Source organism: Streptomyces misionensis (assembly GCF_900104815.1).
GTDB lineage: Bacteria > Actinomycetota > Actinomycetes > Streptomycetales > Streptomycetaceae > Streptomyces > Streptomyces misionensis.
The window spans coordinates 2571734-2627676 of the sequence record NZ_FNTD01000004.1 but is presented as its reverse complement, the minus strand read 5'-3'; the positions used below and the strand labels follow the sequence as shown (position 1 = coordinate 2627676).

The 55943-nt window shown below is 73.9% G+C and carries 55 protein-coding genes and 1 other RNA gene (2 of these 56 running past the window's edge); 30 read left to right on the top strand and 26 right to left on the bottom strand.

The annotated features are described in order from the left end of the window. Together BLW85_RS13580 and BLW85_RS13575 are read right to left on the bottom strand one after the other, a co-directional pair. Positions 1-130, bottom strand: the beginning of a protein-coding gene (locus BLW85_RS13580; protein WP_070027594.1) for an O-methyltransferase. The gene continues 542 nt to the left of window position 1, outside the view; the window shows 130 of its 672 coding nt (coding positions 1-130); its start codon is at positions 128-130; its stop codon lies beyond the left edge, outside the window. A 95-nt stretch (positions 131-225) separates the two neighbouring features. Next, a complete protein-coding gene (locus tag BLW85_RS13575; RefSeq protein ID WP_074992179.1) occupies positions 226-1011 on the bottom strand; it encodes a TetR/AcrR family transcriptional regulator in 786 nt (261 codons plus the stop codon). Positions 1012-1192: 181 nt separating this feature from the next. Between BLW85_RS13575 and BLW85_RS13570 the strand changes: the two genes are divergently transcribed. After that, entirely contained in the window at positions 1193-2905 is a 1713-nt protein-coding gene (locus BLW85_RS13570) for an MFS transporter (RefSeq protein ID WP_074992178.1), read from the top strand. A 95-nt stretch (positions 2906-3000) separates the two neighbouring features. On the opposite strand, the gene proP is transcribed toward BLW85_RS13570, so the two are convergent. Beyond that, on the bottom strand, positions 3001-4374 hold the full coding sequence (gene proP, locus BLW85_RS13565; RefSeq protein WP_070027591.1) for a glycine betaine/L-proline transporter ProP: 1374 nt from the start codon (positions 4372-4374) through the stop codon (positions 3001-3003). Positions 4375-4767: 393 nt separating this feature from the next. Between proP and BLW85_RS13560 the strand changes: the two genes are divergently transcribed. After that, positions 4768-6807 carry a bifunctional glycosyltransferase 87/phosphatase PAP2 family protein gene (locus BLW85_RS13560; RefSeq protein WP_074992177.1) on the top strand — a complete coding sequence of 680 codons (2040 nt, stop codon included), beginning with the start codon at positions 4768-4770 and terminating at the stop codon, positions 6805-6807. A gap of 13 nt (positions 6808-6820) precedes the next feature. On the opposite strand, the gene BLW85_RS13555 is transcribed toward BLW85_RS13560, so the two are convergent. Then, the gene (locus BLW85_RS13555) at positions 6821-7522 is read right to left on the bottom strand and encodes a YoaK family protein (RefSeq protein WP_074992176.1); all 702 of its coding nucleotides are present in this window, start codon (positions 7520-7522) and stop codon (positions 6821-6823) included. Between the two features lie 103 nt (positions 7523-7625). On the opposite strand from BLW85_RS13555, the gene BLW85_RS13550 reads away from it, so the two are divergent. Beyond that, complete coding sequence (locus tag BLW85_RS13550) at positions 7626-8888, top strand: alpha/beta hydrolase (protein WP_107409116.1); 1263 nt, start codon at positions 7626-7628, stop codon at positions 8886-8888. A gap of 25 nt (positions 8889-8913) precedes the next feature. Here the strand turns inward: BLW85_RS13550 and BLW85_RS13545 are convergent, their stop codons facing one another. The 6 genes from BLW85_RS13545 to BLW85_RS13520 form a co-directional block, all read right to left on the bottom strand. Continuing rightward, on the bottom strand, positions 8914-9327 hold the full coding sequence (locus BLW85_RS13545; RefSeq protein ID WP_070027588.1) for an aggregation-promoting factor C-terminal-like domain-containing protein: 414 nt from the start codon (positions 9325-9327) through the stop codon (positions 8914-8916). 344 nt (positions 9328-9671) lie between these two features. Continuing rightward, entirely contained in the window at positions 9672-10511 is an 840-nt protein-coding gene (locus BLW85_RS13540) for an ECF transporter S component (protein WP_074992175.1), read from the bottom strand. After that, the gene (locus BLW85_RS13535; protein WP_074992174.1) at positions 10508-12217 is read right to left on the bottom strand and encodes an ABC transporter ATP-binding protein; all 1710 of its coding nucleotides are present in this window, start codon (positions 12215-12217) and stop codon (positions 10508-10510) included. The genes BLW85_RS13540 and BLW85_RS13535 overlap by 4 nt, the downstream gene beginning before the upstream one ends. After that, positions 12214-13263, bottom strand: coding sequence for a CbiQ family ECF transporter T component (locus BLW85_RS13530; RefSeq protein ID WP_070027654.1), 1050 nt, complete (start codon positions 13261-13263; stop codon positions 12214-12216). Before BLW85_RS13530 ends, BLW85_RS13535 begins: the two co-directional genes overlap by 4 nt. Positions 13264-13457: 194 nt before the next feature. Beyond that, positions 13458-14117 (bottom strand): SCO2322 family protein, encoded by a 660-nt coding sequence (locus tag BLW85_RS13525; protein ID WP_074992173.1) that lies wholly within the window; start codon positions 14115-14117, stop codon positions 13458-13460. Beyond that, positions 14114-15325 (bottom strand): SCO2321 family membrane protein, encoded by a 1212-nt coding sequence (locus BLW85_RS13520; RefSeq protein WP_074992172.1) that lies wholly within the window; start codon positions 15323-15325, stop codon positions 14114-14116. The genes BLW85_RS13525 and BLW85_RS13520 overlap by 4 nt, the downstream gene beginning before the upstream one ends. Before the next feature lie 307 nt (positions 15326-15632). Here BLW85_RS13520 and BLW85_RS13515 point away from each other — a divergent pair, with 307 nt between their 5' ends. From BLW85_RS13515 to BLW85_RS13495, 5 genes are all read left to right on the top strand, one after another. Next, positions 15633-16304 carry a phosphotransferase gene (locus tag BLW85_RS13515; protein WP_074992171.1) on the top strand — a complete coding sequence of 224 codons (672 nt, stop codon included), beginning with the start codon at positions 15633-15635 and terminating at the stop codon, positions 16302-16304. A 199-nt stretch (positions 16305-16503) separates the two neighbouring features. Beyond that, positions 16504-17055: a toxin gene (locus BLW85_RS13510; protein WP_341867939.1), complete on the top strand. Its 552-nt coding sequence runs from the start codon at positions 16504-16506 to the stop codon at positions 17053-17055. Beyond that, positions 17052-18188 (top strand): MAB_1171c family putative transporter, encoded by a 1137-nt coding sequence (locus BLW85_RS13505; protein ID WP_070027582.1) that lies wholly within the window; start codon positions 17052-17054, stop codon positions 18186-18188. Before BLW85_RS13510 ends, BLW85_RS13505 begins: the two co-directional genes overlap by 4 nt. A gap of 16 nt (positions 18189-18204) precedes the next feature. Continuing rightward, positions 18205-19386 (top strand): MAB_1171c family putative transporter, encoded by a 1182-nt coding sequence (locus BLW85_RS13500; protein WP_070027581.1) that lies wholly within the window; start codon positions 18205-18207, stop codon positions 19384-19386. A gap of 43 nt (positions 19387-19429) precedes the next feature. Further along, a complete protein-coding gene (locus tag BLW85_RS13495) occupies positions 19430-20827 on the top strand; it encodes an FAD-dependent oxidoreductase (protein ID WP_074992170.1) in 1398 nt (465 codons plus the stop codon). Positions 20828-20848: 21 nt separating this feature from the next. Here BLW85_RS13495 and BLW85_RS13490 read toward each other — a convergent pair whose 3' ends face one another. Both BLW85_RS13490 and BLW85_RS13485 read right to left on the bottom strand, forming a co-directional pair. Then, positions 20849-21298 (bottom strand): nuclear transport factor 2 family protein, encoded by a 450-nt coding sequence (locus BLW85_RS13490; RefSeq protein WP_074996060.1) that lies wholly within the window; start codon positions 21296-21298, stop codon positions 20849-20851. A gap of 108 nt (positions 21299-21406) precedes the next feature. Then, entirely contained in the window at positions 21407-22030 is a 624-nt protein-coding gene (locus BLW85_RS13485) for a TetR family transcriptional regulator (RefSeq protein ID WP_074992169.1), read from the bottom strand. A 221-nt stretch (positions 22031-22251) separates the two neighbouring features. Here BLW85_RS13485 and BLW85_RS13480 point away from each other — a divergent pair, with 221 nt between their 5' ends. The 4 genes from BLW85_RS13480 (at position 22252) to BLW85_RS13465 (ending at position 26259) form a co-directional block, all read left to right on the top strand. Beyond that, complete coding sequence (locus tag BLW85_RS13480) at positions 22252-23763, top strand: glycosyltransferase family 4 protein (protein ID WP_070027579.1); 1512 nt, start codon at positions 22252-22254, stop codon at positions 23761-23763. After that, positions 23757-24503: a class I SAM-dependent methyltransferase gene (locus BLW85_RS13475; protein ID WP_070027578.1), complete on the top strand. Its 747-nt coding sequence runs from the start codon at positions 23757-23759 to the stop codon at positions 24501-24503. Before BLW85_RS13480 ends, BLW85_RS13475 begins: the two co-directional genes overlap by 7 nt. After that, complete coding sequence (locus tag BLW85_RS13470) at positions 24500-25570, top strand: prenyltransferase/squalene oxidase repeat-containing protein (protein ID WP_070027577.1); 1071 nt, start codon at positions 24500-24502, stop codon at positions 25568-25570. Before BLW85_RS13475 ends, BLW85_RS13470 begins: the two co-directional genes overlap by 4 nt. 107 nt (positions 25571-25677) lie before the next feature. Continuing rightward, positions 25678-26259 (top strand): hypothetical protein, encoded by a 582-nt coding sequence (locus tag BLW85_RS13465; RefSeq protein WP_070027576.1) that lies wholly within the window; start codon positions 25678-25680, stop codon positions 26257-26259. A gap of 89 nt (positions 26260-26348) precedes the next feature. Here BLW85_RS13465 and BLW85_RS13460 read toward each other — a convergent pair whose 3' ends face one another. The 4 genes from BLW85_RS13460 to BLW85_RS13445 all read right to left on the bottom strand — a co-directional run bounded on the left by BLW85_RS13460 (position 26349) and on the right by BLW85_RS13445 (position 30645). Beyond that, a complete protein-coding gene (locus BLW85_RS13460; protein WP_177330004.1) occupies positions 26349-27140 on the bottom strand; it encodes a DUF5336 domain-containing protein in 792 nt (263 codons plus the stop codon). An 82-nt stretch (positions 27141-27222) separates the two neighbouring features. Further along, positions 27223-28125, bottom strand: coding sequence for an N-acetylmuramoyl-L-alanine amidase (locus BLW85_RS13455; protein WP_177330003.1), 903 nt, complete (start codon positions 28123-28125; stop codon positions 27223-27225). Positions 28126-28147: 22 nt separating this feature from the next. After that, positions 28148-28798 (bottom strand): class I SAM-dependent methyltransferase, encoded by a 651-nt coding sequence (locus BLW85_RS13450; protein WP_070027573.1) that lies wholly within the window; start codon positions 28796-28798, stop codon positions 28148-28150. 101 nt (positions 28799-28899) lie between these two features. Beyond that, positions 28900-30645, bottom strand: a complete 1746-nt coding sequence (locus BLW85_RS13445) for an MFS transporter (RefSeq protein ID WP_070027572.1) — start codon at positions 30643-30645, stop codon at positions 28900-28902. A 242-nt stretch (positions 30646-30887) separates the two neighbouring features. Here BLW85_RS13445 and BLW85_RS13440 point away from each other — a divergent pair, with 242 nt between their 5' ends. Further along, positions 30888-32318: an MFS transporter gene (locus BLW85_RS13440; protein WP_107409115.1), complete on the top strand. Its 1431-nt coding sequence runs from the start codon at positions 30888-30890 to the stop codon at positions 32316-32318. 54 nt (positions 32319-32372) lie between these two features. On the opposite strand, the gene BLW85_RS13435 is transcribed toward BLW85_RS13440, so the two are convergent. Both BLW85_RS13435 and BLW85_RS13430 read right to left on the bottom strand, forming a co-directional pair. Next, the gene (locus BLW85_RS13435) at positions 32373-33089 is read right to left on the bottom strand and encodes an ABC transporter permease (protein WP_070027570.1); all 717 of its coding nucleotides are present in this window, start codon (positions 33087-33089) and stop codon (positions 32373-32375) included. Continuing rightward, the gene (locus tag BLW85_RS13430) at positions 33089-34054 is read right to left on the bottom strand and encodes an ABC transporter ATP-binding protein (RefSeq protein ID WP_079172329.1); all 966 of its coding nucleotides are present in this window, start codon (positions 34052-34054) and stop codon (positions 33089-33091) included. Before BLW85_RS13430 ends, BLW85_RS13435 begins: the two co-directional genes overlap by 1 nt. Positions 34055-34291: 237 nt before the next feature. Here BLW85_RS13430 and BLW85_RS13425 point away from each other — a divergent pair, with 237 nt between their 5' ends. Further along, positions 34292-35152, top strand: coding sequence for a MaoC/PaaZ C-terminal domain-containing protein (locus tag BLW85_RS13425; protein ID WP_074992167.1), 861 nt, complete (start codon positions 34292-34294; stop codon positions 35150-35152). Between the two features lie 76 nt (positions 35153-35228). On the opposite strand, the gene BLW85_RS39385 is transcribed toward BLW85_RS13425, so the two are convergent. Both BLW85_RS39385 and BLW85_RS13420 read right to left on the bottom strand, forming a co-directional pair. Beyond that, complete coding sequence (locus BLW85_RS39385; RefSeq protein ID WP_167381405.1) at positions 35229-35384, bottom strand: hypothetical protein; 156 nt, start codon at positions 35382-35384, stop codon at positions 35229-35231. A gap of 96 nt (positions 35385-35480) precedes the next feature. Further along, on the bottom strand, positions 35481-36746 hold the full coding sequence (locus BLW85_RS13420) for a hypothetical protein (protein WP_074992166.1): 1266 nt from the start codon (positions 36744-36746) through the stop codon (positions 35481-35483). A gap of 186 nt (positions 36747-36932) precedes the next feature. On the opposite strand from BLW85_RS13420, the gene BLW85_RS13415 reads away from it, so the two are divergent. From BLW85_RS13415 to BLW85_RS13405, 3 genes are read left to right on the top strand one after another with little or no spacing between them, the layout of a single operon-like run. Further along, on the top strand, positions 36933-37772 hold the full coding sequence (locus BLW85_RS13415) for a Nif3-like dinuclear metal center hexameric protein (RefSeq protein ID WP_074992165.1): 840 nt from the start codon (positions 36933-36935) through the stop codon (positions 37770-37772). A gap of 13 nt (positions 37773-37785) precedes the next feature. Further along, complete coding sequence (locus BLW85_RS13410; protein WP_071828640.1) at positions 37786-38529, top strand: zinc ribbon domain-containing protein; 744 nt, start codon at positions 37786-37788, stop codon at positions 38527-38529. 12 nt (positions 38530-38541) lie between these two features. Continuing rightward, the gene (locus BLW85_RS13405) at positions 38542-39828 is read left to right on the top strand and encodes a bifunctional RNase H/acid phosphatase (protein ID WP_074992164.1); all 1287 of its coding nucleotides are present in this window, start codon (positions 38542-38544) and stop codon (positions 39826-39828) included. On the opposite strand, the gene eda is transcribed toward BLW85_RS13405, so the two are convergent. Both eda and yaaA read right to left on the bottom strand, forming a co-directional pair. Further along, entirely contained in the window at positions 39803-40435 is a 633-nt protein-coding gene (gene eda, locus BLW85_RS13400) for a bifunctional 4-hydroxy-2-oxoglutarate aldolase/2-dehydro-3-deoxy-phosphogluconate aldolase (RefSeq protein WP_074992163.1), read from the bottom strand. The two genes, BLW85_RS13405 and eda, sit on opposite strands and share 26 nt — an antisense overlap. A 126-nt stretch (positions 40436-40561) precedes the next feature. Next, positions 40562-41344: a peroxide stress protein YaaA gene (gene yaaA / locus BLW85_RS13395; protein ID WP_070027563.1), complete on the bottom strand. Its 783-nt coding sequence runs from the start codon at positions 41342-41344 to the stop codon at positions 40562-40564. Positions 41345-41563: 219 nt separating this feature from the next. Here yaaA and BLW85_RS13390 point away from each other — a divergent pair, with 219 nt between their 5' ends. Further along, positions 41564-42997 carry an RNB domain-containing ribonuclease gene (locus tag BLW85_RS13390; protein WP_074992162.1) on the top strand — a complete coding sequence of 478 codons (1434 nt, stop codon included), beginning with the start codon at positions 41564-41566 and terminating at the stop codon, positions 42995-42997. On the opposite strand, the gene BLW85_RS13385 is transcribed toward BLW85_RS13390, so the two are convergent. Then, positions 42984-43550: a hypothetical protein gene (locus BLW85_RS13385; RefSeq protein WP_070027561.1), complete on the bottom strand. Its 567-nt coding sequence runs from the start codon at positions 43548-43550 to the stop codon at positions 42984-42986. The two genes, BLW85_RS13390 and BLW85_RS13385, sit on opposite strands and share 14 nt — an antisense overlap. A 185-nt stretch (positions 43551-43735) precedes the next feature. Here BLW85_RS13385 and rnpB point away from each other — a divergent pair. The 9 genes from rnpB to BLW85_RS13340 all read left to right on the top strand — a co-directional run bounded on the left by rnpB (position 43736) and on the right by BLW85_RS13340 (position 51036). Beyond that, positions 43736-44137: RNase P RNA component class A (gene rnpB / locus BLW85_RS13380), an RNA gene on the top strand. A gap of 516 nt (positions 44138-44653) precedes the next feature. Next, a complete protein-coding gene (locus tag BLW85_RS13375) occupies positions 44654-44965 on the top strand; it encodes a WXG100 family type VII secretion target (RefSeq protein WP_074992161.1) in 312 nt (103 codons plus the stop codon). A 61-nt stretch (positions 44966-45026) separates the two neighbouring features. Further along, a complete protein-coding gene (locus BLW85_RS13370; RefSeq protein WP_143060443.1) occupies positions 45027-45722 on the top strand; it encodes an RNase A-like domain-containing protein in 696 nt (231 codons plus the stop codon). 52 nt (positions 45723-45774) lie between these two features. Next, a complete protein-coding gene (locus BLW85_RS13365) occupies positions 45775-46395 on the top strand; it encodes a hypothetical protein (protein ID WP_143060442.1) in 621 nt (206 codons plus the stop codon). Next, a complete protein-coding gene (locus BLW85_RS13360) occupies positions 46385-47029 on the top strand; it encodes a Fic family protein (RefSeq protein ID WP_074992158.1) in 645 nt (214 codons plus the stop codon). Before BLW85_RS13365 ends, BLW85_RS13360 begins: the two co-directional genes overlap by 11 nt. An 11-nt stretch (positions 47030-47040) precedes the next feature. Then, on the top strand, positions 47041-47598 hold the full coding sequence (locus BLW85_RS13355) for a hypothetical protein (protein WP_074992157.1): 558 nt from the start codon (positions 47041-47043) through the stop codon (positions 47596-47598). A gap of 202 nt (positions 47599-47800) precedes the next feature. Next, positions 47801-48409 (top strand): toxin-antitoxin system, toxin component, encoded by a 609-nt coding sequence (locus tag BLW85_RS13350; RefSeq protein WP_143060441.1) that lies wholly within the window; start codon positions 47801-47803, stop codon positions 48407-48409. Positions 48410-48449: 40 nt separating this feature from the next. Continuing rightward, entirely contained in the window at positions 48450-49640 is a 1191-nt protein-coding gene (locus BLW85_RS13345) for an MAB_1171c family putative transporter (protein ID WP_070027555.1), read from the top strand. Further along, a complete protein-coding gene (locus BLW85_RS13340; protein WP_074992155.1) occupies positions 49633-51036 on the top strand; it encodes an NAD(P)/FAD-dependent oxidoreductase in 1404 nt (467 codons plus the stop codon). Before BLW85_RS13345 ends, BLW85_RS13340 begins: the two co-directional genes overlap by 8 nt. A gap of 66 nt (positions 51037-51102) precedes the next feature. Here BLW85_RS13340 and BLW85_RS13335 read toward each other — a convergent pair whose 3' ends face one another. Both BLW85_RS13335 and BLW85_RS13330 read right to left on the bottom strand, forming a co-directional pair. Next, complete coding sequence (locus BLW85_RS13335) at positions 51103-51438, bottom strand: MazG-like family protein (protein WP_074992154.1); 336 nt, start codon at positions 51436-51438, stop codon at positions 51103-51105. A 94-nt stretch (positions 51439-51532) separates the two neighbouring features. Then, positions 51533-52096: a DoxX family membrane protein gene (locus tag BLW85_RS13330; protein ID WP_070027553.1), complete on the bottom strand. Its 564-nt coding sequence runs from the start codon at positions 52094-52096 to the stop codon at positions 51533-51535. Between the two features lie 130 nt (positions 52097-52226). On the opposite strand from BLW85_RS13330, the gene BLW85_RS13325 reads away from it, so the two are divergent. Next, the gene (locus BLW85_RS13325; RefSeq protein ID WP_070027552.1) at positions 52227-52553 is read left to right on the top strand and encodes a nuclear transport factor 2-like protein; all 327 of its coding nucleotides are present in this window, start codon (positions 52227-52229) and stop codon (positions 52551-52553) included. 77 nt (positions 52554-52630) lie between these two features. Then, on the top strand, positions 52631-53929 hold the full coding sequence (locus BLW85_RS13320) for a D-alanyl-D-alanine carboxypeptidase family protein (RefSeq protein ID WP_079172327.1): 1299 nt from the start codon (positions 52631-52633) through the stop codon (positions 53927-53929). Between the two features lie 170 nt (positions 53930-54099). On the opposite strand, the gene BLW85_RS13315 is transcribed toward BLW85_RS13320, so the two are convergent. Beyond that, positions 54100-54858: an SDR family oxidoreductase gene (locus tag BLW85_RS13315; protein WP_070027551.1), complete on the bottom strand. Its 759-nt coding sequence runs from the start codon at positions 54856-54858 to the stop codon at positions 54100-54102. 158 nt (positions 54859-55016) lie between these two features. On the opposite strand from BLW85_RS13315, the gene BLW85_RS13310 reads away from it, so the two are divergent. Next, positions 55017-55943, top strand: partial view of a multidrug effflux MFS transporter gene (locus BLW85_RS13310; protein WP_070027550.1) — the 5' portion only. 375 nt of this gene lie beyond the right edge of the window; only the first 927 of its 1302 coding nucleotides appear in the window; the start codon lies at positions 55017-55019; its stop codon lies off the right edge, out of view.

The window sequence follows — 55943 nt, the reverse complement described above, 5'->3', positions numbered from 1 at the left end:
CGGTGACCGCGATGGCGGGCAGTCCGGCGGACTCGCTCTCCCGCAGGGCGGCCCGCAGCGCCTCGTCGTCGGGCGAGAGGTTGCTGATGAAGTAGTCGTCGACGTCGTCCCAGAGCTGCTGACCGCTCATCGCCTGCCGCCTTTCCCGGATGCCTGCTGCCCCTCCGATCATCTCAGCTGAGGGGCGGGGAGGGGGAGACCGGCCGGGAACACGCGGGGGCGCGGTCAGCGGGCGTCGTCAGCGGGTGGCGCGTCCGGCAGATAGCTCGCCAGACCGCGCAGGATGATCTCCAGACCGGTGTCGAACCTCTCGTCGGAGGAGCCGGACACCATCAGCCCGGACAGGGCGCGCAGGTGCGGGAAGTCCTCCGCGGGCAGGGACGCGAAGTAGTCCCGCATCCGGTCGGCCATCTCCTGCCAGTCGGGGCGGGCCAGGGAGGCATCCTCGCCGTCCTCGCGGGCGGCCCGGTCCTGCCACATGCCCTCCTCCAGGACGAATCCGTCGATGTAGGTGGAGATGAGGTCGCCGGCCTCCGCCGCGATGTGGTCGGGCAGCCCGGCGGCGCGGAAGATCGCGAGCAACCCCTCGACGTGCGGCAGCAGTTCGGCGGTGAAGGGGACGTGGGCCATGGAGATCCGGGCCATGTCCCGGTGCGACAGCAGGCGCCGGCGCCCGGCGTGCGCGAAGTCCCGCAGCTGCTCCCGCCACCGCTCCGGGTCCGGCTCCGGCAGCTGGAAGCCGTCGAAGAGCCGGGTGTACATCAGCTCCAGCAGGTCGTCCTTGGAGCTGACGTGGGCGTACAGGGCGGAGACGGTCACGCCCAGTTCGGCCGCGACCCGGCGCATCGACAGCCCGTCGAGCCCCTGGTCGTCCAGGACGGTGAAGGCGGCCTCGACGACCCGCTCGCGGGACAGCGGGAGGCGCGCGGGGGCGGCCTGGGCGCGAGCGGGGCGCCTGCGGTCCCAGGGGGACGGAGGGGGTGCGGGGGTGCCCGGGGCCGCGTTGCTCATGGCCCCGAGTCTAGGACGCGGGGAGAACGGTGTTCTCCGGCGAGGGGCGGGCCTGCCCGCCAGGCGCAAACGCGATATAGCTTGTCCGTCGCGCACACTTGCGCTATATCTTGGTGAACAGCGTTCATCTGACGATCGGCGTTCTGTACAGTGAACGCCGTTCTCTTCCCGAGGAGTCCCCATGTCCGTCACAGGTGTCGCGTCCGACGAGACGCCCGCCCGAGCGCAGGCGCCCTACCGGTGGCGCTGGGCCGCGCTCTTCGTGATCCTCGCGGCGGAGGTGATGGATCTCCTCGACGCCGTCGTCACGAACATCGCCGGCCCCGCCATGCGGGCCGACCTGGGCGGCGGCGCCTCCACGCTCCAGTGGCTCGCCGCCGCGTACACCCTCTCGATGGCCGTCGGGCTGGTCACCGGAGGCCGGCTCGGCGACATACACGGCCGCCGCCGGATGTTCCTGATCGGCGCCGCCGGCTTCACCCTGGGGTCACTGCTGTGCGCGGTGTCCGTGTCGCCGGGGATGCTGATCACCGCGCGCGTCGTCCAGGGGCTGTTCGGCGCGGTGATGCTGCCCCAGGGCCTCGGCATGATCAAGGAGATGTTCCCGCCGAAGGAGTCGCAGCAGGCCTTTGGCATGTTCGGCCCGGTCATGGGGCTGTCCGCGGTGGGCGGGCCGATCCTCGCGGGCTGGCTCGTCGACGCCGACTACTTCGGCACCGGCTGGCGGATGATCTTCCTGATCAACCTGCCGCTGGGCGCCGCCGCCTTCCTCGGCGCCCTGCGCTACCTGCCCCGGGGCCGGTCCGGCAGCCGGCCGGACCTGGACATCCCCGGCATGCTCCTGGTCTCGCTGGCCGCGCTGCTCATCATCTTCCCGCTGGTCCAGGGCCGCGAGTACGGCTGGCCCGTGTGGACCTTCGTGATGATGGCCGCCTCGCTGGCCGTCTTCGCCGTCTTCGCCGCGCACGAGTCGCGCCGCAGCAGGGCCGGCCTCGACCCGCTGGTCGTCCCGAGCCTGTTCCGCAAGCGCGGCTTCAGCGGCGGCATGGCCCTCGGGCTGGTCTTCTTCTCGACCATGCAGGGCTTCATGCTGGTCTTCAACCTCTACACGCAGATCGGCCTCGGCTACTCGCCGCTCAAGGCCGGCCTGGTGATGGTGCCCTGGTCGGGCGGCATGATCGTCGGCTTCGGGCTCGCCCAGGGCGTCGCCCGGTTCGGACGCGCCGTGCTCCAGGCGGGCGCGCTGGTGATGGCGCTCGGCGTGTTCGGGGTGTGGCTGACCCTCGACCGCGCGGGCGGCGGCGTCGGCCCCTGGCAGCTGCTGCCCGCCCTGCTGGTCACCGGCATCGGGATGGGCCTGCTCATGGCGCCGTTCTTCGACATCGTGCTCGCGGGTGTCGAGCAGCACGAGACGGGCTCGGCGTCCGGCACGATGACCGCGATGCAGCAGCTCGGCGGCGCCTTCGGGGTGGCCCTGCTCGGCACCGTCTTCTTCGGTCTGCTGGGCGGCGGGATCGCCACCGCCGTCGACCACCACTCTGACGGCCTGCGGCACCGGCTCGCCGCGGTGCGGGTGGCACCCGCCGCCCGGGACCGGGTCGTGGCCGACCTGCGTGCCTGCGCCTCGGACCGCGCCGTGGCCAAGGACCCGGCCGCGACCCCGGCGTCCTGCGCGCGGCTGGAGAAGGACGCACGGTCCGCCGCGGCCACGCCCGAGGCCGGCGCCGAGGTCCCCGCCGCCCTGGCGGCCACCACGACCTCGGCCTTCCTCGGCGGATTCGGCACGGTCATGAAGACGGTGCTGTGGATCGTCGACGGCATGCTCGCGCTGACCTTCCTGCTCGCCTTCCTGCTGCCGCGCCACGCGCGTCCGCAGGAGGCCGCGGGCCACTGAGCCCGGCCGCGCCGGAACCGGAGGACGGAAACGGCCGGACAGCCCCCGAGGAGGCTGTCCGGCCGTTTCCGGTCCCCGGCAGGAAGCGCCGGCGGCTACCGCTTCTCGACCGCGGGGGCGGAGCCCGGCAGCGGGCGGCCCGCCGACTCCGACATCCGCCACACCGCGAAGCCGCCGACCACGGCCGCGGCCATCATGTAGTAGGCGGGCATCATCATGTTGCCCGTCGCCCCGATCAGTGCCGTCACCACCAGCGGCGTCGTCCCGCCGAACAGCGACACGGACACGTTGAAGCCGATGGACAGGGACCCGTAGCGCACCCGCGTCGGGAAGAGCGCGGGCAGCGCGGCCGGCATGGCGGCCGTGAAGCAGACCAGCAGCAGGCCCAGCGCGCCCATGCCGAGCGCGACGGCGAGCAGGCTGCCCTGGCGGATCAGGAGCAGGGCGGGGACGGACAGGAAGAGGAAGCCCGCGCACCCGGCGGCGATCACCGGCCGGCGGCCCACCCGGTCGGTCAGCGCCCCGGCGAACGGCTGCACGATCATCATCAGCGCCATCACGCCGAGCACCACCAGCAGCCCGTGCGTCTCGTCGTACTTCAGCTCACTGGTCAGATAGCTCGGCATGTACGACAGCAGCATGTAGTCGGTGACGTTGAAGACCAGCACCAGGCCCATGCAGAGCACCAGCGTCTTCCACTGGCCCGTCACCATCTGCCGCAGCGGCACCTTCGGCCGGGACTTCTCCGCCTTCTCGACCTCCGCCGCGAACGCCGGGGTCTCCTCCAGACGCATCCGCAGGTACAGGCCGATGATGCCCATCGGGCCCGCGATCAGGAACGGGATGCGCCAGCCCCAGGAGAGCAGGTCGCCGGACGACAGCAGCGCCGTCATCAGCGTGACCAGGCCCGCGCCGCCGATGTAGCCCGCCAGCGTGCCGAACTCCAGCCAGCTGCCGAAGAAGCCGCGCTTCTTGTCGGGGGCGTATTCGGCGATGAAGGTGGACGCGCCCGCGTACTCGCCGCCGGTGGAGAAGCCCTGCACCAGGCGGGCGGCCAGGAGCAGCAGCGGCGCGCCGACGCCGATCGAGGCGTACGAGGGGATCAGGCCGATCGCGAACGTACCGGCCGCCATCATGATCATGGTGAGCGCGAGGACCTTCTGCCGGCCCACACGGTCGCCGAGCGGGCCGAAGACCATGCCGCCGAGCGGGCGGACCAGGAACGCCGCCGCGAAGGCGCCGAACGTCGACAGCAGCTGCGCGGTCGGGTTGCCGGACGGGAAGAAGACCTTGCCCAGGGTGACGGCGATGTAGCTGTAGACACCGAAGTCGAACCATTCCATGGCGTTGCCCAGCGCGGCCGCCTTGACGGCACGCTTGACCAGCGCGGGATCGGTGACGGTGACATCGCGCAAGGCGGCGGTCTCGCGGCCCTTGACGTGCGGGGTGACGGCTGTGACGGTCGCCAAAACGGGGCTCGCCTACCTTTCGACGGGGACAGGGACCCGACCCGGACGGCGGCGGTGACGTGCGACGGGCCGAAAATCGACCATAGGCACTGATTCGGCTGTCACGTCCCGTACGCACCCGTGCGCACAGGGCAGCCAAACGGTGCCTGTACAGGCACGTCTGCCCGCTCGCGCGCCGGCGTACCGGCCGTCGGCTGTGATGCTTATCGCGCCCCGACTGCGGAACCGGAGGTCCCGGGGACTATCGTCATCCGGACAAAAGGGCGGGGAACGCCAGGTGGCCCGGGGGTTGCCTGCGTCCCTGTTCAGGGGGTCTGCGAGCCTCGTAGAGTTTCGCGGAGCGATCCGGCGTGCACGGCGCCGGGGACGAACGGGGCGGGAGGCCGACGAGGCGTGGCGAACGTGGAGCACAGCGGGGGACCGGGGGACGGTCTCGGCACGGCTGACGCGGAGGGACGGCTGCGCGCGGCGCGGTTCGCGCTGTGGGCGGTGGCCGCGGTCCTCGCGGTCCGGCAGGTGGCCACCGTCCTGACCAGCCCGAGCGGCAAACGCCTCACCGACCTGGAGACCTGGGTGGGCCCGAACGGCGTCCTGCACGTCAAGGGCTCCCTCTACGACTCCACGCAGTTCACCGGCACCCCCTTCGCCGGGCTCGTGCTCAAGCCGCTCACCCGTGCCGCCGAGGCCGCGCTCGGCTGGGGCTGGACCTTCGGCAGTCTGCTGCTGGTCGTCGCGCTCGGCCTGATCGCCGCCCGCGCGCTGCCCCGGCCGGTCGGCCGCCGCACCTCCCTGCTGGCCGCGCCGGTCGCGATCAGCCTGCTCATGGTCTCGCTGCCGGTCCGCAACGCCCTGTGGCTCGGCCAGACCAGCATCCTGCCGGTGCTGCTGGTGCTGGCCGGCTGCTTCGCCGTGCGCGGGCAGCGGGCCGGCGGGGTGTGCATCGGCCTGGCGGCGGCCCTCCAGCCCACCGTGCTGCTCTTCGTCCCCCTGCTCTGGTTCACCGACCGCCGCCGGGCCGCGCTGACCGGCACCGGCACCTTCGCCGCGCTGACCGCGCTCGCCTGGGCGGCGCTGCCGCACGACTCGGTCACCTACTGGCTGCGCCACCCGGCCGGGGTGGGCCTCGGCGGCAAGGCCGACGCCCTCGGCAACCAGTCCCTGCACGGCGCCCTGCTCCGCCTCGGCCTCACCGGCCCCCTGGAGATCACGCTCTTCCTGCTGCTCGGCGCGGCCGTCGCGGTCCTCGCCCTGCGCCGCGCGGTGCGCTACGCGCACGACGGGCAGCTGCTGCTCGCCGTGGCCGTCACCGGCTGCGCCGCCGTGGCCGTGTCGCCCACCACCTGGCAGCACCAGCTGCTGTGGCTGCTGCTCGCGGTGGTCGGACGGGTCGGGCGCCGGGCCTCCGACCGCACCGTCTGGCCGGTGGCGGTGGTGCTGGTGACCACCCTGCCGGCGAAGATGATGCTGCCGAACACCCCGGCGCTGTACGCCCTGCGCGACGACCTGGTGCTGGTCGCGGCGCTGGCCGCCGCCGTCGCCGTACCGTTCCTGTCCCGCACCTCGCCGTACTACCAGACCCCGGTCCCCACCGAGTACGCCCCCGCGGTCCCCGCCCGCTGGAAGCACGTGCCGCTGGTGCCGTTCCTGCGCCGGGTCCTGACCCGCCCCAACCTGCTCCTGGAACTGCTGCTGATACGGGTCGTGTACGCCGCCTACGCGAAGGTCCGGCTGGCCGCGGGCGCCGGCGGGGACGACCGGGGCCGGGACGCCGCCGAGCACCACGGGCGGATCGTCGTCGACATCGAGCGGTTCCTGCACATAGACATCGAGCACTGGCTCAACCACACGGTCGCGGGGATCGGCTGGCTGCGGGGCTTCTTCGACTTCTACTACGAGTCGTTCCACTTCGTGCTGCCGCTCGCCGTGCTCGCGGTCCTGTACTGGCGCCGCCCGGTGGACTACCGCTGGGCCCGCACCTCCCTCGGCTTCGCCACCTTCCTCGCCCTGATCGGCTTCTGGCTCTTCCCGCTGGCCCCGCCGCGGCTGATGCCGGGGCTCGGCTTCATCGACACCGTGCACGGCACCCAGGACCTCGCCCACCCCGACTACGGGGCGATGACCGCGCTCACCAACCAGTACGCGGCGATGCCGTCCCTGCACTTCGGCTGGTCCCTGTGGTGCGGCATGGTGATCGTGATCCTGGCGCCCAAGTGGTGGATGAAGGCCCTCGGCCTCCTGCACCCCTTCTTCACCGTCTCGGCCATCCTCGCCACCGCCAACCACTGGGTGCTGGACGCGGTGGGCGGCGCGGTGGTGGTCACCGCCGGCTTCGGGCTGTCGTACCTGGTACAGGGGCCGCGGGTGCGCACCGTACTCCAGGCCGCCCGCGCCGGGGAGCCGAAGACGGGAGCGGTGGCCGTCGCCGAGGGCTGACGGCCGAGCGGCGCTACTCGCGGCCGGAGGCGGTCATCGCCGGCACCGCCGACCCCACGGCCGCGAGCAGCAGCGGCAGGCCCAGGCCGTGGTGCAGCACCAGCCAGGCGCCCAGGACGGCACCGGCGAGCATGGCGAGGACCGAGGCGGTGCGGCGCGGGGAGCGGTGCCCGGTGCCGTTGCCGAGGCGGGAGTCGGCGGCCAGCCCGGTCAGGGTCCCGGTCAGTACCGTGGTGGTCAGATCGGCGATGCCGAGCCTGCGGACGGTGGCGTTGCGCAGGCCCATCGCGAGGGCGGTGAGGGCGATGAGCGCGTAGGCGGCGCCCGCGTCGCCCGGCCAGGCGAAGGCCACCGCCGTGGACAGTCCCACCAGGGCCGCCTCGGCCGCCAGGCTCAGCCGCGCCCAGCGGCGCCGGGAGCCGCTTTCGAACCGGGCCGCCACCCGGCCGCCCACCACCGCGCCGAGCAGGAAACAGCCCAGCGAGGTCGCGGTGTGCGGCACCGAGAACCCGGGCGCCCCCGCCGCCGCGAACCCCAGCACCACCAGGTTGCCGGTCATGTTCGCCGTGAAGACCCGGCCGAGCCCCAGATAACTGACGGCGTCGATCAGACCGCTCACCACGGTCAGCGCGAGCAGGACGACGACCAGCCGCACCCCGCGGGCCTCCGGGTCCGGCCCGGTGCCCGCCGGCCCCGCTGTCTTCGGCGTCGTCATCGTTCCTCCGGTTCGCCGGACGGACAGGGTGAGGACAACTCCACCACGGGAGCGGGGGCGAACTGCATGGGCGCGGAAGGCGTGTCCGCCTAGCGTGTGGGCCATGACACGGGGAACGCACGGAACAGGAACGCGACGGACGAGCCGGCGCACCGCAGGGGCCCGGCGGGCGGCGGCGGCCGGGCTCGCCGCACTGCTGCTCGCGGGCGCCGGGGCCGCGGCGGCACCCGCCGCCCTCGCGGCCGGCGCACCCGGCGGGGACGGCAGGGGGCGGCTCCTCTCCGTCGTCCCGGTCGCCGCGCGCGACCGGGCGGAGGTCGTCCGCGAACTCGCCGACCAGCACATCGGCACCGACCCGGTCCGCCACGGCGTGCGCGCCTACCGGCTGACGTACCGCACGGTGGACCCGTACGGCGGGCCCACCACCGCCACCGGACTGCTCACCCTCCCGGACGGCGGCGGCCGCCGGCTCGCGCTCGTCTCCGACACCCACGGCACCATGTCCGACCGCGCCTACGCCCCCTCCGTCGCCGAGGCGGCGCGGGCACCCTCGTACCTCTTCGCCGCCACCGGCCGCGCGGTCGCCGCGCCCGACTACCTGGGCCTGGGCGAGGGCCCCGGACCGCACCCCTACATGGACACGCGGTCCGCCGTCACCGCCTCCGTGGACATGCTGCGCGCCGCCCGGACGGCCGCGCGCGGGCTGGGCCGGACGATCGACGGCGACCTGTACGTCAGCGGCTTCTCCCAGGGCGGCCAGGTCGCCATGGCACTGGGCCGGGCGGTGCAGGCGGGGGACGCGCCGGGCTTCCGGCTGAAGGCGCTCGCCCCGGTCTCCGGGCCCTACGACCTGCTCGGCACCCAGGTGCCCGCGATGACCGACGGCCGGGTCAACGACATCAGCGCGGTGTTCTACCTCTCCTACTTCCTCGTCGCCCAGAACCGGCTGCACGCCATCTACAGGGACCCGTCCGAGGTGTTCCGGCAGCCGTACGCCGACCGCGTCGAGCACCTCTTCGACGGGCGGCACGAGGACGAGGACATCGTCCGGCAGCTCGCGCCGAACGTGAAGGAGCTGGTGACGGCCGACTTCTACCGCGGCCTCGGCCACCCCACGGGCGGCTTCGCCGAGGCGCTGCGGGCCAACGACGGCGCCTGCGCCTGGAAGCCCGGCGTGCCGGTGCGGCTGTACGCCGGGGACGGCGACACGGACGTGCCGATCGGCAACGCCCGGGCATGCGAACGCACCCTCGCCGCGCGGGGGGCGAGGGTGCGGTTGCTCGACCTGGGCGCCGTCGACCACCAGGGGTCGGGACGGGGCGCGCTGGCCGGGGTGGCGCGCTGGTTCGGCGCCGGAGCGCGGTGAGCGGTCCGGTGGCCGTGGGACCGGCTCAGTACCAGCCGTTCGCCTGCCAGAAGGACCAGGCCTTGACCGGGCTGCCGTAGCGGGAGTTCATGTAGTCCAGGCCCCACTTGATCTGGGTGGCCGGGTTCGTCTTCCAGTCGGCGCCCGCGGAGGCCATCTTCGACCCCGGCAGGGCCTGGACCAGGCCGTAGGCGCCGGAGGAGCTGTTGGTGGCGGTCGGGTTCCAGCCGCTCTCCCGCTCGACGATCTTGCTGAACGCGTTGAACTGCGCGGCGTCCGGGATCATCTTGTGCGCGATCGCCTGGGCCGAGGAGGCGGAGGCGGGGGCGGCCTGGGCGGGAGCCGCGGACAGCGCCATGCCGGTGGTGGCGGCGGCCACGGCGGCGACGGTGAGGGCCTTCTTCGGGGAGGCGATGCGACGGATCACGGAAACGGACACGGAGAACCTCTTGCGTCGGGGACAGGGAATCGCCGCGCACGAGCCCCTGGGGGCGGGCCGCGTTTCCGCGACCGGCATGCGTCGGCGCCGCGACCCTGGGGGCCCGTGGCGCCTGGCGACGCCGACCAGATAAGCAGCCCGGACAACCGCCCGCAATCACCGCATTTACTAGTTGAGGCCGGATGGGTGTGCCCTGTCCGCTATGTGGCGCAGGCCGCAAACCGCAGGTCAAAGGGGGTGCGGGCCGATGTTCCTGCGCCGAACGGAGGTACGGCCGTCCTTCGTAGGTGAACTGCGTCATGTGGGGTGCCTCACCGGCCCGTTCACCGCACGGGTACGGCCCCTCACCCCCCGGGGCGCTCGAAGGTGACCGGGGTCTCGAAGGCGGCGCGGCGCGTGGCCCGGCGCAGCGCGCGCAGCACCGCCGGGCCGAGCGCGAAGGTCAGCACCACCGTGCACAGGGCCCGGCCCAGGTCCCAGCCGAGGGAGGTGGCCAGGCAGTAGGCGACGAAGCGGGCCAGATTGGCGGCGACCGAGTCGCCCGGGTGGAAGGAGATGCCCGACGCGGTGGCGCCCATGAAGGGCCAGCCGGCCAGGTTCATGACGGTGCCGTAGGCGAGGGAGGCGAGGAAGCCGTATCCGGCCAGGAGCAGCAGTTCGCCCCGGCCGCGCAGCCGTACCGGGCCCGGCAGCAGGCCCGCGCCCATCGCGAACCAGCCCATCGACAGCATCTGGAACGGCAGCCAGGGGCCGACCCCGCCGGTCAGCAGCGCGGACGCGAACATCGTCACCGAGCCCAGCGCGAACCCGAAGCCGGGGCCGAGGACACGGCCGCTGAGCACCAGCAGGAAGAACATCGGCTCGATCCCGGCCGTGCCCGCGCCGATCGGCCGCAGCGCGGCACCGGTCGCGGCCAGCACGCCGAGTGTCGCGACCGCCTTGGGACCGAGGTCCGACTCCGAGATGGTTGCCGCGACCACCGCCACCAGCAGGATCAGCAGGCCCGCGAAGAGCCAGGGGGCGTCCTGGGCGTGCGCGCTGAGCCGGGAGGCGGGCGGGGCGAGGAAGGGCCAGCCGAAGGCGATCACACCGACCGCGGTGACCAGGACCAGGGCGGCGACGGACCGGGGGCCGAGGCGGACGGCGCGGACCCGGGGGCCCCGGGCCTCGGGGGAGAGGCTCATCCCAGCGCCTCCCGCACCTCGGCCACGGTCAGCCACCGCTGGGGGGCCAGGATCTTCGTCACCTGCGGGGCGAAGGACGGCGACGACACCACGATCTCCGCCGTGGGCCCGTCCGCGATCACCTCGCCCTCGGCCAGCAGCACCACCCGGTGCGCGACCTCCGCGGCCAGCTCCACGTCGTGCGTGGCCAGCACGATCGCGTGCCCCTCGGCGGCGAGGCCGCGCAGCGTGGTCACCAGCCGGGCCTTCGCCGCGTAGTCCAGGCCGCGGGTGGGCTCGTCCAGCAGGAGCAGCGGCGGACGGGCGGCCAGCACGACGGCCAGCGCCAGCGCGAGGCACTGTCCCTCGGAGAGGTCGCGGGGGTGGGTGTCGTCGGCGATGCCCGGCAGCAGCCGGGACAGCAGGGCGCGGCAGGTGCCGGGGTCCGCGCCCGCGTCCTGGTCGGCGGCGGCGCATTCGGCCGCCACCGTGTCGGCGTACAGCAGGTCCCGCGGTTCCTGCGGGACCAGGCCGACGTGCCGGATCAGCTCGCGGGGCGCGGTGCGGTGCGGGGCGGCGCCGCCGACGGTGACCGTGCCGGAGGTGGGTTCGAGCAGGCCGACGAGGGTGTTGAGGAGGGTGGACTTGCCGGCGCCGTTGCGGCCCATGAGGGCGATGGTCTCGCCGGGGGAGACGGTGAGCGAGAGCCGGTCGAGGGCGGTGACGTGGGCGCGGCGGACGGTGAGGGAGGCGGCCGCCGCCATCGGGGCGGGCCCGGCCGCGGGGGCGGCCTTGGGGCGGCGGCCGAACAGGCGGCCCGCGCCCCGGCCGGGCCGGGCGGGCATCGCCCGCGCGGCCGGGCGGGGTGCCGCCGTGCTCCCCGCCGGTCCGGCCGTACGGCTGTCCGCGGCCGTGGACAGCCGCTCCCGCAGCTCCCCGGCCCTGCGCCGGGCGTCCCGGACGGTCAGCGGGAGGGGGGACCAGCCGGCCAGCCGGCCGAGGGCCACCACCGGGGGGTGGACCGGCGAGACGGACATGACGTCGGCCGGGGTGCCGGTGACGGGGGGCCGTCCGGGAGCGGGGAGGAGGACGACCCGGTCGGCGTAGTGGACGACGCGTTCGAGGCGGTGTTCGGCCATGAGGACCGTGGTGCCCAGGTCGTGCACCAGGCGCTGGAGCACGGCCAGCACCTCCTCCGCGGCGGCCGGGTCCAGCGCGGACGTCGGCTCGTCCAGGACGAGCACCCGGGGGTGCGGGGTGAGGACGGAGCCGATGGCGACGCGCTGGCGCTGGCCGCCGGAGAGGGTGGCGATCGGGCGGTCCCGCAGTCCGGCCAGGCCCAGCAGGTCGAGGGTCTCCTCCACGCGGCGCCGCATCACCTCGGGCGCGAGGCCCAGCGACTCCATGCCGTAGGCGAGTTCGTCCTCCACGGTGTCCGTGACGAAGTGGGCGAGCGGGTCCTGGCCCACCGTGCCGACGACATCGGCGAGTTCGCGCGGTTTGTGGGCCCGGGTGTCGCGGCCGGCGACGGTGACCCGGCCGCGCAGGGTGCCGCCGGTGAAGTGCGGGACCAGGCCGCTGACCGCGCCGAGCACCGTCGACTTGCCGACCCCGGACGGGCCGACGAGGAGCACGAGTTCGCCCTCCGGCACCTCGAAGTCGACGCCCCGGACGGTGGGTTCGGCGGCGCCGTCGTACGTCACGCTGACATCCTCGAAGCGGATCACGAGTGCTCCCTGGGGACGGCGAAGGCGGGCAGCAGGGCGAGGAGGACCGCGGCGGCGGGCCACAGGGGCAGGGTCGGCGCGGACAGCGGGACCACACCCGGGTGCAGCGCCTCCGGGGCGCGGGCCGAGGCGAGGGTGAGCAGCGCGGCGACGGCGACGCCGGAGCCGGTGACCAGCCAGGCGCGGGCGTCCCAGCGGTCGGGGCGGTACCGGGTGCGCAGCGAGCGGCGGCCGCCCAGGCGCAGTCCCGCCAGGGCGGCGGCGACCCCGGCGAGCAGCAGCGGGATGCCGTACCCCCCGCCCTCGGCGGTGAGCAGCCCGTAGGTGCCGGCGCAGACGCCGAGCAGCCCGCCGAGGGTGAGCGCGGCGGTGGTGCGGCGGACCCGGGCGGGGACCTCGGCGGCGCGGCCGTAGCCGCGCGCCTCCATCGCGGCGGCGAGGGCGACCGAGCGCTCCAACGCGCCCTCCAGGACCGGGAGTCCGACCTGGAGCAGGCCCCGGATGCCGCGGTCCGGGCGGCCGCGCAGACGGCGGGCGGCGCGCAGCCGCTGTACGTCGGCGATCAGATGCGGGGCGAAGGTGAGCGCGACGACGACGGCGACGCCGGTCTCGTACAGGGCGCCGGGGAGGGACTTCAGCAGGCGCGACGGGCTCGCGAGGGCGTTCGCGGCGCCCACGCAGATCAGCAGGGTGGCCAGTTTCAGGCCGTCGTAGGCCGCGAAGACGAGGGCCTCCGCGGTGACCTCGCCGCCCAGGCGGATGCCCTGCGCCCAGTGCGGGAGGGGGATCTCCGGGAGGGTGAGCAGGGTGTGGGTGCCGGGGATCGGGGAGCCGAGCGCCACCGCGAAGAGGAGGCGGATGAGAAGGACGGCGAGGGCGAGCCGGGCGAACGCGGTGTAGGAGCGGGCCCAGGGGGCCGCGGAGCGGTGCGTGGCGACGACGTACGCCGACGCGGCGATGAGCAGGGCGAGGAGCAGGGGGTTGGTGGTGCGGGTGGCGGCGGTGCCCAGGGATACGGCCCAGAGCCACCAGGCGCCGGGGTGCACGGTGGCACCGCCGGGCCGCCGGGACCGCGAGGGCCCCGGGGCGGGCGGAACCGCGCGAGCGGCCGGGGCCGGGCCGGACCAGGTCCCGGCCGGGACCCGGCCGGGTGCGGCGGCCGGGGTGGGACGGTCGCCGTCGCCCGGCGTCCGCCCGCGGGGAACCGCGCGGCCGGTCCCGGCCCGGCCCTTCGGCGGAGTCATCCGCGTCGCCGTCGCGACTGCCACACCGCCGCGCCCGCGAGCAGCACGACGACACCCGCGCCGATCGGCAGCCCCAGGGACGGGCCGCCGGACGGGGCGGCCGGCTTCTCGGCGGCGGCCGAACCGGCGGAGCCCGCCGAGCCGTTCGCCGCGACCTGCTCGCCGCACCCCGTGCGGGGATACCCGGAGATCGCGCACAGCAGGGCGTTGGTGTCGTACCGCAGCGGCTCGGCCACGGCGGCCAGCGCCTGCGCGGCGGACGCCGACGGCGCCACGCGGGCGCAGGCCGTGCGGCGGGCCGGCGGGGTCTCGCCGGAAGGCGCGTCGGCCTCGACGCCGAAGTCGATGACCAGCGCCACCCGCTTGGTGCCCGGCTTCGCGGGCGTGTCGGCGCAGATGGTGCCGAAGTCCGCCGTGCCGCGCGGCTTGCTCGCGTCTGCGGAGTCCGCGCTCACGGAGAACCGGAAGCCCTCCACGGCGCCGTCGTCGGGGCGGGCGAGCGAGGGGCCCTGGGTGGCGTACGTCCAGTGGTCGCCGGAGCGCTCCCAGAAGGACCAGTAGCGGTAGCCGGTGGCCTGGGCCTGCCCGGCCCCCGCGCCCAGCAGCAGCGCCACGGCGGCCAGCAGCACCGGCACGGCACGGCGGACGGCGGTCACGACTGCTGCTTCTTCCGGGTGCTGAGCAGGAAGCCGATGCCGATGCCCGCGACGAGGCAGATGCCGACGCTCCACCAGACCCCGGCGTGCGAGGTGCCGTCGGCGGCCTTGGTCCGGTTCTCGGTGTGGCCCGCCACCACCGGGGCCGGGCCGAGGGCGGCGAGGGAGGTCACCAGGCTGGTGCCGCCGAAGTCGCCGGGCTGGGCGCCGACCGCGTGCGCGGCGAGGATCAGCTGGGCGTACGCGGCCGGGCCGGTCTGCGTGGCCCAGGGGCCCGCGTTCTTCTCCAGCCAGGCGTACGCCTTCTTGGCCGGCTCCATCCGCCCGTCCGCGGCGAGCGCCACGACGGTGTCGGCGGTGTTGCCGTAGTCGGGCTGGTCCTCGGCGCCGGGCAGCGCGGACGTGAGGTGGCCGCTGCGGGCGACGGCCGCGGACAGGTACGCGCCGCCGTTGTCGGCGACCTGGGCCGGGCCGGGGTGGCCGGAACCCGCGCAGGCGTCCTGCGCGGGGGGCTTGCCCTCCTCGGCCACGAAGCCCTTGCCGAGCGCGCCGAGCACACCGGCCGCGGTGGCGTCCGCGTTGGCGGCCAGCCTGCCCTTCTTGTCGGGCTGGTAGGCGAGCGCGCCGCCGCCGTCCTGGTCGCAGGGGATGGACCAGCCGGCCAGCGCGTCGTAGGGCGACTTGCCGGACTTCTCGACGTGCGCGGGGTCGGTGCCGGTCGCGGCCAGCGCGCCGATGACGACGGAGGTGGAGTTGGCGTCGCTGGGGCTGCCGGGGTTGTAGCCCCAGCCGCCGTCCTCGTTCTGCGCGGACTTCAGCCAGCCGACCGCCTTGGTGACGGCGGCGTCGTGGCCGCCGACGGCGTGCAGCGCCTGTACGGCGGCGGCCGTGCTGTTGGTGTCCACCGTGGTCTTGGCGTCACAGTCCTTGCCGGGGTCGGCGCGGAACGCGGCGAAGGCGCCGCTTGCGCACTGCTGGCCGGTGAGCCAGTCGACAGCGCCGGGGGCCGGCCGGTAGCCGAGCGTGTGCAGGGCGGTCAGGGCCAGGGACTGGCGCCAGACGCCGTCGTAGGTGGGGTCCGACTTGCCGTAGAGCCCGGCGGGGACCGAGACCTTCGGGGAAGGGGACGGGCCGGCGGCCACGGCGGGTGCGGCGGCTGCCAGCACGCCTATGGCGGCGAGAGCCGCGGCGTTGCGGCGGACGTTCATGGTCGGCGACTGCCTCTCCCTGCGGGGAGCCGGGCAGCGCACGGGAGGGCCCCGGGCGGCTCGACTCCGTAAACCTCGACGGTGCTGTGCGCGGCGGCGGCCGGCGCACACGAGCCGGTCAACGTGCCCCCCGGGGCGTTCCGGCTCGCCGCTCCGCGGGGAAACGGCTCACGGTTGCGGGTCAGCGCCGGAATTGCACCGGCTTTCCCCCGTACGGGTGTGATGACGACCCCGCCACTTTACCGGCAGCCCCGCGGCCCCGAGGAGCGGCCGCCGGCACGAGGCCCCGGTGATTAGGGTCACGGTCATGACAACCACCGGAAGACTGCTGGGCTCCGGCCGCTCGGCGGACGTCTACGAGATCGACGCCGACTGGGTGTTGCGCCGTGACCGGGAGGGCTGGGGGGACGCGGCGGCCGAGGGCGCCGTGATGACGTACGTACGGCGGCACGGCTATCCGGCACCCCGCGTGCGCCCCACCGGCTCCCGCACCGACCTGGTCCTGGAGCGGCTGTCCGGCCCCACCCTGCTCGGCGCCCTGACGCGGGGCCGGGTGGAGCCGGCGGAGGCGGGGGCGCTGCTCGCCCGGCTGCTGCGCCGGCTGCACGCCGTGCCGGGCCGGGACCCGCGCGACCCGGACGCGCGGGTGCTGCACCTGGACCTGCACCCCGACAACGTGATGCTCACCCCGGACGGGCCCCGGGTCATCGACTGGTCCAACGCCGAGGACGGGCACCCGGGACTGGACTGGGGCATGTCCGCGGTGATCCTCGCCCAGGTCGCCGTGGCCCCCGGCGCCCTCGCGGCACCCGCCCGCGCGATGCTGGACGCCCTGCTGGCCGACCCCTCCGGCCTCACCGGGGAGGGGCTGGCGCGGGCGCTGCGGCGGCGCGCGGACAATCCGACGATGAGCGCGGCGGAGACCGGGCTGCTGGGGGAGGCGGGGAGGCTGGTACGCGAGGTCGGGCAACTGGCCTGAGCCCGCTTTCCTGTTGGCTGAAAAAACCGGGGGCCGCGACACCCGAGGCGTTCCTTTCGGCCAGTCGGCAGGACGGCCGGCGGCCCGTTTCTGACGTACATCCCTTTCGTGACGTACGTGCCCGATCGGTGAAGCTGGCTGAAGCGGCGCGGAGTTGGCATATTGCGGTCAGACGTGACCGCTTGCAGCCTCCGGGGGAATGGTGCGAACAACCAGGAAGATGCGCCGGTTCGCCAACGAGCTGATCGATCCCCTCCGAGTGCCGATCCCCGCCGACCCCGGCGACCTGCTGGACGCGCTGGTCGAGTCCGCCACCCGCTGGCGCGGCCGGCCCATCGCCGTCCACTTGGCGAACTTCCCGCCGCAGACCTCCGCGACCGGGCTGTGGATCGACCGCGGCACCCGCGACGACATCGTCATCGAGGCCGACGCCCCGCCCTGGATGAAGCTGGTGATCCTGGGTCACGAGCTGTGGCACATGGCCGACGACGACCCGGCGCACCGCGCCGCGCACGCCGAGGGCGCCCTCGCGCCGGCCGGCGCCGACGACGCGCCGCCCACCGCCGCCCGCACCCGCTTCCTGGAGGCCGCCGAGCAGCGGGCCGACCTGTTCGGCATGCTGATCGGCGACCGGCTGCGGCCCTGGCTGAAAGCCTCCCCCGATTCCGTGTACGCGGCGCACACCTCCGGCCACGACGACCTCGCCGGACGCATCGGCGCGGCCCTCAACTACCGCGGGGCCCGAAGGTGAGCGACCTGATCAACTACGTCAGCTGCGGACTGCTGTGGCTGGGCCTGCTGACCAAGGCGCCCGACCTGGCGCGGCGCTGGCGGGACCCCTTCCTGCTCACCCTCAGCACCGTGCTGGCCCTCTCCTCGCTGTGCTTCCTGTTCGGCGCTCCCGACACGGTCGGCTTCGTCAACGACGTCAGCGGCGTGCCCAACCTGGCCGCCCCGCTGACGTACGGCACCATCACCGCCTACGGCGCCGCCTCCCTCGCGCTCGTCACGCGCTGGCGCGGCGGCCCGGGCACCACCCGCGCGATCCGCCGCTGGACCCTCGGCTACACCGCCGTACTCGCGGGCATCGCCGCCCTGTTCGTGCTCGGCGACGCCTCCGTGGAGCGCCGCACGGACTTCGACACGTACTACGCCACCACGCCCTACATCGGCGAGATGATCGTCCTCTACCTCGCCGCGCACCTGACCGCCGCCCTGGTCACCGCCCACCGCTCGCTGTCCTGGGCCCGGCGGCTGCGCGGGTCGCTGCGGGCCGGTCTGGTGACCATGGGGACGGGCACCGTGGCCGGGTGCGGCTACAGCGCCGCCAAACTCGCGGCCGTGGGCGGCCGTTGGGGCGGACACGACTGGCCCGCGCTCGGCACGACCTTCGCGTCGGCCTGCGCCGGGCTCAGCGCGGCGCTCACCGTCGTCGGCATCGTGATCCCGCTCCTCGCGCCCTTCCTGGCCGAGCGGGTGTGCTGCTGGCGGACGTACGCGCGGCTCGGCCCGCTGGAACGGGCGCTCACCGGGCTGCTCACCCGCGAGGCCCTGCGGGTGCCGCGCCCCCGGTGGCCGTCCGCCACCCGCTGGCTGACCTGGCGGCAGAGCTCCATCTACAACGGGCTGCACTATCTGGGGCGTTACCTGGACGAGGGGCTGTACCGGCAGACCTACGCCGACCGGCTGCGCGCGGGCGGCGACCCGCACGAGGCCCAGGCCGCCGCGTGGGCCGCGGCGATCGCCGCCGCCACCCGGGCGCCGCACGAGCGGCCGGCGCAAGCGGCCGTACCGCTCGCCGACCGCCCCGACCTGCCGGCGCTGCTGCGCATCTCCGACGCGCTCGCCGACGGCACGGGCGACCGCGCCCTGGCCGTGGCCTGAAGGGAGCCGTCGCGCCATGAGCCTGATCGTCTACACGGTGGCGAGCCTGTTCACCGCGACCGCCCTGCTGGTCTTCCGCAGACCGCGGCTCGCCCTGCGGGACCCGCTGACCGCCTCCACCTGCGTGTCGATCTTCCTCGGCGGGCTGTGCTTCTTCTGCTCGGCCCCCGTCACCCTCGGCGCGGTCAACCACCTCACCCGCGTCCCCAACTTCGGCGCCCCGATGACCTACAGCGTCATCTCCGCCTACAGCGCCTCGCTGCTGATCCTGCTGATCAACTGGCGCGGTGGACCGGCCGAGCGGGTACGGCGCCAGGCGGTGCGGGTGATCACCGTGTACAGCCTGGTGATCACCGCCGTGATCACCCTGTTCGCGCTGGCCGACGCGCCGGCCGAGCGGCTGCGGGACCTGGACACCTACTACGCGAACACCCCGTACATGCGCGAGATGATCGTGCTGTACCTCCTCGGACACGGTGCCTGCGCGCTGATCACCATCTATGTGTGCCTGCGCTGGTCGCGGGAGGTCACCGGCATCCTCCGGGTCGGGCTGCGGCTGATCATGGCGGGCCTGGCCGTGGACGTCACCGGCTTCGAGGGCGCCAAGCTGACGGCGGTCGCGGCCCGGTGGGCCGGGCACGACCTGGACCGGCTGTCCACCGGTCTCGCCCCGCGCGCCGCCGCCCTGGGCGCCCTGCTGTGCGCCGCCGGCTTCGTGCTGCCCCGGCTGCTGCCCGCGGCCCTCGCCCAGTGGCACAGCGTCTGGGACTACCGGGCGCTCGGCCCCCTGTGGGCGGAGCTGCGCAGCGTGCCCACCGCCCCCAAGCCCGCGCCGCCGCGCTGGCTGCTGCCGCGCGGCCGGCTGTACTACCGCGAGCTGCGCATCCTCGACGCGCTGCTCGCCCTCCAGTCCCGCTGCGACGGCCGGGTGCGCGAGACGGCGTACCAGCGGGCCCGGGCCCAGGGCAGCCCGCCCGGCGAGGCGCACTTCATCGCGGCCGCCGCCATGGTCGTGGACGCCGCCCGGCAGGCCCGGCGGCCCCGCCCGGCCGAGAGCGCCGGACCGGAGGGCACCGACCGGCTGCACACGGCCCTCTTCTCGGACACCCGGGAACTCGTACGGCTCGCCCGGGCGTTGGCCGGATCATCCGTCGTCGAGGCGGCTCGGCAGGGCGCGGCACGGACCGCGGGCGGCTGAGGCCGCCCGCGCGGCGGACGTCCGAGCGGAGGGAAGAGGAAGCGTGAACGCACGAAGAGCCGTTGTCATCGGGGCCGGACCGGCCGGTCTGCTGGCCGCCGCGGCGCTGTCGCCGGCCGTGGAGGAGGTCGTGGTGGTCGATCGCGACGAGCTGCCCGACGGGCCCGAGCACCGCACGGGGGTGCCGCAGTCCCGGCACGCCCATCTGCTGATGCCCGGCGGCATGGACGCGATGGAGGAGCTGCTGCCCCGGGCCGGTCTGCGCGCCGAGCTGCTGGCGGCGGGCGCCCGGGAGACGGCGCTGAGCCGCGACATGGTGGCGCTCACCCCGGTGGGCTGGTTCCGGCGCTGGCGGCACCGTTCGCACGTCACGATCACCTCCAGCCGGCCGCTGCTGGAGTGGGTGGTGCGCCGGGCGGTGCTGCGCTGCGGCGAGAACGTGCGGGTGCGCCACGCGCGGGTGACCGGGCTGCGCGGCAGCGCCCGCCGGGTGACCGGGGTGCGGCTGGCCGGCCCGGACGGCGGGCCCGCGCAGGACCTGGACGCGGACTGGGTGGTGGAGGCCGGCGGCCGCGGCACCCGGCTGCTGGCCTGGCTCGACACCCTCGGCGTGCACGGCATCCGCGAGCGCGGCGTCGACAGCGGCCTGGCCAACGCCACCCGGGTCTACCGGGTCCCGGACGGGGCCCGCGACTGGCCGATGACCCTGATCCAGGCCGACCCGTGGAGCGGGCGGCCCGGCCGCAGCGCCATGATCGTGCCCATCGAGGACGACCGGTGGATGGTGAGCCTCGGCGGGATGCGCGGCAGCGAACCCCCGAAGGACCCCGAGGGCTTCGTCGGGTACGCGCTCGACCTGCCGAGCCCCCTGGTGGGCCGGCTGATCCGGGCCGCCGAGCCCCTCGGCCCGGTGCACGTCAGCCGCAGCACCAGCAACTCCCGCCGGTACCTGGAGGACGCGCCCGTGTGGCCGGAGGGCTTCGTGGCGCTCGGGGACGCGGCGGCCACGTTCAACCCGATCTACGGGCAGGGCATGTCGGTCGCGGCGCACGGCGCCCTGGCCCTCGCCCGGGCACTGCGCGAGGACGGCATCGGCACGCCCGGACTGGCCCGCCGGGTCCAGCGCGCGGTGGGCCGGGCCGCCGACGGCGCCTGGACGATGGCGGTCAGCACCGACGTCCTCTACCCCGGCGTGGAGGGCGGCCGGGCGACCCCCGGGGACCGGGTGGCCGCCGCCTACTCCCAGCGGCTGACGCGGGCGGCCACCGGGTCGTACGCCGCGGCCGCCGCGCTGTGGGACGTCACCACCCTGCGCACCCCGCCGTCCCGCCTGTTCCGCCCGGACGCCCTGCTGCACAGCCTCGCCGGGCCCCCGCTGCCCGCCCTCGCCGGGCCGCCGCTGACCGCCGCCGAACGGGCCTTCCTGGCCGGCATCGGCTGACCCGGGCCGTCCCGCGCGGCCTCAGCGGAGCGCGGGGGTGGGGCCGCCGAAGGGCAGGCGCAGCACCCGGGAGGCCAGCAGCCAGCCGTCGCCGGTTCGCCGGAAGGTGTCCTCGTAGTGCCCGACCTGGACCGGCGGCCCGGCGGGCACGAGGCCGCCGGTGTAGCCGTCGACGCGGTGCGTCGAGAAGTACGAGACCGCCGTCGCCGTCTCCTCGGAGACGACCGTGACCAGGATGTTGGACATCAGACGGCGCGAGAGCCGGTCGGCGGGGCGGGCGCCGAAGTACTCCCCGAGCGCCGCCCGCCCCCGCACCCGGCGCCCGTCCCCGGGCGGCGGCCACTCCCAGCTGCCGTCCTCGGTGAACAGCTCGGCCACGGAGGCGGGTTCGCCGAGGTCGAGGCGGTGCACGAAATCCACGATCAGGCGCTCGCAGGCGCGTTCGACGAGCAGCCGCCGCATGGGGTCCATGGGGCTGTTGTGTACCAGCCCGCGGCCCGTCGTGGCCACCGCGGCGCACACCGCCGCGTACGTCACGGGCTCGCTCCCCGGCCCGGCTCCGCGCGGCCGCGCTCGCCGTCAGCGGTCCGCCGCGGCCGGGTCCGGCAGGTCGATCAGCCGGCAGACCGTCTCGATGTCGATCCGCACCTGGGCGATGGAGGCCCGCCCGGACAGCCAGGTGATCAGGGCCGAGTGCCAGGTGTGCTCGATGACACGGACCACCGAGAGCTGCCGGTCGGTGGGGTCCTCGACGCCCATGGCGTCGAGGATGATCGCCGTCGTCTGGCGGGAGACCTGGTCCACCTCCGGGCTGACGCTGCGGTCCGCGAAGGTCAGGGCGCGGACCATGGCGTCGGCCAGCTGCGGCTCGCGCTGGAGCGCGCGGAAGGCCCGCATCAGCGTCCGGGCCACCCGCTCGGCGGGCGCCTCGCCCGCGGGCGGCCTGCGGCGCAGGGTGCCGTGCATGCGCTCCAGCTGGTCCTGCATGGTGGCCACCAGGAGGTGCACCTTGGACGGGAAGTAGCGGTACAGCGTGCCGAGCGCCACCTGGGAGCACTCGGCCACCTCGCGCATCTGCACCGCGTCGAAGCCGCCCCGGCCGGCCAGCCGCGCGCTCGCGCGCAGGATGCGGCGGCGGCGGTCCTCCTGCCGTGCGGTGAGGGGTGGCGAGGCGGGACGCGAGGTACTGGCTTGCGCAGGCATGGGTCCCCGTTCCGTGACAATCGGTGAGGGTGCCGACAGGGCACGTGATCAGGCAGCACGGCGGGGCCGCGCGTCGTGGCGCGAATCACCTGATCCACGGCTCACAGCACCCCTACCTGCCGGTAGATTCAGAGCCTCTTGAACGATCAAGTCTGAAACTTGTTCTAGATTAGCGTCCCGTCGTAGTCTCGCGGGACAGTGCTGGCAGAAGGGGGCACGGAGTGACCGCTGAGGCCCGGGAAGCGGGTGCCCGCGAGGACTCGGCCGCCGACGGCGGGAAACCGCTCGACATCGCGCTCCTCACCTACAAGGGGAACCCGTTCTGCGGCGGGCAGGGCGTCTACGTACGGCACCTCTCGCGCGAACTGGCCCGCCTCGGACACCGCGTCGAGGTCATCGGCTCCCAGCCCTATCCGGTGCTCGACGAGGGATACCCGGCGCTCACCCTGACCGAGCTGCCCAGCCTCGACCTCTACCGCCAGCCCGACCCGTTCCGCACCCCGGGCCGCGACGAGTACCGGGACTGGATCGACGCCCTCGAAGTCGGCACGATGTGGACCGGCGGCTTCCCCGAACCGCTGACCTTCTCGCTGCGCGCCCGCCGCCATCTGCGGGCCCGGCGCGGCGAGTTCGACGTCGTCCACGACAACCAGACCCTCGGCTACGGCCTGCTCGGCGACATCGGCGCGCCCCTGGTCACCACGATCCACCACCCCATCACCGTCGACCGGCAGCTGGAGCTGGACGCGGCCGAGGGCTGGCAGCGCCGGTACTCGGTGCGCCGCTGGTACGCCTTCACCCGGATGCAGAAGCGCGTCGCCCGCCGGCTGCCCTCGGTGCTCACCGTCTCCGGCAGCTCCCGGCAGGAGATCGTGGACCACCTCGGGGTGCGACGGGACCGCGTGCACGTGGTCCACATCGGCGCCGACACCGACCTGTTCGCGCCGGATCCGGCCGTCCCGCAGGTGCCCGGACGCATCGTCACCACCTCCAGCGCCGACGTCCCGCTCAAGGGGCTGGTGTTCCTGGTGGAGGCGCTGGCCAAGGTGCGCACCGAGCATCCGGCCGCCCACCTCGTCGTCGTCGGCAAGCGACCCACCGAGGGGCCGGTCGCCCAGGCGGTCGAGCGGTACGGCCTCGACGGCGCCGTGGAGTTCGTCAAGGGCATCTCCGACGCCGAACTGGTCGACCTGATCCGGTCCGCCGAGGTCGCCTGCGTGCCCTCGCTGTACGAGGGGTTCTCGCTGCCCGCCGCCGAGGCGATGGCGACCGGCACACCGCTGGTGGCGACCACCGGGGGCGCGATCCCCGAGGTCGCGGGACGGGACGGCGAGACGTGCCTGGCCGTGCCGCCCGGCGACGCGGGGGCGCTGGCCGCCGCGCTCGGCCGGCTGCTCGGCGACCGCGAGCTGCGGCTGCGGCTCGGCGACGCGGGCCGCGAACGGGTGCTGGCCAACTTCACGTGGGCGCGCGCGGCCCAGGGCACGGTCGCCCGGTACCGGGAGGCCATCGCCCGCTCCGCGCACCGGGCCCGCGCCGACCGCCCCGCGCGCTCCCCGGGCGCCGCCGGGCGCCCCGGGCCCGCGCAGGACCGTTCCGCGCCCGGCGCACCCGCCGTGGCCCCCGAGCCCCTCGCGTCCGGTGGCGACGGCTCCGCGCCCCAGACTCCCGGCCGCTCCGCGGCCCCGGCAAACACCGCAGGCGTCTCTTCCGAAAGCAGGGCCACGTGCTGACCGTCGACTTCTCCCGGTTCCCGCTCGCCCCCGGCGACCGTGTCCTGGACCTCGGCTGCGGGGCCGGCCGGCACGCGTTCGAGTGCTACCGGCGCGGCGCCCGGGTCGTGGCCCTGGACCGCAGCGCCGACGAGATCCGCGAGGTCGCCAAGTGGTTCGCGGCGATGGAGCAGGAGGGCGAGGCCCCCGAGGGCGCCACCGCCACCGCCATGGAGGGCGACGCGCTCGCACTGCCCTTCCCCGACGAGTCCTTCGACGTCGTGATCATCTCCGAGGTGATGGAGCACATCCCCGACGACAAGGGCGTGCTCGCCGAGATGGTGCGCGTGCTCAAGCCGGGCGGCCGGATCGCGATCACCGTGCCCCGCTACGGCCCGGAGAAGGTCTGCTGGGCGCTGTCCGACGCCTACCACGAGGTCGAGGGCGGCCACATCCGCATCTACAAGGCCGACGAACTGGTGGCCAAGGTCCGCGAGGCCGGCCTCAAGCCCTACGGCAGCCACCACGCGCACGCCCTGCACGCCCCCTACTGGTGGCTGAAGTGCGCCTTCGGCGTCGACAACGACAAGGCGCTGCCGGTGCGCGCGTACCACAAGCTCCTGGTCTGGGACATCATGAAGAAGCCGCTGGCCACCCGGCTGGCCGAGCGGACGCTCAACCCGGTGATGGGCAAGAGCTTCGTGGTCTACGCGACCAAGCCGCACCTGCCCCGGCTCGCCGAGGAGGCGGCCGCCCGGTGACCACCCCCCGGACAGAACACCTCGTCCTGCCCGGGGTCCTCACCGCCGAGCAGGCCGCCGCGACCGTACGCGGCATCCTGGCGGGTCAGCGGGAGGACGGCGCGATCCCGTGGTTCCGGGGTCACCACCTGGACCCGTGGGACCACACCGAGGCCGCCATGGCCCTGGACGCGGCCGGCGAGCACGAGGCCGCCGAGCGTGCCTACCTCTGGCTCGCCCGGCACCAGAACCAGGACGGCTCCTGGTACGCGGCCTACGCCGACGGCGCCCACGACGAGGTCACCGACCGCGCCCGCGAGTCCAACTTCGTGGCGTACATAGCCGTCGGGGTCTGGCACCACTACCTCTCCACCGGCGACGACACCTTCCTGGACCGCATGTGGCCGTGCGTGTACGCGGCCGTGGAGTGGGTGCTCGCCCTCCAGCAGCCCGGCGGGCAGATCGGCTGGCGGCGCGAGGACGACGGCACGCCGACCGCCGACGCCCTGCTGACCGGCAGCTCCTCCGTGCACCACGCGCTGCGCTGCGCCCTCGCCATCGCCGAACAGCGCGAAGAGGCGCAGCCCGACTGGGAGTTGGCGGCGGGCGCGCTGCGGCACGCGATCCGCCGGCATCCGGAGCGCTTCCTGGACAAGGACCGCTACTCGATGGACTGGTACTACCCGGTCCTCGGCGGCGCCCTGACCGGAGCGGAGGCCGCGGCGCGGATAGCCCGGGACTGGGACCGGTTCGTCGTGCCCGGCCTCGGCGTGCGCTGTGTCGTGCCCAACCCGTGGGTGACCGGCGGCGAGTCCAGCGAACTGGCGCTCGCGCTCTGGGCGGTGGGCGAGTCCGACCGGGCGCTGGAGATCCTGAAGTCCATCCAGCACCTGCGGGACCCGGAGTCCGGCCTGTACTGGACCGGCTACGTCTTCGAGGACGACGTCGTCTGGCCGCGGGAACTGACCACCTGGACGGCGGGTTCCCTGCTGCTCGCGGTCGCCGCGCTGGGCGGACACGAGGCCACCTGCGCGGTGTTCGGCGGCGACCGCCTCCCGTCCGGCCTGGACCCGGACTGCTGCCGCTGACCGCGGCGGCGGGCCGGGGCCGTGTCCCCCGAGTGGCGTAACCGCCCGCGCGGAGTGACGCTGGCGTAGGAAGCCCCCTACTCGGAAAGACACGCCGGGAGGACCCCGTGCCTGTACCGATACGGCGCCTCTGCGTGGCGCTGACCCTGTGCTGTGCGCTGGTAGCCGGTGCCACGGCCTGCGGAAACACCAACGCCGGTTCCCACGCCGGCACCAAGACCGTCACCGCCGCGGCGCTCGACCAGCGCGCGGCCACGCCCAGTCCCACCACGCCCGCCGAGCGGCAGAAGTTCGCCAAGACCCGGTTCGTGGCCAACGCGGGTCTCGCGGCCGGAGCCACCTACCAGTGGATCGTGAAGCCGTGGAAGGCCGGCAAGTTCAAGAAGGGCGCGCACGGCCGCAGGACGGCCCTGGTGAAGGCCGGTGTCGCCGGTCTGTTCACCTACAACCGGCTCAAGGCCGCCGAGCGCAACGCCAAGGGCGACCCCACGCTGTCCAAGGCGCTCGCCCCGCTGAGCAAGAGCATCGAGAACCTGCGCGACCTGCCGGCCAAGCTGCGCGGTGGCGACACCAACGCGGCGAACAGCTTCGACGACGTCATCAACAACGTGAAGGACGCGGGCAAGAGCGCGGGCGCCCCGGTCCAGAACAAGGTGCCGAGCGCGAGCCAGCTCCGGAGCGGTTCCTGAGTTGACGCTCCGTCAGATGTCTGCCAGGAGGCGTCTTTACGACGACGGCCCCCCGCCCGGAAGGGCGGGGGGCCGTTACGCTCCGGGGCTCAGCCGCGCTGGATGCCCGAGGTGTCCTGGAGCACGCCGCGGCGGCCGTCCTGGGTCTGCGCGACCAGCGCGGCACCGCGCTGCTCGACCGCCAAGTACCAGGTCCCCGGCGCCAGTTCGGCGACGGGCGTGGGCGAGCCGTCCTCCGCGAACAGCGGCCGGGTCACCGGCACCGCGAACCAGAACGGCGAGAAGTCCGCCGGCGCGGGCTGCGGCGCGGCGGCCTGCGCGGCGGCCGGCTGCGGCTGCCCGAACGGCTGCCCCTGCTGCTGCGGCTGGGCGCCGTACGGCTGCTGCTGGGCGCCCGGGTACCCGTAACCCGCGGGCGGCTGCGCGCCGTAGGGCTGCGGGGCGACCGGCTTGGGGGCCGGGATCAGCGCGCCCTGGAGGGGCGGGACCAGCGGGGTGGCGATGGCGGCGGCGGCGAGGACCAGGGCCGCGATGAAGCCGAGCACCAGGCCGGCGCCCGCGTCGATGTGGTCCGGCACGTCCACCAGCGTCCAGAACAGGGTCCACGCGGCGAGAACCGTGAATCCCGTGCCCACCATGCCGAGGTCGAGGCCCAGCACCTTGCGCTGCTGCGGCATGCAGCGGTTGAGGACGATCAGCGCGGCACCGATGACGGCCCCCATGTACGTGCCGAGGCCCGTCCCCAGGTTGTCCCACACGCTCTGGCTTTCCGAGAAGCCGGAGGCCGAGTAGGAGTAGAGATTGAGGAACGACGCGATGAACAGCAACACCGCTGCTCCGATCACCACGCCGTCGCCTCTAGTGAGGGAGCGGATGTTCACTTCAGGTCCTTCGTGAGTCGTCTCGTCGTCGCTAGACACTACCGTCCGCGAGATCCGGCTGTCCGGCTGGTCACGGCCCTGGTCAGGACTCGCGCAGGAAACTCACGATTCCCTCAGAGATCCCCTGCGCGGCCTTCTGTCGCCAGCTGCCGCTGGTCAGCAGTGCCGCGTCCTTGGTATCGCGCATGTTGCCGCACTCGATGAACACCTTGGGAACCGTTGACAGATTGAGACCGCCGAGATCGGTGCGGGTGTCCAGCGCGGTGCCGTGGCCGATGTAGTTGGACGGCGGCTCGCCGGTCACCCGCAGGAAGCTCCCCGCGACCCGCTTGCCGAGATCGCGGGAGGGCGCCACGATCGGCCGGGTGTCGGCGGCACCCGCGTGCACCGCCCCCGGCAGGATCACGTGGAAGCCCCGGTCGCCCGCCGGCGCCCCGTCCGCGTGGATCGAGATCGCCGCGTCCGCGTGCGCCTTGTTGCCGATCGCGGCCCGCTCGGTCACGCACGGCCCCCAGTCCGGGCCCTTGTCGTCATGGGTCAGCCGCACGGTGGCACCCTGCCGCTCCAGCAGTGCCCGCAGCCGGTGCGCCACGTCGAGCGTGAACGACGCCTCGGCGTAACCGTCGTCGGTGGCGGTCCCGGTGGTGTCGCACTCCTTGCGGTTGCTGCCGATGTCCACCTGGCGGTTGATCTCGGCCGGGTGCCGGAAGTTGCCCGGGTTGTGCCCCGGGTCGATGACGACGACCTTGCCCTCGAGCGGTGCGGCGGCCTTGCCGTCGGCGCCGGACGACGCGGACGCGGAGGCATGAGCGGAGGGGGAGGGCGAGGGGGCGGCGTCGGCGTGCTTGCCACCGCCGCCCGCGGTCTCGTACGCCAGCCCGCCGGCCAGCGCGCCCACCACCAGCGCGGCGAGCGTCACGACGAGCGGACCGCGCCGGGGGCGGCGCTGCCGCGGGGGTTCGAACTCCGGGCCTGTGTATGACACGTCAGCGACTCTAACCGGGGCCTCAGATCCCCGCCCCCGTGCGCCGCAGCACCCGCAGCGAGCCGTTCACCGCCACCTCGGTGAACGCGCCGGAGCCGAGCGCCCGCAGGTACACCCGGTAGGGCGCCTGCCCGGTGAACTCGTCCGCGGGCTCGGGGAACACGTCGTGGATGGCCAGCAGGCCACCCTCGGCCACGTGCGGCGCCCATCCCTCGTAGTCGGCGCCCGCGTGCTCGTCGGTGTGGCCGCCGTCGATGAACACGAACCCCAGCGGGGTGCCCCACACGCTCGCGACCTGCGGCGACCGTCCCACCAGGGCGATCACGTGGTCCTCCAGGCCCGCCTTGAACAGCGTCCGCCGGAAGGTGGGCAGCGTGTCCATCAGACCGACCTCGGGGTCCACGGTCTGCGGGTCGTGGTACTCCCACCCCGGCTGCTGCTCCTCGCTGCCCCGGTGGTGATCCACGGTCAGCGCGGTCACCCCCGCCGACCGGGCCGCGTCCGCGAGCAGCACGGTGGACCGCCCGCAGTACGTGCCCACCTCCAGCAACGGCAGTCCCAGCGCCCCGGCCTCGACCGCCGCCGCGTACAGGGCCAGCCCCTCGTCCACGGGCATGAACCCCTTGGCCGCCTCGAACGCGGCGAGGATCTCGGGCTTGGGGACGGTGGCCATGGGGGACGCCTTCCAGTTCAGGGACACGGCAGCATGCGGGCCCCCATGCTGCCGCACCCGGTCGCGCGGGGGCGCACGGGGGCGCCCCCACACGGCGTGCGCTACACGCTCACCGCCTCACCCGGCAGGGAGAGGTCCACCTCGACGGCTCCCTCCTCGCCGGAGTGCGTGGCGGCGGAGGCCAGCGGCCCGTACCCGGCCGCCCGCGCGGCGAGGACGTACGCCCCCTGCCCGGGCACGGCCAGCTCGTAGGCGCCGTCGTCGGCGGAGACCGCCGAACCCGCCTGCCGGCCGCGCCGGTCGATGAGCGTCACCTTGGCCCGGGCCACGGGGACCCCGGCCGGGTCCAGCACCCGCCCCCGGAAGCCCCGCAGCACGTCCTCGGCCCGCTCCAGCGCGGCGTCCTCCTCGCTGCTCGCGCGCAGCTGCACGTGCTGCTGGGCCGCGCGGCCGGTCCTCGGCAGGCACAGCGCCATCACCAGGCCGACCGCCACCGCGCCCGTGGCGATGAGGAAGGACACCCGGAACCCGCGCATCGTGGGGATCGCGACGCCCCCGACCGTGTGCGCCGTGTTGGCCAGCACCATCCCGATGACGGCACTGGACACGGAGGTGCCGATGGACCGCATCAGCGTGTTGAGGCCGTTGGCCGCGCCGGTCTCCGACGCGGGAACCGCGCCGACGATCAGGGCGGGCAGGGAGGAGTAGGCGAGGCCGATGCCCGCGCCGAGGATCACGGAGGTGAGGATCGTCTCCCAGGGCGCCTTCATCAGGCCGAGCCCGCCGCCGTAGCCGACGGCGATGACCAGCAGGCCGATGATGAGGGTGGTCCGGGGCCCGTAGCGGGCGGAGAGGCGGGCGTAGACCGGCGCGGTGAACATCATCGTCAGGCCCAGCGGGGCCACGCACAGACCGGCGACGACCATGGACCGGCCGAGGCCGTAGCCGGTGGCCTCGGGGAGCTGGAGCAGCTGGGGCAGGACCAGCGAGACGACGTAGAACGCGACCCCGACCATGATCGACGCCAGGTTGGTGAAGAGCACGGCGGGCCGGGCGGTGGTGCGCAGATCGACCAGCGGCGCCGCGGCGCGCAGCTCGTACAGGCCCCACAGGGCGAGCACGACGACCGCGGCGAGGAACAGGCCGAGGGTGGTGCCGGAGGCCCAGCCCCAGTCGCTGCCCTTGGTGATGGGCAGCAGGAACAGCACCAGGCCGGCGGACAGGCCGAGCGCGCCGGGCAGGTCGAAGGAGCCCCGTGCGCGCATCGGGGACTCGGGGACGACGAGCAGGGTCAGGGCGATGGCGAGCACGCCGAGGCCGGCGGCGCCGTAGAACAGCGCGTGCCAGTCGGTGTGCTGGGCGACCAGGGCGGCGGCGGGCAGGGCGAGGCCGCCGCCCACGCCTATGGAGGAGCTCATCAGGGCCATGGCGGAGCCGAGCCGTTCGCGCGGCAGCATGTCCCGCATGAGGCCGATGCCGAGGGGGATCGCGCCCATCGCGAAGCCCTGGAGGGTACGGCCCACGATCATGGTGAGCAGCTGGCTGGTGAGCGCGCTGACCAGGGCGCCGATCACCATCACGGCGAGGCTGGCGATCAGCATGCGCCGCTTGCCGTACAGGTCGCCGAGCCGGCCCATGATCGGGGTGGCGACGGCGCCGGACAGCAGGGTCGAGGTGAGCACCCAGGTGGCGTTGCTGGGCGCGGTGTGCAGCAGTTGCGGCAGGTCTTTGATGACCGGCACGAGCAGGGTCTGCATCACCGCGACCACGATGCCCGCGAAGGCGAGCACCGGGACGACGGCCCCGCTCGCCTTGCCCCGCGGTTCCTCGGTCGTCGTGTGGGTCATTGAGTGCGGCCTCCCGTAGACATAAGTGCCGGGTAAACCTCGTATGCACGCGCAACTATTCCGTTGCTTCGGGCTTCTAATGTTTATTTGACCATCCTATTGGTTTCTGACGTTGCGTCAGCCGCGGTTCGAGCCGGTCCGGCGGCCGCGGGGACCGTCCGGGGTGGTCCGCGACGTAGTCCGCGCGGAGTAGGTCCCGTGGTCCGAAATGCCGATGCAAGGACCGCAAGCGGCCTGGGACCATGACACCCATGCTGGAGACCGCCGACACCCCACCCCTCATATCCCGCCGTACGACACCCCCCACCTGGCTGGTGGTGGCGCTGGCCTGCGCCGGACAGTTCCTGGTGGTGCTGGACGTCTCCGTGGTGAACGTCGCCCTGCCGTCGATGCGCGCGGACCTCGGCCTCAGCCCGTCCGGACTGCAATGGGTGGTGAACGCGTACGCGATCGCCTTCGCCGGTTTCATGCTGCTCGGCGGCCGGGCCGGCGACCTCTACGGCCGCAAGCGGATGTTCCTCGTCGGCCTCGGCCTGTTCACCCTCGCCTCGCTGGGCGGCGGCCTCGCCCAGGAGGGCTGGCAGCTGCTGCTCGCCCGCGCCGCGCAGGGCCTCGGCGCGGCGGTCCTCGCGCCCTCCACGCTCACCCTGCTGACGGCCGCGGTGCCGGAGGGCGCCGCCCGGGCACGGGCCATCGCGACCTGGGCCGCGGTGGGAGCGGGCGGCGGCGCCGCGGGCGGACTCGTCGGCGGGGTGCTGGTGGACGCGCTGTCCTGGCGCTGGGTGCTGCTGATCAACGTGCCGGTGGGCGCGGTGGTGCTGGCCGGCTCGGCGCGCTGGCTCACCGAGAGCCGGGCCGGGGACGGGCGGCGCCTGGACCTGCCGGGCGCGCTGCTGGTCACGGCGGGCCTCGGCACGCTGGCGTACGGCATCTCGCGCACCCAGGAGGCGGGCTGGACGTCCGCGGCCACCCTGGTGCCGCTGGCGGCCGGGGTGCTGCTGATCGCGCTGTTCCTGCTGACCGAGGCGCGCACCGCGGCCCCGCTGATGCCGCTCGGACTGCTGCGGCGGCGCGCGGTGGCGTCGGCCAACGCGGCCATGCTGGTGTCCGGTTCGGCGATGTTCTGCATGTGGTACTTCATGACCCTGTACGCGCAGAACGTGCTCGGCTACTCCCCGCTGGAGGCCGGTGCCGCGCTGGTGCCCAGCTCGCTCGCGGTGGTCGTCGGCTCCAAGCTGGCGCCGCGCCTGATGCGGACGGCGGGCCCGCGCCGTGTGGCGGTGCTGGGCACCCTGGTGGCGGTGGCCGGGTTCGGCTGGCAGTCGACGATGAGCGCGCACGAGCCGTACGTCACCGCGATCATGTGCCCCGGCATCCTGATGATGTTCGGCGGCGGCCTGGCGACGACACCGCTGGCCGCGCTGGCCACCTCGGGCGCGGCGAGCGGCGAGGCCGGCGTCGTCTCCGGCCTGATCAACACCTCCCGGACCATGGGCGGTTCGCTGGGCCTCGCGGTGATGTCGACGGTCGCCGCGACCGGTACCGGCACGGGCACCGACCCGCAGTCCCTGACCGAGGGCTACGCCCTGGCCTTCCGCGCCTCCGCGGCCGTCCTGCTGGCCGGGGCGCTGCTGATGCTGCTGTGGCTGCCGCGCCGCCTCGCGCACAAGTGACGGCGGCTCACCGCCACCCCTGCTGCCGGGCCCGCGTCATCCCTCGTCCCCCGATCAGATCGTGCCCGCGGTACGGCGGTACGACAGCACGGCGTACGTGCCGAACAGCAGCAGCCAGGCCGTCAGCACGATGACGGCGGTGGCCCCCGGGGCGTGGCCGCGCGCGACCGCCTCGCCCAGTTCGGCGAACCGGTTGGTGGGGGTGTACGCCGACACCGCGCGCAGCCAGCCGGGGAACAGCGCGACCGGGAACCACAGGCCGCCCAGCACCGCGAGCCCCAGGTTGCACACCATGTTGACCACCCCGGTCGCGGGCCCGGTCAGCCGGTAGCCGTTGCCGAGACCCAGCAGCGTGAACGGGACCGAGCCCGCCCACAGCAGCAGCGCGATCAGCACCCACTGCCAGAGCGCCAGCCGCACCCCGTTGACCAGACCGCCCGCCGCGAGGACGGCCACGATCGCGGGCAGCACCGTCACCACACCGGTCAGCGCGCGCCCGCACACCACCTCGCGCGGGGTCATCGGCGTCACCCGCAGCTGGCGCAGCCAGCCCACCGCGCGGTCCTCGGCGACCGCGCCGCCCGTGTTCAGCGCGGAGCCGACGGCGCCGTACGCCGCCATGCCGACCATCGCGGCGGTGCGCCAGGCCCGGTCGGCGCCGCCGACGTTGGTGAACAGCAGGTACATCATGACCGGCATCCCGATGCCGCCGATGACGAAGCCGAGGTCGCGCAGGGTGCGGCGGATCTCCAGACGGACGTAGGCGAGCATCACGAAGCCTTCGCGGTGGGGGAGTGGTCGAGGGGTGCGGGCGCGCCGGGCCCGGCGGGGCCGTCGTCGCGGGCCGACGAGGTGAGCGCCAGGAACGCGTCGTCCAGCGACGCGGGCGCGACCTCCAGCCCCCGTATCGCCCCCAGTTGCGCCAGCGCGACCACCGTCGCGTCGGAGTCGTCGGTGCGCAGCCGGGCCCGGTCGCCGTGCACCTGAAGGGAGCGGACGCCGGGCAGCAGGGCGAGCCCGTCCGGGTCGCGGCCCGCGAGGGACACCGTGACCAGGCTGCCGCCCGCCGCGCGCCGCAGTTCCTCGCCCGTGCCGTCGGCGACGATCCGGCCCCGGTCCATGACCACGATCCGGTCGGCGAAGTCGTCCGCCTCCTCCAGGTAGTGGGTGGAGAAGACGACGGTGTGGCCGCGCCGGGCGTAGCCGCGCATCGCCTCCCAGAACACGTGCCGCGCCTCCACGTCCAGCGCCGCCGTCGGCTCGTCCAGCACCAGCAGCGACGGATCGCCGGCCAGCGCCACCGCGAACCGCACCCGCTGCACCTGCCCGCCCGACAGCCGGTCCACCCGGCGCCCGGCCAGCGCGGCGATCCCGGCCAGCTCCAGCGCCCGGGGCACCGGCATCGGCGCCGGATAGCGGGAGGCCACGAAGCCGACCAGCTCGCCCACGGTGACCCGGGGCACCGGCCGGGCGTCCTGGAGCATCGCGCCCACCCGCCCGGCCCGCACCGCCCGCTCCGGCTCGGTGCCGAACAGCTCCACCCGGCCGGCGTCCGGCGGGTACAGCCCCAGCAGCAGGCCGATCGTGGTCGACTTGCCGGCCCCGTTGCGGCCCAGCAGGGCCACGGTCTCGCCGCGCCCGATCCGCAGATCCACCCCGTCCACGGCGCGCACGGACCCGTATGCCCGGACCGCCCCCGTGAAGGACACGGCGGTGTCCTCGTCCTTCTCCGTCATGGCTATGACAGTACGAGCAGGACCGGCCGCCCGGCAGATGCGGATGTACGGATCCGGGCAGTACGGATGTCACGGCCCGGCGCAACCGACGCGCCGTCAGCGGCCTTCACGGGTAGGGAGGGCTCGGCTATACAGGGGCGCCGGACCGGAACGCGTTCCCCGTCCCGTGGACGACCCCGGTGCGGCCGACGGTTGCGGACGGCCCGCGCCGAGGTCCCGAAACCTCCCAGGAGCCCCATGCCCATCGACGCAGCCAAGGCCCTCGCCGCCGAACCCCGCTCCGGACCGATCACCTGGACCGCCAAGGACGTGCTGCTCTACCACCTGGGCATCGGCGCCGGCACCCCCGCCACCGACCCGGACGAGCTGCGCTACACCCTGGAGTCCCGGCTGCACGTGCTGCCGAGCTTCGCCACCGTGGCGGGCGCCGGGGCGCCCGGGGTGATCGGCGGGCTGTCCATGCCGGGCGTCGACGTCGACCTGGCCAAGGTCCTGCACGGCGGGCAGACCCTGCGTCTGCACCGGCCCGTCCCGGTGGCCGGCACCGCCACCGCCACCTCCCGCATCGTCGCCGTGTACGACAAGGGCAAGGCCGCCGTCCTCGTCCTGCGTACCGAAGTGGCCGACGAGCAGGGGGCGTTGTGGACGAACGACGCCCGGATCTTCGTGCGGGGGGAGGGCGGCTGGGGCGGTGAGCGGGGCCCCTCGGCCCGCACCCGGGAGCCGGCCGGACCGCCGGACCGGGTGGTCGAGCGACCCGTCCGCCCGGACCAGGCCCTGCTCTACCGCCTGTCCGGCGACCGCAACCCGCTGCACGCCGACCCCGAGTTCGCACGGCTCGCCGGGTTCGACCGGCCCATCCTGCACGGCCTGTGCACGTACGGCATGACGCTCAAGGCCGTGGTCGACACCCTGCTCGACGGCGACGTGGGGCGGGTGCGGTCGTACACCGCCCGGTTCGCCGGCGTGGTCTTCCCCGGCGAGACGCTGCGCGTCCGCATGTGGCGCGAGGAGGCGGGCCGGGTGCGGGTCGCCGTGGGCGTCGCCGGGCGGGACGACGCGCCCGTGCTCGCCGACACCGTCGTGGAGCACTCCTGACACCGGACCGACGAGGGGAGCGACGGAAAGAGGGGGCACCGGCCGGTGCCCCCTCTTCCCTTCCCGCTGTTCGGCCTCAGGCGGCCGCCTCGGTGGTCTCCTCGGCGGTCCTGCGGTGCCGGCCGTGGGGAGCCGTGTCGCTCTCCTTGGCCGCGACCTCACCGCGGTGCCGGCCGTGGCCGGCGTTCTCAGAGTCGGCAGACAGCTGCTTCGTCGTGCTGGTGTCGCTCATCGGACGTATTCACCCCGTCAACATCATCTTTCGTACAGCCGGGCGAGTTTAACCGGCCCACCGCCGGGCGAATCCAGGCGTACACGCCAACCGGCACTAGTTCGTTACAAGACGTTCCAGAGGCGCTTGCTGCAACGGCACCGGACGGTGCGAAGCGGGCTCCCCGGGGGTCGCCACCGGGTCCGAAGAGGCCGGTTCCGCCGCCTGCCGGGACACCGCGCCGGGCGTTCGGACGGCCGTGCCGTCCGGGTCCGGGCCCGCCCGCCCCGGGCCCGTCGGCTGCCCCGCCTCGCCCGGCCGCCCGGCCGCCGCGCCCGCCGGCCGTTCCGCGCGCGGCTCGCGCTCGGGCATCCGCAGCTCCGCCACCCCGCACGGCGTCTCCCGGGTGGCGTACGGCAGCCGCAGCACTCCGTCCGGGGTCCACAGCCCGGCCCCGGTCAGCCAGCCCTCGGGCGCGGGCAGGTGCCGCACCCGGCGCTCGGCCGGCCGCCACAGGCCCACCCAGGTGCCCACCGGGCCGTCGATGCGCAGCGCCACCGCGCAGTCCTCCGGCTCCAGCACCTGCCCGGGCTGGATCGCGAACGGCACCGCCGTACACTCCGGCAGCCGCAGCGACGTGGGGAAACGCACCGGCAGGGTGGAGCCGAGGATGCCCCAGCCCAATCGTTCCTGCCCCGGCGAGGGGGCGTCCGAGGAGATCAGCAGCAGCCCGCTGTCGAGGTCGGCCAGCAGCAGCCGGTCGTCGCTGTCCGGCGCGATCTGGAGCAGCGGCGAGACCTCGCCCCGCTCCAGGTCCACCACGACCGTCTTGGTGCGGCCCTCCAGCTCCCGGTCCAGCGCCAGCAGCCGCCCGGCGCGGTCCAGCCAGACCCCGCCCGAGCAGCGCCCCGGCACCTCGGCGAGCCGCGCCGGACCGGACGACCCGCCCGCCACCTGCCACACCGCGCTGGACCGCGCGCCGACCGAGACGGCGTACGCCCGCGCCCCGCCCGGCGCCGGGGGCAGCAGGGTGAGCCGGGTGCCGGGCGTCGCGCACTCCATCGCGCCCAGCGGCAGCTCCCCGGTGCCGGGGCCCGTCGGGTACAGCAGCGCGAAGAGGTGCCGCCGCGCCGCCCGCCGGTGGATCAGGACCCGGCCGTCGCCCAGCGGCTGCAACTCGGTGCCGGGCTCCTCCGGCTGGTTCCCGGGCAGCGGCACCGCGTACGGCTCGGGGCCGTCCAGCGTCCAGCGCTCCGGGAACCAGGAGTCACCGCTGCGCGCGAGCCGGGCGGCGTACGCGCCGTCCGCCGTGAGCACGCAACCGCGACCCGGCGAGCGGTCGTCCTCGCCGACGGACCGGGATTCGATGGCACAGACCGTCATTCTTCGGTCACCTCCGGCGACGAAGCTAGTTTTCCGCGCACGGCCGTGCGGGGGGCCGCCCGCCGCTTCACACATACGGGTGGCGCGAAAGCGATTCCTCCGAGGAAGCGGCGGCGACTGTGCTGCGCGGGACCGGGACCGGCGGATGCGGTTCAGCCCCGCCGAACAGCCAGGTAGCCTTTTCCCGTGCCCCGTCTGTCTGAAGTCATCGCCGCGCTGGAGAACCTGTGGCCCGCCGAGCGGGCCGAGTCCTGGGACGCGGTCGGCACGGTCGTGGGCGACCCCGACCAGGAGGTCACCCGGGTCCTGTTCGCCGTCGACCCCGTGCGGGAGATCGTCGACGAGGCGGTACGGCTCGGCGCCGACCTGCTCGTTACCCACCACCCGCTCTATCTGCGGGGCACGACCACGGTCGCGGCCTCGCACTTCAAGGGCCGGGTCGTCCACACGCTGATCAAGAACGACATCGCGCTGCACGTCGCCCACACCAACGCCGACACCGCCGACCCGGGCGTCTCCGACGCCCTCGCGGGCGCGCTCGACCTGCGGGTCGTGCGCCCCCTGGTCCCGGACCCCACCGATCCGAACGGCCGTCGGGGCCTCGGCCGGGTGTGCGCCCTCGACCACCCGCTCACCCTGCGGGAGCTGGCCGCACGCGCCGCCGAGCGGCTGCCCGCCACCGCGCAGGGCATCCGGGTGGCCGGCGACCCCGACGCCGTCATCCGCACCATCGCCGTCAGCGGCGGCTCGGGCGACAGCCTCTTCGACCAGGTCAGGGCGGCCGAAGTGGACGCCTTCCTCACCGCCGACCTGCGCCACCACCCGGCCTCCGAGGCCGTCGCGCACAGTCCGCTCGCGCTGCTCGACGCCGCGCACTGGGCCACCGAGTGGCCCTGGTGCGAACTGGCCGCGAGCCAGCTCGACGAGATCTCCGACCGCCACGGCTGGGACCTTCGCGTCCACGTCTCCAAGACGGTCACCGACCCCTGGACCGCCCACGCGGCGTCCTCCGTCACCACTAGCTAATGGGAGCCCCCAACTGAACGCCGCGCCCGCAGACCAGATCCGACTCCTCGACGTCCAGGCCCTCGACGTCCGCCTGCAGCAGCTCGCGCACAAGCGGAGGTCCCTGCCCGAGCACGCCGAGATCGAGTCGCTGACCAAGGACCTCACCCAGCTGCGCGACCTGCTCGTGGCCGCGCAGACCGAGGAGAGCGACTGCGCCCGCGAGCAGACCAAGGCCGAGCAGGACGTCGACCAGGTGCGCCAGCGCGCCACCCGCGACCAGCAGCGCCTCGACTCCGGCGCCGTCACCTCGCCCAAGGACCTCGCCAACCTCCAGCACGAGATCGCCTCGCTCGCCAAGCGGCAGGGCGACCTGGAGGACGTGGTCCTGGAGGTCATGGAGCGCCGCGAGTCCGCGCAGGAGCGGGTGAACGAGCTGACCGAGCGGGTCGCCTCCGTCCAGTCGAAGATCGACGACGCGAGCGGGCGCCGGGACGCCGCGTTCGAGGAGATCGACCGCGAGGCCGCGGCGGTGACCAAGGAGCGCGAGGTCGTGGCGGCCTCCGTCCCCGCGGACCTGCTCAAGCTGTACGACAAGCTGCGCGAGCAGCAGGGCGGCATCGGCGCGGCGAAGCTGTACGCGCGCACCTGCCAGGGCTGCCGCCAGGAGCTGGCCATCACCGAGCTGAACGAGGTCCGCGCGGCCGCGCCCGACACGGTGGTGCGCTGCGAGAACTGCCGCCGGATCCTGGTGCGCACGGCCGAGTCCGGTCTGTAAGGGGCGCGCGGCGTGCGGGAGTTCATCGTCGAGGCGGACGGCGGGTCACGGGGCAACCCGGGGCCCGCGGGCTACGGCGCGGTGGTCCGTGACGCGGCGACGGGCCGGACGCTGCTGGAGGCGGCCGAGTACCTCGGCCTCGCCACCAACAACGTCGCCGAGTACCGGGGCCTGCTGGCCGGCCTGCGCGCCGCCCACACCCTGGACCCCGCCGCGCGGGTCCACGTGCGGATGGACTCCAAGCTGGTCGTCGAGCAGATGACGGGCCGCTGGAAGATCAAGCACCCGGCGATAAAGCCACTGGCGACGCAGGCGCGCGGGGTGTTCCCGGCGGACCAGGTCACCTACGAGTGGATCCCGCGCGCCGAGAACAAGCACGCCGACCGCCTGGCCAACGAGGCGATGGACGCGGGGGCGCGCGGCGAGCAGTGGTCGGCGACGACGTCGACGGCGGAGCTGGACGCGGCTGACGCGGAGGTACGCGCGGCGGAGCCGGGGGCAGCCGACGTGGCCGCGCGTCCGGGAGAGCCGGGGGCGGCCGACGTGGCGGCGCATGCGGGCGCGGGTGGGGTCGAGGTGTCGGCAGCCGTGGGTCCGGCGGAGCCGGCCGGGACCGAAGCGCAGGCCCGCACCCCCGGTGCCACCGCCCGCGGCTGGTCCGCCGCCCCCGACCTCGGCGCCCCCGCCACCCTCGTCCTGCTCCGGCACGGCGAGACCCCCCTCACCCCGCAGAAGCGCTTCTCCGGCAGCGGCGGCACCAACCCGCCCCTCTCGGACATCGGCCGGGAGCAGGCCCACCGGGTGGCCGAGGCGCTGGCCGCGCGCGGCACCATCGAGACCGTCCTCGCCTCCCCCCTCGCCCGCACCCGGGAGACCGCCGAGATCGTCGCCGCCCGGCTGAACCTGGACGTCCACCTCGAGGACGGCCTGCGGGAGACGGACTTCGGCGCCTGGGAGGGCCTGACCTTCGGCGAGGTCCGCGACCGCTACCCGGACGACCTGAACGCCTGGCTCGCCGACACGCAGGCGCGCCCCACCGGCGGCGGCGAGAGCTTCGCCGAGACCGCCGCCCGTATCGAGGCCACCCGCGACCGGCTGGTCACCGCGCACGCGGGCCACACCGTCCTGCTGGTCACCCACGTCACCCCGATCAAGACCTTCGTCCGCCTCGCCCTCGGCGCCCCGCCCGAGTCCCTGTTCCGCATGGAACTGTCGGCGGCCTCCCTGTCCGCGGTGGCGTACTACGCGGACGGCAACGCGAGCGTCCGCCTCTTCAACGACACGTCCCACCTGCGCTGAGCCCGGCCGCGGCGCGCGCCAGCGCCTCGATCCGGGCCCAGTCCCGCTCGGCCACCGCGTCCGCCGGCACCATCCAACTCCCGCCCACACAGCCGACGTTGGGCAACGCCAGATACTCCGGCGCGGTCGCCGGGCCGATCCCGCCGGTCGGACAGAACCGGGCCTGCGGCAGCGGCCCCGCGAGCGACCTCAGATACTCGGTGCCGCCGGCCGCCCGCGCCGGGAAGAACTTCATGTCCCGCACCCCGCGCTCCAGCAGCGCGACCACCTCCGAGGCGGTCGACACCCCGGGCAGGAACGGCACCCCGGATCCCCGCATGGCGTCCAGCAGCGCCTGCGTCCACCCCGGACTCACCAGGAACCGCGCCCCGGCCGCGACACACGCGTCCACCTGCTCCGGTGTGATCACCGTGCCCGCGCCGACCACCGCCCGCGGCACCTCGTCGGCGATCGCCCGGATCGCGTCCAGCGCGGCGGGGGTGCGCAGCGTCACCTCGATCGCGGGCAGCCCCCCGGCCACCAGGGCCCGGGCCAGCGGTACGGCGACGGAGGCGTCCGGCAGCACCACCACGGGCACGACCGGCGAGAGGTCCAGCACGGAGATCATGCCCTCATCGTGCCGAGCCGCTGCACCACTCGCAATCACCGTTGCGCACCGTGCAACGCTGCCCCCGTAGTGGTCGCCCCTAACGGGGCCGTAGTGGCCGTAGTGGCCGTAGTGGCCGTAGTGGACCTAGTGGACCTCCTCCACCAGCACGTCCAGCGCCCACGCCTTCCCCGCCCGCTCCGGCGCCTGCGCCTCCACCGCGTACCCCAGCTCCCGCAGCGCCGCCACCAGCTCGGCGGGGTCCGCCGGCGTCACGCCGGACGACAGCAGCGCCCGCACGATCCGCCCCTTCGTCGCCTTGTTGAAGTGGCTGACCACCTTCCGCGTCGGCGCGTGCAGCACCCGTACCGTCGCCGTCCGCTCCGCGACCTCGCCCTTCGGCTTCCAGGCCGCCGCGTACGCCGCCGAGCGCAGGTCGAGCACCAGTCCGTCCCCGGCCGCCGCCGGCAGCACCTCGGCCATCGGCGCCCGCCAGTGCCCGGCCAGCGCCCCGAGCCCGGGCAGCTTGATCCCCATCGAGCAGCGGTAGGAGGGGATGCGGTCGGTCACCCGCACCGCGCCCCACAGCCCGGAGAACACCAGCAGCGAGCGCGCCGCCCGCCGCTTCGCCGCCGCGTCCAGGGAAGCCAGGCCGAGGGCGTCGTACAGGACACCGGTGTAGATCTCCCCGGCGGGACGGGCGCCGGCCGTGCGCAGGGCCGCGTTCTTGGCGACCTCGCCGCGCAGCCCCTCGCTGAGCCCCAGCACCTCGCGCGCCTTCTCCTCGTCGCCCGCGCACAACGCGACCAACTCCCCGAGCACGGCCTCCCGCGCGGCGGTCAGCCCCGGCAGGGACAGCGACTCCCACCGCAACGGGGCACCCTTGCCCGAGTCGGCCTTACCTTCCGAGGGCGGCAGCAGGACCAGCAACACGTACTCCTTCTCTTGCGCTCGCGGCCAGCGTACGGGCTCGTCGGCGGGGCACGGCCGGGGAAGGGGGCGCGGGGCTCCCGGCCCGTGCACGGACGCCGCGTGCCCCCGTAAAGGATGCTTCCCGTCCCCGTAAGGGATCCTCCCCGCCCCCGTAAGGGATGCTTCCCGCCCCCCGTACGGAGTGCCGCCCGCGTCCCCCCGCCCTACGCTCGACACATGCCCCCGCGCAAGATCCGCGTGACCGGCGCCCCCGAGGCACCCCTGAGGGCCGCGCTCGCCGCCCTGCGCACCGGCCTGGGCATCCCCGAGGACTTCCCGCCGGAGGCCAGGGCCGAGGCCGAGCGCGCCGCGAAGGCCCCGCCCCCGCCGTCGTACGACGCCACGGACATCCCGTTCTTCACCCTCGACCCGCCCGGCTCCCCGGACCTCGACCAGGCCGCCCACCTCTCCCGGCAGGGCACCGGCTACCGGGTGCGGTACGCCATCGCCGACGTCGCCCACTTCGTCGCACCCGGCGGCGCCCTGGACGCGGAGGCGCACCGGCGGGTGAACACCCTGTACTTCCCCGACGAGCGGGTGCCGCTGCACCCCGTCGTGCTCAGCGAGGACGCGGCCAGCCTGCTGCCCGGCCGGACCCGGCCCGCCGTGCTGTGGACGCTCGATCTGGACGAGCTGGGCCGGACCATCGCCGTCGACGTGCGCCGGGCCCTGGTCCGCAGCCGCGCCCGGCTCGACTACGCGGGCGTGCAGCGGGCGATCGACACGGGCACCGCCGAGGAGCCGGTCGCCCTGCTCGCGGAGATCGGCCGGGCCCGGGAGCGGCAGGAGGCCGAGCGCGGCGGCATCTCCCTGTCCGTGCCCGAGCAGCGGATCACCGAACGGGACCACACCTACGCGCTGTCGTACCGCGCGCCACTGCCCGCCGAGGGCTGGAACGCCCAGCTCTCCCTGCTCACCGGCATGGCCGCCGCCGATCTGATGCTCGCCCTGGGCACCGGCATCCTGCGCACCCTGCCCGCCGCCCCGGACGGCGCCGTCGCCCGGCTGCGCCGTACCGCGCGGGCCCTCGGCATCGACTGGCCGCACCACGTGCCGTACGCGGCCGTGATCAGCGCCCTCGACCCGCGCGAACCCCACCACGCGGCCTTCCTCCAGGAGTGCACCACCCTGCTGCGCGGCGCCGGCTACACGGTCTTCCGCGACGGCGCCCTGCCCGCGATCACCACGCACGCGGCCGTCGCCGCCCCCTACACCCACTGCACCGCCCCCCTGCGGCGCCTCGCCGACCGCTACGCCCTGGAACTCTGCCTGAGCGCGGTGTCCGACCAGCCCGCGCCCGACTGGGTCCTCGCCGCGCTCGACGCCCTGCCCCACCGGATGGCCGACGGCGCGCAGCGCGCGGGCACGGTGGAGCACGAGGCCATCGACATCGTGGCGGCGGCCCTGCTGAAGGACCGGGTCGGCGAGGTCTTCGACGCCTGCGTGGTCGATGTGGACGAGCGCCGGCCGGACACCGGCACCGTCCAATTGGCCTCCCCGGCGGTCATCGGCCGCGTCGAGGGCCCCGGCCTGCCCCTGGGCGAACCCCTGCGGGTCCGCCTGGCCCAGGCCGCCCCCGGCAGGGCGAAGCCCCTGTTCACGCCCGTGTGAGGGCCTGGACGAGCGCGCCGGGATCGTCGGCGTACAGCCGCACCACGCGCACTTCCCTGCGACGGCCGAGCAACGTCACGTACGGAACCGGTTCGGCGAGTTCGAGGGTGACCGAGGTCTGGGAGCCGACGGGCAGATCGAGTTCCCCCGCCGCGTACGCGTGGGTCATCCGGGTCTCCCGCCGTACGGCCCCGATCGCGCCCAGCGGTATCCGCACGTCCACCCGGACCCCGTACCGCACCCGCAGCGCGTCCCCGGTCAGCACGTGCGGGCGCACCACACCGGCCGCGTGCAGGCCGAGGACGAGCAGCACGGTGTAGACGTCCAGCACCAGCATCACGTCGTGCGCGGCGGGCCAGTCGCGCAGCATCGCGGCCACGCCGACCGTCTCGATCACGCACACGAACGCCAGCCCCAGCAGGGTCGAGCCCTGCCCCCGCGCGTATCCGAACGCCCGCCCGCCGGCGGTCCCCTGACTGCGCCGCCCCAGCCACAGCGCGAGGCTCCCGAAGACCCGGGCCTCGTGCAGCACCAGCCGGCGCACCGTCCTCATCCGTCCTCCCCTCCGCTCACCATACGTAGCGCACTGCGCACGGCCTCGGCCCCGAGCCGAGGGCAACTCGGCGCGAAGCGCACGAGGAACGGCGTGATCACCGACGCCCGCCCCTCGGCCCGGCCCCGGCTCACCGCCGGTCCACGGCCCCGGGCGCGGACCGGTACCATGGTCGGCACGGCAGACGAGCCGGGCGGGCGGCCGCGTGGAGTCCCCTAGGGGGCTTCCCGAGGAACGTCCGGGCTCCACAGGGCAGGGTGGTGGCTAACGGCCACCCGGGGTGACCCGCGGGACAGTGCCACAGAAAGCAGACCGCCGGGGACCTCGGTCCTCGGTAAGGGTGAAACGGTGGTGTAAGAGACCACCAGTGCCCAGGGTGACCTGGGCAGCTAGGTAAACCCCACCCGGAGCAAGGTCAAAAGGAAACACCCCGGTGTTTCTGCGCGGACGACCGAGGGCTGCCCGCCCGAGTCCGCGGGTAGACCGCACGAGGCCGGTGGCAACACCGGCCCTAGATGGATGGCCGTCGCCCCGGGCCCCGCGAGGGACCCGGGGAACAGAACCCGGCGTACAGCCCGACTCGTCTGCCTTCTCCGTCTCCGTCCCGGCCGGCGGTCAGGCATGTGGATCCCACCGAGCGCGGTTCGCGCAGTGCCTGTGGAGCCGTTGCACACAAGCACGCTCGAAACGAAAGCGACCGAGGAGCCGGTCCGCCGTCGGAACTCCGCTCGGTCCAGCCAGGTGGGGGCCTCACGGGCCCGTCGAGGCGCCCATGGATCAACCGGCCGGCCGTCGGCAACCGTGGTGTTTCCAGTTCGCCTGCGCGGAACGGGAGTTGACTACGGGAAGCGCTCAGGAAGCCTTCCGGCGGGTCCGCCGTAGAATGACCCCGCCGGTGGGCCCTTGGTGGCGCCGATGACGGGTGGTACGACCAGATGCGACGGATCCACGTGGACATCGGCAGCGAGGCCGACAAGCTGTCCACGCCGAATACCGGGGCCGGTGAGCGTCGACGCGTCCGCACAGCAGCCTGGACGGCTTCTGACACTTCCGGCGCGACGTGACCGGCTCACCATCAAGGCGACCGACACCAAGGGGGAAACATGTCGACCGGTGCCGACGGCGACCACATCACTGTCTCGTTCGCCACGCTCCATGAACTCGCCATGGACCTGGAGGACATCCTCAAGAAGCTCAACGGCGAACTGGGCGATCTCTACCACCGCGTGGAACCGGTCGTACTGTCCTGGAAGGGCGAGGCCCGCGAGGTCTTCGTCGAGAAACTGGACGAATGGGACCGCTCCGCGCAGGACCTCCAGGCGGCCCAGAAGTGGCTGCACGCGTACGTCACCACCGGGCACGCCAATTACGCCGCCGCGCACCGGGCGGTGCTCCGTGGCTGGGGAGCCGCCTGATGACCACGCCGACCCCCCGCAGCAGCACTACCTGAACTCCCTGTCGCAGGCGTGGGCGGACATGACCATCGCGCTCTCCACGACGGAGAGCATGCTGACCGGCTACGTGAGCGGCATCACGCAGCAGAGCAACAGTGAGTGGTACGACGCTATGCGTCAGTTCTGCAGCGCATTGTGGGGAACGACGGCCTGGGGCAAGAACAATCCCGGCGGCTCCCCCTACCAGTGGCAGCACGACAAGGCGTCCAGCCCCACCGCGACGCACCCGGTCATGTCGGTCCTCTTCGACAGCGCTGAAAAGATCAGTGACCTTCTCCGGGAACTGGCGGAGGCTGCGGTCGACCTCAACCACAAAGTCTGGAACATTTATTTCGATGCGGTGAAACAGGCGGTCAAGAGTATCGATTTCAGCGACGGATTCGACATGGAAGACGTCAAAGCGGGAGTCAAGACCGTCGGTCGACTCCTCGGCGGCCTCTTGGAAAAAGGTGCCGAAGTCGGAGCCGAGATCTTGCTGGGACGCCCACCCTCGGCGGCGAATGACGATCTGAAACTGCCTGTCGAATGTGCCGCTCCAGATGGCGAGGACAGCGGGCGCAGCGTCACCAAGCAGGCGAACAACGTGAACGGGGATGGCTTCAAGAACAAGGGCTTGGATGCCCGGGCGATCCCGGTCAAGAACGTGCGGACCATCCTCAAGTACGATCCCTCGCTCACTCCGCCGTTCGTTGTTCTGACGTCCATGCCGACTCCCTGATCCACACGCCACTTCAGGAGCAGCGATCAACAGCCTCTGGTATCCCGAGTCAATGACGTGGAAGGATGTGGATCCGACCACGCACCCATTCGACCCCGAGCAAGCGCTCGCCGTAGTACGCGATGTGGTTTTCTCCCCGGATCCGGGAACCGGCAGACCGCGAGGACTGTGGTCTGCCCATTCGGTGGCCTGTGGTTTGGCCGAGCACTATGGTTCCTGGGCATTCGGCTGGTTGGGGAACGTGGATCAGGACCCCGACGCGGGCGCGCTCATCAGGAAACCTCTGTGTGACACTGCCGAGGATCTCGACGCTCAGGCTCGGCGCTATACAGAGATCTTGCTGGAGTGGCGTTCGTGGATCGAGACCTTGTCCGCGGTTTTCGCCGACTCCGCTCCCGACACCGACGCAGACGAAGAAGAAAAGCGTCGCTCCCGCGAGCGCGGTGTGGCCCCCGTGGTGGCTCTTGTGGTGGAACGCACCAGTGCGGGCGAACTTTGGCGTGCCGCGTGCGCGCGGACACTGACCTGGTACCTCGAATCGACGGGCATGGCCCCCGAAGACGCGGAGGAGCTTGCCGACGACGTCGTCGACGGGGAGTTCCAAAGTTGGATCGCGCCTGATGCCGAGGCAGTGGACAAGGCACGCGACATCATCGGGAAGCATGGTGCGTGACGATCTACAGGCTTGGCTTCGCGTCCGTGAGGAGGTCGATTGGGGTGACGTGAAGGATGTGACCGGTCCGATCCGTGGGCGCCGCGACGGGATCCTGGCTGCGGCCGCCCTGCGTGACAGGCCGGGAGACACCACGCGTGGTGACAGACTGCGGGCCGCCTGGCAGCGAGCGTGTTCGGACGCAGCGGCCGGAGCGCTCCTCGAATTCCGTCTGCTCAGCGAGTGGCAGAAACTCGTCCTTGGCCTCCCCGAGGTCTCGTTTCGCATGCTGCCCGCCTTCGCCAAGAAGGGAAGGGAACGGTACGGACTCGGCGCCGAGACCCCACTGCTCTTCGATGCCTGCCTGGCCGAGAGTGGGGCCTCGGACGTTCCCCTGGCCGCACGCGCCGCACGCTTGTACCTCGACGTCTGCTTCTTTCATCCGTTCCACGACGGCAACGGTCGCGCCGCTCTGCTGGCACTGGGCTTCGTGCTGGCACGGGAGAACGTCTTCCTGGAGGAAGTGGGCCCCATCCAGATCCGCAGGTACGCGGACGATGCCGTTGGTGCCGCGTCGCTGGCCCGGGTCATCCACACCTTGGCCATGGCGACCGGCCGGCGTGGGCAGAATGACACGGTTCAGCAGTCGCCGTGAAAGGAGACCGAGTGCTCGACTCCGCTTCCTGGCAGGCCGGTCTGCTGGAGTTGTTCGGGGGGACCTTCGCCTTCGCGGCGGCAGGGCCGCGAGCCCACGAGGACTGGCGGCGCGATGTCCAGGCGGTCATGACGCTCCGGGCTAAGGATCCGCGTAGGTGGAACACCCTGGTTTCCACCCCGCCGGCCAGCGGCGCGGCGAGGGCCGACGAGAAGCCGTTCGCTGATCTCCGTCTCGATGAATTCGACAGGCTCCTCCACCCCGTGGGCAGGGAATCCGCCACGCAGCTACTGGTGGCCCTGCAAGGGGAGTTCTACCAGTCGGCCAACATCCCGGATTTCGTCAGGCGCAAGGACCGGCTCTTCGAATGCGCCGGGAGAGTCCTTTCCCGGTTCGGCGACAAGGCTGATCACTATACGAACGCAGCCGAGGCCCGGGACGATCCGAACGCCGATCTGACGAACCCCGACACCGAGTGGAACTGCCTGTCCGAGTTCACCACGGACTGCGGTCTCGTCGTCGTCTCCGACTCCGAAGTCGGAGTCTTCTGGGCCTTCTCCGAAGACTGAGATGCATCATGCGCGCCCGCAAGCCGGTCCCTCCGCCAGGAACCCACCCCACCTGGCCACAAACCACCGTTGAGCCCGCTCACCCCCTCCGGTAGGGTGCCGTGCGCACGTCAACTGGAGTCGTTGCACATTCTGGGAGTACGCCGGTGGAGTCCGTCCCGTCTCTTCCGACGGCGTTTCTCCGTCGTTGCCGAGGAGTGCGGTGAGCGCCGGGACCAGGGCGATGCGCAGGCTCGGTTCGCGGTTGTTCGCCGCGCTCGACGTGCCCGGCGGTGACGACACCCTCCTGCCCGCCGTCGGCAGGGCCGTCACACAGGTGCGGGGGCGGCCCGTGCGGCTGCACGCCGTGGCGTTTCCGCCCGAACTCGCCAGCGGGCTGTGGATCGACCGCGCCGGCCAGGACGTGATCGCGTACGAGCGGAACACCGACCTCGACCACCAGCTGGTCATCATCGGGCACGAGGTCTGGCACATGTTCGAGGGGCACTGCGGTTCCCTGACGGCGCACGGCCCGGCCGCCTCCCGCGCGCTCGGCGACGGGATGCCGGACGCCCTGCGCGACCTGGTCGCCGACGTCTGCGACGACGGTTCGGCCGGGACGCCCGGGGAGCGGATGGACCTCGGGTTCCACATCGCCCTGCGGGCCGACGACCCGGCCGTGGTCCGCCAGGAGGAGGAGGCCGAGTTCTTCGGGTACCGGTTCGCCACCGGAGTGCGCGAGGCACTGGCCGAGGCGCGGTCGCTCGCCGACCCCGCTCGGCTGGAGGGCCGTATCCGGGTGTCGCTGGTGCATCGCATCCGCGGCTCCTGACCCCGGACACGACCGAGCCGCCCGAGGAGCCCTCACCGCCGTGAGCCACGGACCCGACAACACCGTCTTCTACCTTTGCGGCACGCTGCTGCTGCTGATCTGTCTGCTGAAGGTGCCGGCGCTGCTGCGCCACCGCCGCGACCTGCTGCTCGGCTCCGTGGTCCTGCTGCTCTTCGACGGCGCGCTGGTCTTCTTCTTCGCCGCACCGGACTCGATCGCCGAGATCAACCGGGTCACCGGCGTGCCCAACTTCGCGGCGCCGCTGGCCTATTCGGCGCTGGCCGTCTTCGGCGGCGCCAGCCTGCTGCTGATCATCAACTGGCGGCCGGCACCCGCCGAACGGACCCGGCGCGCCTCGCGGGTGTGCGTCCTCGTCTACGGCCTGGTCGTCGTCGCCGTCAACGTGCTGTTCTGGGCGGGGCGTGCCCCGGTGGAGCAACTCACCCTGTTCGACGGGTACTACGCGAGCACCCCGTTCATCCGCGAGATGATCCTGACCTACCTCGTGGCCCAGGGCGTGGGCACGATGGCCACCAGCGTCCTGTGCTGGCGCTGGTCCAAGCAGGTCCACGGCTCGCTGCGGGCCGGACTGCGCATCCTGGCGCCCGGCTATCTGCTGCACGTGTGCTACGACGTCGTCAAGCTCGTCGCCATCGGCGGCCGTTGGGCCGGGCACCGGTGGGACTTCCTCATCGACCAGGTGGCCCCGCAGACCGCCGCTCCCTCCGCCGCCTTCGTGGTCTGCGGCTTCGGGGTGCCCCTCGCCGGCCCGCCGCTCGCGCAATCGGTCCGCTCGCTGCGGCAGTTGCGCCGGCTGACGCCCCTGTGGGAGGAACTGCGGGACGTGCCCACGCCCGGCGCGGTCCGCACCTCCCTGCCCTGGTGGTCCTCTCCCGCCGTACGGCTCACCCGCCGCAGGACCAGCATCTACGACGCGCTCCTCGCGCTGGCCCCGCACTACGACCCCGCCGTGCGCGAGCGGGCGCTGCGCGCCGCACTCGACCGCGGCGACGACGCGGCCACCGCCGAGGCGACGGCGGAGGCGGCCATGGTCATCGCGGCCCGCACCCGGCGGTCCCGGGCGGGAGCCGTTCCCGGGCGGCCCGCGGACCCACCGCCCCGGCAGCCGCGTGATCTGATCCCCCTGTCCCGGGCCCTGTCCTCGCCCGTCCTGTCCGCCCTCCGCGAGCGCTCCCGCGCCGCCCAGGCAGAAAGCAGCCACCGTGACTGAGCCCCGTCAGCAGCCCACCCGTGCCGTCGTCATCGGAGGCAGTCTCGCCGGCATGCTCGCCGCGGCCGCCGTGAAGGACGCCGTCGACGCCGTCGAGATCATCGAGGCGCACGAGCTGCCCGCCGGGCCCGAGCCCCGCACGGGTGTGCCGCAGGCCGCGCACGTCCACCCCCTGCTGTCCGGCGGCGCGGACGCCATCGACGCCCTGCTGCCCGGCACCGTCGAGCAGTTGGTGGCGGCGGGCGCCAACCGGGTGCCCATGACGACGAACATGGTCTACCTCTCGGCCGAGGGCTGGTACCGGCGCTGGCGCAGGACCACCCAGTACCTGATCGCCGCCGGCCGCGATCTGACCGACCACGTGGTGCGCCGGCAGGTGCTCGCCGACCCCCGGGTCGGGGCGCGTGCCGGCTGCCGGGTCGTCGGGCTGCTCGGCGGCCGCGGACGGGTCACCGGGGTGCGGCTGCGCACCGCCGACGGCACCGAGACCGAACTCGCCGCGGACCTCGTCGTCGACGCCTCGGGCCGGTCCACCCGCACCCCGCGCTGGCTGGCCGGCCTCGGCGTCACCGGGCTGGCGGAGGACCGCATCGAGTCCGGACTGGCGTACGCGAGCAGGATCTACCGCGCCCCGGTCGCCACCGACGACTGGCCGGTGGTCAACGTGCTGGCCGACCCGCGGCGTCCGGGCGGCGCGGGATCCATCGTGCCCATCGAGGGCGACCGCTGGCACGTGAGCTTCTACGGGCCGCCGGGCAACCAGCCCACCGCGGACGCCGACGCGTTCGAGGCGTACGCGCGCGGCCTGCGCCACCCCCTGGTCGCGGAGTTGCTGGCCCGCGCCGAACCGCTCACCGACGTCACCGTCACCCACACCACGACCAACCGGCGCCACTACTACGAGCGTCTGCGGGACTGGCCCGAGGGACTGGTCGCGTTGGGCGACTCGGTGGCCGCGTTCAATCCGATCTACGGGCAGGGCATGTCGGTGGCGGCCCAAGGCGCCCTCGCGCTGCGGCGGTTGGCGGCCGGCGGACTCACGGACGGACTGGCCCGGCGGGCCCAGCGCGCCATCGCCCGGCCCGTCGACGTCGCCTGGTCCCTCGCCGTCGGGCAGGACGTGCACTACCCCACCACCGAGGGCAGGCGGCCGAACCTCGGCGACCGGCTGCTGCACCGCTACGTGAGCCGGCTGTCGTACACCGCGATCGGCAGCTTCCGCGTCGCCACGGCCCTCACCGAGGTGCTCACCCTCCAGGCCCCGCCGACCGTCCTGGTCCGCCCGGACGTGCTCCTCGCGGCGGCCCTCGGGCCCCGGCGTCCGCTGACCGACGGGCCGACGTTCACGCCCGACGAGCTCCGCCGGCTGGCAGGCGCGGGCGTGCCGCTGACCTGACGGCCCCAGGGTCTTTCGTTTGGATCAGGCCGGATCAGGGAGCGGGGTCTGGTGCCGTGCGAGGCCCTACGCCGACGGCTTCTGCGGCCGGTCCCGCACGCCCGCCAGATGCCGTTCGAACACCGCGGGGGCGTCGGGGGTCAGGGTGCGCAGGGCCATCAGGGCGGTGATGGCCACGTCGCACAGCTCCGCCTGGACGTCGTCCCAGGTGTGGGAGAAGCCCTTGCGGGGGTTCTGCCCGGTGGCCCCGATCACCGCCTCGGCGACCTCGCCGACCTCCTCGGACAGCTTGAGGATGCGCAGCAGCAGGCCCTCCTGGCCGGTGTGGACGCGGGTGGCCTCCATGCGGGAGAAGAGTTCGTCGACGGTGGGCCAGAGCGGGGCGGGAAGCTGGTCGGTCATGCCCCGCAGGGTCCCACGCCCCGGCGGCACGACGCTTCTCCCGCCGCCGATCCGGCCTGGTCCGGCCCGGTCCGCCCGGTCCAAACGAGAGGCCCTAGTCCTCCTTGAGGCTCTCCTCCTCGAACAGCGCCTCCTGTTCCCCCGCCGCCTTCGCCCGCACCCGCCTGGTGCGGGCCCCCACCACCAGGGCCGTGCCCGCCGCCGTGGCCGCGAGTGCGGCGGGGACCATCCAGCCGCGGTCGAGGACGTGGCCGAGGGCGTGGTCGAGGGAGAGCCGGCCCGGGCCGGTGACGGCGAGACCGGCGGCGGCCAGGCCCAGGGTGGCCGCGTGCTCGTAGCCGCCCTCCTGGGCGAAGAAGCCGTTGGGCGCGTGCACCGCCGCCGCGCCGGCCATCGCGCCCGCGGCCGCCGCGCCCGCCCCCGGCGTGGCCAGGCCCAGGGCGAGCAGCGCGCCGCCGCCCGCCTCTGCGAGGCCCGCGGCCGTCGCGCTGGCCTTGCCGGGGGAGTAGCCGACGGACTCCATGAACTGGCCGGTGCCCTCCAGGCCGTGTCCGCCGAACCAGCCGAACAGCTTCTGCGCGCCGTGCGCCGCCAGTACCCCGCCCGTCCCCAGCCGGAGCAGCAGCAGGCCCAGATCACGTCGGTCGTAACAGGTCACGGTGACTCCCCAACGGGATGTGAAGTACAAGGCCCTCCCCGTGTTACCACCGTCACGGCGGTCACACCATCGGACACCTCCCGCGTCCGCTCGGGTGGCGGGGTCCGGGCGGCGGTGTGAGCCTGGCGCCATGACCATTCAGCCGGCCAAACTCAGCGATCCGGCCGTCCGGGCCTTCGTCAGCGCCGTCAACGCGCATGACCGTGACGGCTTCCTGGCCCTGCTCGCGCCGGACGCCACCATGTCCGACGACGGCTCCGACCGCGATCTCGACGACTGGATCGACCGGGAGATCTTCTCGTCCAACGGCCACCTGGACGTCGACAGCGAGGGCCGGGACGGCCGCTCGCTGGTGGCCCGCTACCGCAACGACGCGTGGGGCGAGATGCGCACCCGGTGGAGCTTCACCGTGGACGAGGAAGGGCGGATCTCGCGCTTCGAGACCGGCCAGGCGTGAGGTCGCTCACGTCGCGCAGCTCACGTTATCCGGTCAGATTTTCATAACGTGGCAAATTCCCTGCCGGTCACCGGCCGATGGTGCGGAATCCGCTGCTCGGCGCGGTGTACCGTCCCGGGGTGCGCGAATCCTCCCGGCTCAGCCGGCGTGCCGTCCTCGGGCTGACGGCCGCCGCCCTCCCCCTGTCCGCGGCCGCCCCGGCCTCCGCCGAACCCACCGCCGTCGGCGGCGCCCGGCTGGCCCGGCGCGGAGTCCAGACGAACGGCGCCACCGGGCTCCCCAAGTCGCTCACGGCCCGCGCATGGCTCATCGCCGACGGTACGACGGGCGAGGTGCTCGCCTCCTGCAACGCCCACCAGCGCCTCGCGCCCGCGTCCACGCTGAAGATGCTGTTCGCGGACACCGTGCTGAAGAAGTTCGACCGGACCGAGAAGTACACCGTCAAGGACTCCGACATCGCGGACGTCCCGGCGGGCTCCAGCCTCGTCGGCATCAAGGCCGGCATCACCTACACCGTCGAGCAGTTGTGGCAGGGCGTGTTCCTGCGCTCCGGCAACGACGCCGTGCACGTCCTGTCGCACATGAACGGCGGCATCGCCAAGACCGTCGCCGAGATGCAGGCCAGGGCGCAGGACCTCCAGGCCCTCGACACCCATGTGGTCAGCCCCGACGGCTTCGACCACCCGGGCCAGCTGTCCTCGGCGTACGACCTCACGCTCTTCGCCCGGCACGGGCTGCAGGACCCCGACTTCCGGGGCTACTGCGGCACGCGCGTCGCGGACTTCCCGGCGGGCGGCAAGAAGACCTTCCAGATCCAGAACACCGACCGCCTGCTGACCGGCGCGTGGGGGCTGAAGACGTACGACGGCCTGATCGGCGTGAAGAACGGTTACACCAGCCACGCCGGCAACACCTTCACCGGCGCCGCCACCCGCGGCGGCCGCACCCTGCTGGTCACGGTCATGCACCCGGCCACCGGCAGCAACGCCGTGTACGAGCAGACCGCCGCCCTGCTCGACTGGGGCTTCACGCACGGCGGTTCGGTCCAGCCGGTGGGCACCCTGGTCAAGCCGCTCAGCGAGGGCGGCGCGCCCGCGACCCCGGCGCCCGGGCACGCGGGCGGACAGGCGGCGGCCGGCGCGTCGGGCGCACCGGCCAAGGGTCCCTCCACCGGGCGCCTGGTGGAGGGCGCCGCGGGCACGGCGGCGCTGCTGGCCGTCGCGGGCGGCTTTTTGGTACGGCGTCGCCGGCGGGCCCTCGCGGTCCGCGGGGCGAGCGCGGCGACCGGTGTGCCGCAGGTGCCGCACCAGGCGGACGCCGGCCCCGAGGAGCCCCCGGCCCCGACGGAGCCGCCCGGCGGCCGTCACCGGCGCTGAGCCGGACGGCGGCCGTTCCGCCTCGGATGCGGAACGGCCGCCGTCTCCCCCCTCGATGTGGCTCTGGAACCCACGTGCTCCAACTGTGGAGCTTTCGTGGAGAAGAGTGGAACACGAAGGCTCGACCAGCCGCAATACCGCGGACGTCGGAATTCCGGTCGGACGGATCGTCAGCCGCGCCCGATGTACGGCATCCCCGTCGCCAGCACCGTCGCGAACTGCACGTTCGCCTCCAGCGGCAGCTCCGCCATGTGCCGTACGGTGCGCGCCACATCGGCCACGTCCATCATCGGCTCGGGCGCCGTCTCCCCGTTCGCCTGGAGCACGCCGGACCGCATCCGCCGCGTCATGTCGGTGGCCGCGTTGCCGATGTCGATCTGCCCGACCGCGATCCGGTACGGACGCCCGTCCAGGGAAAGGGACTTGGTGAGGCCGGTCAGCGCGTGCTTGGTCGCGGTGTAGGCGACCGAGTGCGGGCGGGGCGTGTGCGCCGAGACCGAGCCGTTGTTGATGATCCGGCCGCCGCGCGGGTCCTGTTCCTTCATCGTCCGGTACGCCGTCTGCGCGCACAGGAACGCCCCGTTGAGGTTGGTGTCCACCACGTGCCGCCAGGCGTCGTAGGACAGGTCCTCGACCGGGACCCCGCCCGGCCCGAACGTGCCCGCGTTGTTGAACAGCAGGTCCACCCGGCCGAAGCGGTCCACGGTCGCCGTGAACAGCGCCGCCACCTCCTCGGGCCGGGAGACGTCGGTGGGCACGACGAGCGAGGGCGCCCCGGCCGCGAGCGCCGCCGTCTCCCGGAGCGTTCCGGCGCGCCGGCCCGCCAGCGCCACCGACCAGCCGGCGCGCAGCAGTTCGACGGCGACGGCCCGGCCGATCCCGGAACCCGCGCCGGTCACCACCGCGATCTTCGATTGCGTATCGGTCATGCCACCGCAGGGTAGGGCTGATATCCGTCATACGGAATCGCCTGTCCGTCATACGGTTGCCGCGCGCGCCCGTGTCCCCCCTCTCGCTCACGCGTTCCCCGAGCGGCCGTGCGAGCTGGGAACATGGTGGCCGGACGACAGACACGGGAGGGGACTTCATGCCCGAGCACGCGGCGGCACCGACACCGCAGACGCAGGACACCGCCGGACCGCCCGCGACCCCCGCCGCCCGCCGCACCGGTCTCCTCGTGACCTTCGTCCTCGGCGGCCTCACCGCGACGCCCCCGCTGGCCATGGACATGTACCTGCCGTCGCTGCCGGAGGTCACCCGGTCCCTGCACGCGCCCGCGGCCACCGTCCAGCTCACCCTCACCGCCTGCCTGCTGGGCATGGCCCTCGGCCAACTGGTCGTCGGCCCGATGAGCGACCGCTGGGGCCGCCGCCGGCCGCTGCTGGCCGGGCTCGCCGTCAACGTCGTCGCGACCGCGCTGTGCGCCGTCGCCCCCAACGTCGAGACCCTGGTCGCCTTCCGGCTGGCACAGGGCCTCGCGGGCGCGGCCGGCATCGTCATCGCGCGGGCCGTCGTCCGCGACCTCTACGACGGCGTCGCCATGGCCCGCTTCTTCTCCACCCTGATGCTGATCTCCGGCGTCGCACCGGTCGTGGCCCCGCTGATCGGCGGGCAGATCCTGCGGGTGACCGACTGGCGCGGGGTGTTCATGGTGCTCACCGTGGTCGGGGTGCTGCTCGGCGCACTGGTCTGGCTGCGGCTGCCCGAGACCCTGCCGCCGGGCGACCGGCACGGCGGGGGAGCGGTCCACGCGCTGCGCTCGATGCGGGCGCTCCTCGCCGACCTGCCCTTCACCGGCTACATGCTGGCCGGCGGCTTCGCCTTCGCCGCGCTGTTCGCCTACATATCGGCCTCGCCGTTCGTGATCCAGGAGATCTACGGCGCCTCCCCGCAGACCTTCAGCCTGCTGTTCGGCCTCAACTCGGTCGGCCTGGTGATCGCCGGGCAGGTCAACGGCAAGGTGCTGGTCGGCCGGGTCAGCCTGGACAAGGTGCTGGCCACCGGGCTCGCCGTG

What these genes read in the sequence shown, in the direction of transcription:
- BLW85_RS13450 (WP_070027573.1), bottom strand. Translation starts at nt 28,798, where the DNA reads ATGGCCACCGTCCCCAAGCCCGAGATCCTCGCCGCGTTCGAGGCGGCC.
- BLW85_RS13375 (WP_074992161.1), top strand. Translation starts at nt 44,654, where the DNA reads ATGTCGACCGGTGCCGACGGCGACCACATCACTGTCTCGTTCGCCACG.
- BLW85_RS13515 (WP_074992171.1), top strand. Translation starts at nt 15,633, where the DNA reads ATGACAACCACCGGAAGACTGCTGGGCTCCGGCCGCTCGGCGGACGTC.
- BLW85_RS13325 (WP_070027552.1), top strand. Translation starts at nt 52,227, where the DNA reads ATGACCATTCAGCCGGCCAAACTCAGCGATCCGGCCGTCCGGGCCTTC.
- BLW85_RS13550 (WP_107409116.1), top strand. Translation starts at nt 7,626, where the DNA reads ATGACACGGGGAACGCACGGAACAGGAACGCGACGGACGAGCCGGCGC.
- BLW85_RS13370 (WP_143060443.1), top strand. Translation starts at nt 45,027, where the DNA reads ATGACCATCGCGCTCTCCACGACGGAGAGCATGCTGACCGGCTACGTG.
- BLW85_RS13555 (WP_074992176.1), bottom strand. Translation starts at nt 7,522, where the DNA reads ATGACGACGCCGAAGACAGCGGGGCCGGCGGGCACCGGGCCGGACCCG.
- BLW85_RS13500 (WP_070027581.1), top strand. Translation starts at nt 18,205, where the DNA reads ATGAGCCTGATCGTCTACACGGTGGCGAGCCTGTTCACCGCGACCGCC.
- BLW85_RS13430 (WP_079172329.1), bottom strand. Translation starts at nt 34,054, where the DNA reads ATGACGGAGAAGGACGAGGACACCGCCGTGTCCTTCACGGGGGCGGTC.
- BLW85_RS13390 (WP_074992162.1), top strand. Translation starts at nt 41,564, where the DNA reads ATGCCCCCGCGCAAGATCCGCGTGACCGGCGCCCCCGAGGCACCCCTG.
- BLW85_RS13320 (WP_079172327.1), top strand. Translation starts at nt 52,631, where the DNA reads ATGGTGCGGAATCCGCTGCTCGGCGCGGTGTACCGTCCCGGGGTGCGC.
- BLW85_RS39385 (WP_167381405.1), bottom strand. Translation starts at nt 35,384, where the DNA reads ATGAGCGACACCAGCACGACGAAGCAGCTGTCTGCCGACTCTGAGAAC.
- BLW85_RS13510 (WP_341867939.1), top strand. Translation starts at nt 16,504, where the DNA reads ATGGTGCGAACAACCAGGAAGATGCGCCGGTTCGCCAACGAGCTGATC.
- BLW85_RS13315 (WP_070027551.1), bottom strand. Translation starts at nt 54,858, where the DNA reads ATGACCGATACGCAATCGAAGATCGCGGTGGTGACCGGCGCGGGTTCC.
- BLW85_RS13365 (WP_143060442.1), top strand. Translation starts at nt 45,775, where the DNA reads ATGACGTGGAAGGATGTGGATCCGACCACGCACCCATTCGACCCCGAG.
- eda (WP_074992163.1), bottom strand. Translation starts at nt 40,435, where the DNA reads ATGATCTCCGTGCTGGACCTCTCGCCGGTCGTGCCCGTGGTGGTGCTG.
- BLW85_RS13420 (WP_074992166.1), bottom strand. Translation starts at nt 36,746, where the DNA reads ATGACGGTCTGTGCCATCGAATCCCGGTCCGTCGGCGAGGACGACCGC.
- BLW85_RS13485 (WP_074992169.1), bottom strand. Translation starts at nt 22,030, where the DNA reads ATGCCTGCGCAAGCCAGTACCTCGCGTCCCGCCTCGCCACCCCTCACC.
- BLW85_RS13425 (WP_074992167.1), top strand. Translation starts at nt 34,292, where the DNA reads ATGCCCATCGACGCAGCCAAGGCCCTCGCCGCCGAACCCCGCTCCGGA.
- BLW85_RS13360 (WP_074992158.1), top strand. Translation starts at nt 46,385, where the DNA reads ATGGTGCGTGACGATCTACAGGCTTGGCTTCGCGTCCGTGAGGAGGTC.
- BLW85_RS13520 (WP_074992172.1), bottom strand. Translation starts at nt 15,325, where the DNA reads ATGAACGTCCGCCGCAACGCCGCGGCTCTCGCCGCCATAGGCGTGCTG.
- BLW85_RS13385 (WP_070027561.1), bottom strand. Translation starts at nt 43,550, where the DNA reads ATGAGGACGGTGCGCCGGCTGGTGCTGCACGAGGCCCGGGTCTTCGGG.
- BLW85_RS13575 (WP_074992179.1), bottom strand. Translation starts at nt 1,011, where the DNA reads ATGAGCAACGCGGCCCCGGGCACCCCCGCACCCCCTCCGTCCCCCTGG.
- BLW85_RS13435 (WP_070027570.1), bottom strand. Translation starts at nt 33,089, where the DNA reads ATGCTCGCCTACGTCCGTCTGGAGATCCGCCGCACCCTGCGCGACCTC.
- BLW85_RS13445 (WP_070027572.1), bottom strand. Translation starts at nt 30,645, where the DNA reads ATGACCCACACGACGACCGAGGAACCGCGGGGCAAGGCGAGCGGGGCC.
- BLW85_RS13440 (WP_107409115.1), top strand. Translation starts at nt 30,888, where the DNA reads ATGACACCCATGCTGGAGACCGCCGACACCCCACCCCTCATATCCCGC.
- BLW85_RS13335 (WP_074992154.1), bottom strand. Translation starts at nt 51,438, where the DNA reads ATGACCGACCAGCTTCCCGCCCCGCTCTGGCCCACCGTCGACGAACTC.
- BLW85_RS13570 (WP_074992178.1), top strand. Translation starts at nt 1,193, where the DNA reads ATGTCCGTCACAGGTGTCGCGTCCGACGAGACGCCCGCCCGAGCGCAG.
- BLW85_RS13540 (WP_074992175.1), bottom strand. Translation starts at nt 10,511, where the DNA reads ATGAGCCTCTCCCCCGAGGCCCGGGGCCCCCGGGTCCGCGCCGTCCGC.
- BLW85_RS13490 (WP_074996060.1), bottom strand. Translation starts at nt 21,298, where the DNA reads ATGGACCCCATGCGGCGGCTGCTCGTCGAACGCGCCTGCGAGCGCCTG.